Raw genomic sequence first — 57671 nt, 5'->3', positions numbered from 1 at the left:
CGAAAGGCAATAAACGGCCCTTCATCCTCGATCCGCTGCTCGGCAACTAGTATTCAAAGCGTGTCATGCACCATTTCGACTATCGCAACGGCGTGCTGCATGCCGAGGCGGTCAATCTCATTGACCTGGCGGAAGCCGTCGGCACGCCGTTCTATTGCTATTCGACGGCGACGCTGGAACGGCACTACCGCGTCTTCACCGAAGCCTTCGCCGGCGAGAAGGCGCTGGTCTGCTACGCCATGAAGGCGAACTCCAACCAGTCGGTGCTGCGCACGCTGGCGAAGCTCGGTGCCGGCGCCGACGTGGTGTCCGGCGGCGAGTTGAAGCGGGCGCTGGCGGCCGGCATTCCGCCGTCGAAGATCGTGTTCTCTGGCGTCGGCAAGACCGAGGCTGAGCTGCGCGCCGCGCTCGCCACCGACATCCTCTGCATCAACATCGAGTCCGAGCCGGAGCTCGAGATGCTGTCGCGGCTGGCGGTCGAGATGAAGACGACGGCGCGGATCTCGGTGCGGGTCAATCCGGACGTCGATGCCGGCACGCATGCCAAGATTTCGACCGGCAAGTCGGAGAACAAGTTCGGCATTCCGATCGCACGCGCCCGCGAGGTCTATGCCCGCGCCGCGAAGCTGCCCGGCATCAAGATCACCGGCACCGACGTCCATATCGGCAGCCAGATCACCGATCTCGGCCCGCTGGAGGCTGCCTTCCGCCTGCTCGCCGATTTCGTGCAGACACTGCGCGCCGACGGCCACGACATCTCCCATGTCGATTTCGGCGGCGGCCTCGGCATTCCCTATTACATGGACCGCGCCGCGCCGCCGGCGCCGGATGCCTATGCCGCGATGGTCAAGCGCGTCACGCATAATCTCGGCTGCACGCTGATGTTCGAGCCGGGCCGCATGATCGTCGGCAATGCCGGCATCCTCGTCACCCGCGTGATCCATGTGAAGCCGGGCGATGCCAAGAACTTCGTCATCATCGACGCCGCGATGAACGACCTGATCCGGCCGACGCTGTATGAAGCGCATCACGATATCCTGCCGGTGCGCCAGCCCGCGCCTGATACCCCGACCATGGTCGCCGATGTGGTCGGGCCGGTCTGCGAGACCGGCGACTATCTCGCGCTCGACCGCGCGCTGCCGCAGCCGAAGGCCGGCGATCTCCTCGCGATCATGACCGCCGGCGCCTATGGCGCGGTGCAGGCCGGCACCTACAACACCCGGCCCTTGGTGCCGGAAGTGCTGGTCAAGGACGACCAGTATGCGATCGTTCGCCCGCGCATCGACGTCGACGCGCTGATTGCGATGGACAAGCCCGCGCCGTGGTTGTGAGGCACACTGGCACCTCATTCTCGGTGTCGTCCCTGCCTAGTGCGCAATTGCGCACGGGAGCAGGGACCCATAACCACCGCTCTTGATTGTTGTATTGAGCTGGGCCCCAGCTCAGCTAAACCACAAACGCCTGTGGTTATGGGTCCCGGGTCGCGCTTCGCTTGCCCGGGACGACAGCGTTTAATTCGGCGAGAGCGTTATTTCGCGGCGTGGCTACCGCCCTTGCCGCCACCCACGATCACGCCCGCGGCCTTCTCGATCGGCTTGATCGCGGCGGTGAAATCCGACTCCGGTCCTTCCTCGCGGATGATCACCTCCCAGAGCCGGCCGACCGCTTCGGCGACCTCCATCGAAAGCCCGAGCGAGCGCATCTCCTCGACCGCGAGCCGCACGTCCTTCACCATCAACCCGGTGGCGAAGCCGAAATCGAAGCTGCGCGGCAAGACCGAACGCGGAAACTTGTCGCGGCTCGCGGTGTTCAGCCCCGAGCCCGCATTGATGACATCGATCATCACGGCCGGATCGAGCCCGGACTTGACGCCCATCACCACCGCTTCCGAGGTCGCGACCATCGCGGTCGCCGATAGGAAGTTGTTGGCGAGCTTCATGGTCTGGCCGGAGCCCGGCTTGGTGCCGATGAAGAACACCTTGCCGATCACGTCGAGCGCGGATTTCACCAGCTCGAAATCGGCGCGCGGGCCCGACACCATCACCGCCAGCGTGCCTTTCTCGGCGCCGGAGACGCCGCCGGACACCGGGCTGTCGATCTGCACGATGTTCTTTTTCGCCAGCAGGTCGTGGATCTTCACTGCCATCTGTGAGCCGACGGTGGAGAGATCGATGAAGCGCTTGACGCGCGTGCCCTCGATCACGCCGCCGGTGCCGGTCGCGACCTCGAGCGAGGCCTGCAGCGAGGGCAGGCTCGCCATCACGGTCTCGACCCGGTCGGCGACGTCCTTGGGCGAGGTTGCAGCCTCAGCGCCGAGCGCGACCAGCTTGTCGAGCGCGTCCTTGCTTGTGTCGAACACGGTGAGCTTTTGGCCGGCCTCGATCAGCCGGCGCGCCATCGGGAAGCCCATCTTCCCGAGGCCGATGAATCCGATTTCCATGAGTCGTTTCCTTGTTCTTCGTTGTTGCGAGGAGAGCGAAGCAAGACGTCCCCCAGCCTCGGTGTCGTCCTGGCGAAAGCCAGGACCCATAACCACTGCTCTTGATGATTGCGCGGAGCTGGGGCTCCAGCATCTCTAACCACGAAGACCTGTGGTTATGGGTCCCGGCTTTCGCAGGGACGACGATGCGGAGGCAGCAGCGCCTTACGCCTTGTTGTCGAGTTCGGCGAACACCTCGCGCGCGATGCGGAAGCTGTCGACGCCGGCGGGGATGCCGGCATAGATCGAGACCTGCATGAAGATCTCGCGGATCTCGTCGCGGGACACGCCGTTGGTCAGCGCGCCCTTGATGTGCGCCTTCAGTTCGTGCGGCCGGTTCAGGATCGAGATCATGGCGAGGTTGAGCATGCTGCGGGTCTTGCGCGGCAGCTCCTCGCGGCCCCAGACCGCGCCCCAGCAATATTCGGTGACCAGTTCCTGGAACGGCTTGTTGAAGCTGTCCGAATTCTTCAGCGCATTGTTGACATAGGCCTCGCCGAGCACCGCCTTGCGGATTTCGAGCCCCTTGTCGTGCGTTTTTTGGTCCATATCGTTTCCTCATGCGTTAAGGCGTTGGTTCGGGCCGGGAAGTTACGGGGTCGAACCGCCGCAGTCACGCCTTCGTGTTATGCGTATTTCCCGGTGTGGGTTACGCCCCGGAACGGGTGCCTCAAAGCCGCCGCTGTGCTAAGCTGACCTGCCGGCTACCCCGGAGATTTTATTGAGCGGAGCCAACATCGACCCGTCCGACAACGCCTCACGCGCCGTCCGCGACAGCGATGCGATCGCGCGGCTGAAACTGACCGAGGCGCTGCAGCGGGCAAGATTTGCGATTGCGTGGGAACGGTCGTGGCCGCATCTGGCGCGGTTCCTGACGGTCGTGGGTCTGTTCCTGGTCGCGTCCTGGGCCGGGCTTTGGCTGGTGCTGCCGTTTGTCGCACGCGTCGCCGGCGCCGGCCTGTTCGCGATTGCCGCCCTCGCGATGCTGTTGCCACTGCTGCGCTTCCGCTGGCCGAGCCGGGAAGAGGGCCTGAGCCGGCTCGACCGCGGCGCCGGCATCCGGCATCGCCCGGCGACCACGCTCTCCGATACGCTCACCAACAAGGATCCGTTCGCGCTGGCGCTGTGGCAGGCGCAGCGCGAGCGCACGCTGGCCTCGATCAAGCGCATCCGCGCCGGGCTGCCGCGGCCGCGCGTCTCGCTGCACGACCCCTGGGCGCTGCGCGCGCTGGTCATCGTGATGCTGGTCGCAACCTATGTCGCCGCCGGCGACGAGCGCGGCCTGCGGGTCGCCTCCGCGTTCGACTGGAACGGCATCATGGCGCCGCCCAATGTCCGGGTCGATGCCTGGGTAACGCCGCCGAACTACACCGGCAAGCCGCCGATCATCCTGTCGAACGCCAACAAGGATGCCGCCGCGGCCGACAATGGCCCGCTCGCGGTTCCGGCCGGCAGCACGCTTTTGGTGCGCTCCAGCGGAGGCACCATCGACGTCGTCGTCGGTGGCGGCCTCACCGAGGTCGCGCCCGACGGGCAGGCGCCCAAGGGCACCAACGAGCGGCACTTCAAGATCGTCGCCGACGGCACCGCGCATGTCCGCGCGCCGGCCGGCCAGCCGCAGTGGAAATTCACCGCGACGCCGGACCGCCCGCCGTCGATCGCGCTCGCCAAGGATCCGGAGCGGCAGGCGCGCGGTTCGCTGCAGATGTCCTACCGGCTCGAGGACGATTACGGCGTCAGCGAAGCACGCGCGCAGTTCGCGGCGCGGCCAGGCGATGCGCCCAAGGATGCTGCCAAGGATGCCGACGGCAAGGCGGCGCAGCCGCGTCCGCTGTTCGAGCCGCCGCAATTCGCGCTGGTGCTGCCCAATGCGCGCACCCGCAACGGCGTCGGCCAGACCGTCAAGGACCTCAGCGAAGATCCCTATGCCGGCGCCGACGTCACGCTGACGCTGACGGCCAAGGATGAGGCCGGCAATGAGGGCAAGAGCGAGCCGTTCAACATGCGGCTGCCCGAGCGCCTGTTCACCAAGCCGCTGGCGCGCGCGCTGATCGAGCAGCGCCGCATCCTGGCGCTCGACGCCAACCAGAACGGCCAGGTGTTCGCCGCGCTCGAGGCGCTGATGATCGCGCCGGAAATGTTCATGCCGGAGACCGGCTATTATCTCGGCCTCCACACCGTCAGCCGCCAGCTCGAGGCGGCACGCACCGACGACCAGCTGCGCGGGGTCGTGGCCAGCCTGTGGGCGCTCGCCGTCACCATCGAGGACGGCAACATCTCCGACGTCGACAAGGCGCTGCGCGCGGCGCAGGACGCGCTGAAGCAGGCGCTGGACCGCGGCGCAACCGACGAGGAGATCAAGAAGCTCACCGACAATCTGCGCGCGGCGCTGGACAATTTCCTGCGCCAGCTCGCCGAGCAGTTCCGCAACAATCCGCAGCAGCTCGCCCGGCCGCTCGATCCGAACGCCAAGGTGTTGAGCCAGCAGGATCTCAAGAACATGCTCGACCGCATGGAGCGGCTGTCGCGCTCCGGCGACAAGGATGCGGCGCGGCAGCTGCTCGAGCAGATGCAGCAGATGCTCGAAAACCTGCAGATGGCGCAGCCCAATCAGGGCGACGACGACATGCAGCAGTCGCTCAACGAGCTCGGCGACATGATCCGCAAGCAGCAGCAGTTGCGCGACAAGACCTTCAAGCAGGGCCAGGATTCCCGCCGCGACCGCATGCGCGGCAAGCAGGGCGAGCAGTCGATGGGCGACCTGCAGCAGGATCAGCAGGCGCTGCGCGACCGGCTGAAGAAGCTGCAGGAAGAGCTCGCCAAGCGCGGCATGGGTCCGGATCAGCGCGGCCAGAAGGGCCAGGGTCAGAAGGGCGACCAGGCCCAGCAGGGAGACCAAGGCGATCAGGGCGATGACGGCGACGGGCTCGACCAGGCCGACTCCGCGATGGGCGATGCCTCCGGCCGGCTCGGCGAGGGCAATGCCGACGGCGCGGTGGACTCGCAGGGACGCGCGCTCGATGCGCTGCGCAAGGGCGCGCAGAGCCTTGCGGACGCGATGCAGCAGGGCGATGGCGACCAGCCGGGCGATGGCCCCGGCAATCGCGCCGGCCGTCAGCAGAGCGGCGGCAACCAGACCGATCCGCTCGGCCGTCCGTTGCACGGCCGCGAATTCGGCGACGATTACACGGTGAAGATCCCCGGCGAGATCGACGTCCAGCGCGTCCGCCGCATCCTCGAAGAACTGCGCCGCCGCCTCGCCGATCCGTCACGGCCGCAGCTCGAGCTCGACTACATCGAGCGGCTGCTGAAGGATTATTGAGCCGCCGCACATTCCACTGTCATCGCCCGGCTCGACCGGGCGATCCAGTATTCCAGAGACGTCAGCGATCGAATCGAGAAGCCGCGGCTTACTGGATGCCCCGCCGGAGCCTGTCATCGGGCGCGCGCGTTCGCGCGACCCGGTGGCGGGGCATGACGAGGTTGTGTGTGGGGGTTGCTTTGCGCGCAATGACGGCGTGCGAATATCCGTCTCCGCACACACCTCGTCATGCGCGGGGCTTGACCCGCGCATCCATCAAGCTTCGCAAGACTCATTTTGAAGATGGATTGCCGGGGTAAGCCCGGCAATGACGGCTAGCTCGCCTTCCGCGCCGCCAGCGCGTCCGCCACCGCGGTGCGGATATCGGCCACCGAGAACGGCTTCGTCACCACATCATGCACGATCGCCTCGAGGCCTGAGGCGCGCTCGCGCTGATGGGCGAAGCCGGTCATCAGCAGGATCTTCAGCTCCGGGAAGTCGCGCGCCGCGGTCAGCGCCAGCGCGATGCCGTCCATGACCGGCATCTGGATGTCGGTGAGCAGGAGGTCGAACGCGCCTTCATCGCGCGTCAGCATCTCCAGCGCCTCGGCGCCGTCCTGCGCGGTCACGGTCTCGTGGCCGTCCATGGCGATGGCGCGCGCCACCAGCGAGCGCATCGAGTCTTCGTCGTCGGCGATCAGAACACGCGTCATGGCGATGGGTCGGTTTCCGAGAGTGTTTGCCGGCGGCTCAGGCCCGGCCGCCGGTGAGATCGTGCTTGTTGAAAAAGCGTACGTCGATATTGCGGCCTTCGGGCGGCGGCGAGGCGAGGCGCGACTTGAAGAAGGCGCGCTCGCCGGGATTGAGCACCGGCTGCTCCAGTACCGCATTCCAGGCATAGATTTCCGCGCCCTGCGCGTCGCGGACCGAGAAGCGCAGCCGCGGCAATTCGACCGGCTTCCTGGTCTGGCCGACGATCATGCCCTCGATCACCAGCACCGGCTTGCCGTCCACGGTCTCGTTGGTGATCTTGAGGTCCTTGAAGGCGAGCCCGCGCAGATTCACGTCGAGCCCGACCATCTTGTAGAACAGGGCGGTCTGCGGCAGCAGCCGCACCACGTCGTTGCGCCAGACGAACAGCGCGATGATCAGCGCGGCCATGGCGCCGCAGGTGGTCGGCAGGGCGCCGATCACGGGCATGAAGGGAATTCGGGGCAGGGAGGGCAGCCGGAACAGGCGGGGAAGCCGCGGCAGGCGGAAGCGGCGCTTGGTTCCGGTCACCTCCTGGCCGTCGGCATGGGCAGCGGCATCCGCCGCGGCGACCGCCGGCCACGCGGTGGCGTCGCTCTCGCTGGGCAAATCGGCTGAAATCGAGGGGCTTTCGACCACCGGGGTCTCGTCAGCCTCCTCCCGGCCCATCGTGTCCCATTCGGCGGCGAGATCGGAGCCGGCGGACTGATGGGCCAAGGCGGGCGCCGTCACCCCGACGGCGTCCTCCGGCCGGGCCAGCCAAACCTCCCGGCAGCGGGAACAACGGACGCTGCGCCCGGCCTCCCCCAGGGTGGCCGGATTGATGGCGTAGGATGTTGTACAATGCGGGCAAACGATATGCATGGAGCCGAATCTCCACCGTGTGGTATGCCCGGATGCTACTTAGCGACCGTTAACGAATCGGAAACCATAACTGACGCACAACCTTTCTGTGCGGTTCGCGGCCGGTCGGCCGGCAGTATGGGGTACTCGGCCATCGGCCCTCTCGAACGGAGCTAGCGCATTGGTTCGGTTCGAAAATGTCGGTTTGCGCTACGGGCTCGGCCCGGAGATTTTGCGCGACCTCTCGTTCATGATCCCGGCGCATTCGTTCCAGTTCCTCACCGGCCCGTCCGGCGCCGGCAAGACCTCGCTGCTGCGGCTGTTGTTCCTGTCGCTGCGGCCGACCCGCGGGCTGGTCAATCTGTTCGGCAAGGACGTCTCGCTGCTGAGCAAGGACCAGGTCGCCGACCTGCGCAAACGGATCGGTATCGTGCTGCAGGATTTTCGCCTGCTCGACCACATGACGACCTACGAGAATGTCGCGCTGCCGTTCCGGGTGATGGGCCGCGACGAATCGAGCTACCGCCGCGAGGTGATCGACCTCCTGAAATGGGTCGGCCTCGGCGAGCGCATGGATGCGCTGCCGCCGATTCTATCGGGCGGCGAGAAGCAGCGCGCGGCGATCGCGCGCGCGGTGATCTCGCGGCCGCAATTGCTGCTGGCGGACGAGCCGACCGGCAGTGTCGATCCGACGCTCGGGCGCCGCCTGTTGCGGCTGTTCATCGAGCTCAACAAATCGGGCACCGCTGTTATCATCGCGACCCACGACATCACGCTGATGGATCAATACGAGGCGCGGCGGCTGGTGCTGCATCAGGGACGGCTGCACATCTATGAGTAGGAGCGGCGACGAGAAAGTGTCGTTGGTCGATCTCGGGCGCGAACGCCCGCAGGTCCCGGCCACGGCGCGCAACATGTCGCCGATCGTGCCGCGCGCCTCGATCTCGGGCCGCGCGCTGGTCGCGGTGGTCGCGATCATGACCTTCCTCGCCTCGCTGACGACGGGCACCGTGCTCTTGGTCAGTGCATCCGCGGCCGAATGGCAGTCCGAAGTGTCGAGCGAGATCACCATCCAGGTGCGCCCCTCGCCGGGCCGCGACCTCGATCGCGACGCGCAGGCGGCTGCGGATGCGATGCGGGCGCAGTCCGGCATTCTCGAGGTCCGGCCGTTCAGCAAGGAGGAATCCGCCAAGCTGCTGGAGCCGTGGCTCGGCAGCGGGCTCTCGATCGAGGAACTGCCGGTGCCGCGCGTCATCGTGGCGCGGGTGCAGCCCGGCACCACGCTCGATCTCGCCGCGCTGCGCGCGCGGGTGACGCAGGTGGCGCCGACCGCAAGCGTCGACGACCACCGCGCCTGGATCGAGCGCATGCGCTCGATGACCGGCGCCACCGTGTTTGCCGGCGTCGGCATCCTGATCCTCGTGATCATCGCCACCATCATCTCGGTGTCGTTTGCGACCCGCGGCGCGATGGCGTCCAACCGTCCGATCGTCGAGGTGCTGCATTTCGTCGGCGCCGGCGACAGCTACATCGCCAACCGCTTCCTGCGGCATTTCCTTCGGCTCGGCCTTGAAGGCGGGTTGATCGGCGGCGGTGCGGCGATGCTGGCGTTCGGCTTCTCCGAGTCGATCGCCAACTGGTTCTCCGGCACGCCGGTGGGCGACCAGTTCGCGGCGCTGCTCGGCACGTTCTCGCTGCGCCCGTCGGGCTATCTGGTGCTGGCGATGCAGGCGGTGCTGATCGCGGCGATCACCGCCTGGGCGTCGCGGCGCACTTTGTTCGCCACGCTCGACGACATCGACTGACGGCGCACGACAGCGCAACCATGAGGTCAGTCGCGTGATCGCGTTTCGCCGCCAGAGTGTGATCCCGCGCGTATTCGCGCAGCCGTCGTCACGGCAAAACCGGGTTTCCACTTTTCCAGTTCATGCATTAAAATCGCCCGGGGGGAAGGGTAACCGCATCACATGAGTTTGCAGTCCGACGATACGTCGCCGAATGGCCATGCCGCGCGCCCGCGCGGCTGGCTGCGCGCCGTCATCGTCGCGCCGCTGGCGTTCGGCTTCGTTGCCGCGGCGCTGGGCTTTGTCGGCTTCCTCTCGCAATTGCGCGGCGTCGAGAGCGACCCGCCGCACAATGCCGACGGCATCGTGGTGCTGACCGGCGGCTCGTCGCGGGTGTCGGACGCGATGGAATTGCTCGCCGCAGGCTACGGCAAGCGGCTGTTGATCTCGGGCGTGCACCCGACCAACGACGCCGGTGACATCTCCCGCTCGGTGCCCGACAGTCGGGGGCTGATGAGCTGCTGCGTCGATCTCGACCGCTCGGCGGTCAACACCCGCAGCAATGCGGCGGAGACGCGGCGCTGGGCGCGCGAGCGCGGCTTCAAATCGCTGATCGTGGTGACCTCGAACTACCACATGCCGCGCGCGATCGTGGAACTGTCACATGCGATGCCCGACGTCACGCTGATCCCGTTCGCCGTGGTGGGCGACAAATGGCGCGATGAGCCGTGGTGGACCAGTGGCGGAACCTTCCGTCTCTTGCTATCGGAATACGCCAAATATGTCGCCGCGGAGGTCCGGGTGCGGCTCGCCGATATCGGCCTCGACCTGACCTCCGATCTCGCCGAGCCGGCAGCCGCACCGCGCCGCCCGGCGACGGCGCAGGCGAACTAATGTATCAGGCACCGTCATTCCGGGGCGCGAAGCGAACCCGGAATCTCGAGATTCCGGGTCTGGTGCTTGCGCACTATCCCGGAATGACGGTGTAGAGGATAGTGTTGAGAATGACGTCGATCTTCCTGCGCTCGCTGATCTTCAACGTGCTGTTCTATCTGGTGCTGGTCGTGCTCTGCATCGTCGCGCTGCCGGCGCTGCTGCTGCCGCGCGGCGCGATGATGGCACTCGAAGCCGCCTGGGCCAGCATCAGCCTGTTCCTGATGCGCGTGGTCTGCAACATCATGATCGAGTTTCGCGGCGTCGAGAAGATTCCGAAGGGACCGCTGGTGATCGCCTCGAAGCACCAGTCGTTCTGGGAGACGTTTGCGCTGGTGCGCTTCTTCGACCATCCGCTGTTCATCCTCAAGCGCGAGCTGATGATGATCCCGGTGTTCGGCTGGTACCTCAAGAAGGTCGGCATGATCTCGGTGGAGCGTGGCGGTGGCCCGCGCTCGCTGATCAAGACGCTGAAGCGCGCGGCGACCGAGGTGAAGCTTGGCCGTCAGCTCGTGATCTTTCCCGAGGGCACGCGCACCGCGCCCGGTGCTGTGCCGAACTACAAGGCCGGCGTCGCGCAGATCTATGGCGAGAGCGGCGTGCCGTGCCTGCCGGTCGCGCTCAATTCCGGGCTGTTCTGGCCGCGCCGCACCTTCATGCGCTATCCCGGCACGCTGGTGGTCGAATTCCTCGATCCGTTGCCGCCGGGTTTGCCGCGCGACGAGTTCATGACCCGCCTGCGCGACCAGATCGAGACCGCCACCAGCCGCATCGTCGAGGCCGGCCGTGCCGAGCAGGCGCAATTGTTCGGCGGCGTGCCGAGCGAGGCGAAGGGTTAGGGCGGAAGCCTTTCCACAAATCGCCGTGCCCGAAGCGGTCGTCCCACGGCTGGATGGCCGCTCAATCTCCATCCCTATTGTTTCGGAAGATTGCCGGCCAACCGCCCTCTGTAACCATCGGTGGATCGCATCAACATTTTCCGAAACGTGAACGCGACAGTCGGAGATCTGTCACAGCAGTGTTGCGATCCGCCGCTTATGAGCAATCCATTTTGATCTTCAAAAAATGGGGGCTCTCGGATGTTCAAGACAATCTCCACACCACAAACAATCGGCCGCGCAATTGTCCGGTGCCTGATCGCGGGGACGGCTCTCTCACCGGTGCTGTTCGCAGTCCATCCGGCCTTTTCCCAGACTGCAGGCAATTCGCACGAATTGCTCGTCAGCGGCGCGCTCTACGCGGGCAAGCCGTCGACCGTCGCCGTGGGCCAGACCCTGCCGACCGGCGGGAAGGCGGTGGCTGACGGCACCTATCCGACGGTCTTCAACAATGTGGCTGTTGATTCGAACTTCGGCGTGACTGCGCCGGTCGTGATCAAGAGGTATCATCTGGAAAGCGATCGCCTTCGCGAAATCGGCGCGCTGACCGTGCCGGCGGACGTGGCGGTGACGAGCTTCAGCTCCAAGTCCGAATTGTCGCTCCATTTGTCGCCCGACGGCAAGGCCGTGACATTCATGGGCTACGACGCCGCAGTGAACGAGCTGGACGTTTCCAACTCCAATTCACCCAACCATGTCGATCCCACCAATCCGGACACCAGCGTGCATGCACGCGTGGTGGCGGAACTCGGTTTCGACGGGTCATTGCACCGGACCAAGGTCAACGTTTATAGCGGCGACAATGGCCGCGGCGCGATCCGCGCCAACAAAGTCAATGGCACCCGGGCCGACCAGTATTTCACGGTCGGCAATGCCGGCAACGGCAGCGGCACCCAGCCGGTGCTGATCGTCAATGACACCGGCGTTCAACTCGCGACGCCGGGTAGCGATGGTTCTGACACCGTGGTTGGCGTGCAGCAGGGAACGCCCGGCAGCAAGAACGGCTTTCAGTTCGGCTTCTCCGTCGGCCAGCTGGGCTTTGCCGCGGACAAGTCCGGCAAGGACGACAATTTCCGCGGTCTCGCGATCTCTGACAACACGCTCTACGTAACCAAGGGCAGCGGAAGCAACGGCATCAACACGGTCTATCAGGTCGGCGCGCCGGGAGTTCTCCCGACCCGGGAGACGGCTTCTTCGACAGCGTTCAGCATTCTTCCGGGTTTCCCGAGCAATCCTTCGGTGAACTCCGGCGCGAACGGCTTCTATCCCTTCGGCATCTGGTTTGCCAATGCGACGACGCTTTATGTCGCCCAGGAGGGTGACGGCAATCTGGCCGACGCGGCAACCTCACCGACGGCGGGCCTTCAGAAATGGGTCTATGCGAACGGCAGCTGGAGCCTTGCTTATACGCTGCAGAAGGGGCTGAACCTCGGCACGGCCTATCATGTGAAGGGATATCCGACTGACCCGGCAACGGGCGGCCTGCGCAACATCACCGGCCGCGTGAACCGCAACGGCACGGCGACGATCTTCGCCGTGACGTCGACGGCGAGCAATTCGGTCGAGCCCGGCGCCGATCCGAATCTGGTGGTCGCCATCACGGACAAGGTGGCGGCGACGGCGCTTCCGGCGAATGAGGCCTTCGATGTCGTCGTGCCGCCGGCCTTCGGCATGGTCTATCGCGGCGTGTCGTTCGCTCCCGTCAATTGCGACGGCGATCATGGCCGGATGAAGGACCGTGGCCGCGGCAATGACGACGGCAAAAACCCGCAGGACGATGTCTGCGGTCCAACCAGGATCGCGGCGGGTCACTGATCGTCCGTAGTGACCGGAGCTCTGCTGGCTCCGTGTGCAAGGGGGGTGACGCGGCCGGCGTCATCCGGGTCGGCGGTTACGAAGGAGCACAAGCGGCGGCTCAACCGCCGGCTTGTCGCTCGGCTAGCTCGGTAATCGGGCGGGATTGGCAACCATCCGGGTTCTGCTAGGCTGCCATCGTTCTTGTCATCAACAGCAACGCTGGTGAACGACGATGAAACTGGTTGCTGCGACGGCCGTCATCCTGATCTGGTCTTGCCTCCCGGCGACAGCGCAGCAACGCGCCGCCGCGCTCTACGCGCAACGCTGCGCGCAGTGCCACGACAGCGGCAACGCGGATAGTCGCGTGCCGAGCCGCGCCGCGCTGCAGGCAAAATCGTTCGACGAGGTTCTGGGTGCGATCACCACGGGCGCGATGGCATCCTTCGCGCAGGGGCTGACCGGTGACGAGCGCGCGGCGGTCGCCTCGCTCGTCACCGGCAAGGCCGCGTCGCATGCGTCGACTGAGAATGCGGGCCAATGCGCGCCGAGCGAGGCCGGCTTTCCACAACCGATCGATGGGCCAGGGTGGAACGGTTGGGGCGCGGATCTCAACAACAGCCGGTTTCAGCCGGCGGCAACGGCCGGCCTCACGCCAGATGAAGTCCCCCGATTACGTCTGAAATGGGCGTTCGGATTCCCGAACACGTCCACAGCCTTCGCTCAGCCGACGGTCGTCGGCGGCGTGCTGTTTGTCGGCGGCGGCGACCGCAAGGTGCACGCCCTCGACGCCAAAAGCGGATGCACCCGCTGGGTGTTTCCGACCGAGGCGGCGGTCCGGACCGCGATCAGTTTTGCCCCGCTGGACAACGGCCAGCCCGCCATCTTCTTTGGCGATCTGTTCGCCAACGTCTACGCCGTGAATGCCGTGACCGGCGCGCTGATTTGGAAGAGCAGGGCCGACGATCATCTGGCCGCCCGGATCACCGGCGCGCCAGTCTTCCATTCCGGCGTCGTCTATGTCGGGGTTTCATCGATCGAGGAGGCCACGGGGTCGCGGCCGACCTACCAATGCTGCACGTTTCGCGGCAGCGTTGTTGCGCTCAACGCCGAGACCGGCGCGCAGATCTGGAAGAGCTACACCATCCCTGAAGCGCCGCATCCGACCAAGGCGAACGCCATCGGCACCCAGCTGTTCGGTCCGGCCGGAGCGTCGGTCTGGTCCGCGCCGACGATCGACGTGCAGCGCCAGGCGCTCTATGTCGCGACGTCGAACAGCTATGCCGACCCGGCAACCGACACGAGCGATGCCGTCCTCGCATTCGATCTGGCGACCGGCCGGATGCTTTGGCATCAGCAGGCCACGCCCAGGGACAGCTTCGTCGTTGCGTGTTTCGGCGCCGACCAGTCGAATTGTCCCGATAGTCGCGGCCCCGACCACGACTTCGGCCAATCGCCCATCCTGGTGAGCCTGCGCAGCGGGCAACGCGCGCTGGTGATCGGCCAGAAATCCGGCGTGGTCCATGCGCTGGATCCCGACCATGAGGGCAAGATCCTGTGGCAGACGCGGATCGGCCAGGGCGGCCCGTTGGGCGGGACCGAATGGGGCTCGGCTGCGGACCAGGACCGGATCTATGTCGCCAATTCGGACGTGCGGTTTCTAAGGGACGGCACGAGGCGTCTGAATTCAAGCGAAGGTGGCGGCCTGTTCGGGCTGGATCTTGTGACCGGGAAGATCACGATGCAGGTCGCGCCGGTGGCCTGTGGCGACCGCCCCCAGTGCAGCCCGGCGCTGTCGGCCGCGATCACTGTCATTCCCGGCGTCGTGTTCTCGGGCGGCGTGAGCGGCTTCTTGCGCGCCTATGCAACCGATGACGCACGGCTGCTTTGGGAGATCGACACCGCCCGCGACTACACCACGGTGAATGGCGTTGCGGCCCGTGGCGGTGCCATGGACGGGCCCGGCCCGATCGTTGTGGATCACATGCTGTACGTCAATTCCGGCTACGCGCAGTGGAGCGGATTGCCCGGCAACGTTCTGCTGGCCTTCGAGGTCGGCAATCCCTGATGGGCGCATCCGAAGTTGGGCGCCGGCGCCCAACTCCGTTCTGCGCATCTGCGCGCCAAATTGCGGTTGCCGGTGTGCCGCCGGTCAGTTCGGTGCGGACCCGGACACAACGCCCGGAACAGGAAAAGCCCGGCACATCTCCGTGCATTCCGACCTGAGGCGCGCGACGACCGTATCGTCTCCGTTCGCCCGCAGAGCCGCCGCGATGAACCCGCCGATACGCTGCATTTCGGCTTCCCCCATGCCGCGCGTGGTCGCCGCCGGCGTCCCGAGGCGAACGCCGCTCGGCCTGAGCGGCGGGCGCGGATCGTCCGGAATGATTTGCTTGTTGGTGGTGATGGCGATGGCATCGAGCACGTCCTCGGCGGCCCGCCCGTCCAGCCCGACGGATGCCGCCGTATCAACGACCATCATGTGATTGTCCGTCCCGTCGGTGACCAGCTTCATCCCGCGCTCCATCAGCGCGCCGGCGAGCACCTTCGCGTTGCGCAAGACCCGCCGCGCATAAGCCTGGAAATCCGCCGTCGCCGCTCGCTTGAGCGTCACGGCAATCCCGGCCACGACGTTCATGTGAGGTCCGCCCTGCAAACCGGGAAACACCGAAGCATCGATCCGGCCGGCATGTTCCTTGCGGCACAGGATGATCCCGCCGCGGGGGCCGCGCAGCGACTTGTGGGATGTCGTCGTCATGACGTCGAAGCCGGCATCGAGCGGATTGCGCATGACGTCAGCGGCAACCAGTCCGCCATAATGGCTGACGTCGGCCATCGTGAGCGCGCCGACTTCGTCGGCAATGCTCTTGAATGCCGCATAGTCGAGGTCGCGCGGATAGGAGCTGTAGCCGCACAACACCATCTTCGGGCGCGCGTCACGCGCCATCGCGCGCAATGCGTCGAAATCGATCGCGCCGCCGTTTGACGGCGCCGTCTTGTAGCGAATGAAGTTGAACAGGCGCCCCATGTGGGACACCGGCGCGCCGTGGGTGAGATGACCGCCATGGGACAGGTCCATGGCGAGAATGGTGTCGCCGGGATTCAACAGGCCGAGATAGACGGCCTGATTCATCGGTGATCCGGAAAGCGGCTGAACGTTGGCGTGCTCGGCACGAAACAGCGAGCAGGCCCGCTGCCGCGCGAGGTTCTCGATGTTGTCCGTATACTGCTGGCCGCCGTAGTATCGGCGTCCCGGATACCCTTCCGAATATTTATTGGTGAAGACGGAGCCGAGCAGTTCGAGCACCTCCGGGTAGGTGTAGTTCTCGGACGGAATCAGTTCGACGCCGTCCTGTTGACGGTGCTCTTCGCCCGCAAGGGCGGCGGCGATCTCTTGATCGTTGATGGACAGTTCGTTGCGAAACGACGGCATGCTCGGGCTCCTCAACACGCTGTTTTTCCAGCAGATGGGTTGCCCAGGCGATCGGCGTTGAAACCCTTCGCGCTTCACCGTGGTCAATTCCACGTTGGCTCGCCAGTCGCGCGAAAGGACGAATGAGCACGGAGACTCTTCGTGAGGCAGAACTTAGCCGACCGGCGGACCTTTCGCAACGACCAGTTCAATGACCGCGGACAAGGGCGATGCCACTTTCGTGGCCGACGCCGGAAAACATCATGCCGCTGAACGGCATCATGTAGCTGAAGGCGCGCGAGGTGTTCACCCGCACGGTGCCGGCGAGCAGCTGCTTGTCAGAAGAGCCGACCTGGGGCTGATGCGAGCTTCATCGCGAACCAATGGGCTACGTTCTACGCCGGCGGCTTTGCGCTTAAACTGCCGCTACGGAGGTGTATGATAGATCAGTCGTAAGTGCATTCAACAGCGAACCAAGAAATTGCCGATCAAGCGTCGAAAACTGATGACCGTTAGTCCAATCAAAATGGACAAAGGCGAAGACAGCGTCTTCGCCCATCCCTCGTTCTACGCTGAATTCGCACCGCGCGACGATCAGGCCGCCTTTGTGGACTCGATCTATATCCTGAAAGACCGGGGGCGGCTGACGGAAAGCCGGATATCATTCGCTTCCCCGCTCAAGGAGCTTGCCTTCGTATTCCGGGAAGGCGATTCGGCCGGCAAAGTGGTCTTCAACGAGCCGAGCCTCGATTGCAGAAGAAAAGGAAGGGCGTTCTTCGGTTGGATCGTCGGCGTCAAGTTGAAACCGAATTGGCCGGGAACGCCGAGCGTCCACAATCCGACGATCGTCGCGTGTCGCGATGCGCTGGCGCGAATCGTCCGGGACAGTCCATCGTGCTTTGACATCCTCGACAGCGTGGATCTGATGTTACTCGCGCTCGCGCGGAAGGCCAGGCCCCCCTCGATTCTGGGGTGCGACCCGCTGGATGCGCCGCATGGTCGGGTGAGCGACCTGGCGGGCCATGTCGGTAAATCGGTCCGGACGGTGCAGAGGCGAGTGCGAACGTCGACCGGTTGTCCGCCCAAGCGTTTTCTTGCCGTGCAGCGCTTCCGTCGCTCGGTCTACGAAATCGCGGCCGGAGGCGATGGTCTGTCGGGGATTGCATCTGATCTCGGATTTTCGATCAGGCCCACCTCACCAGAGAGTTTCGGCGACACGCCGGTGTCACGCCCGGGGCGTTCCGGCAGGCGTGGGGCAGGCCCCGTGCGCAGGCTGTCCGATTTCTTCAAGACGCCGAACGATCCTCGCGTCTAGTGATGGCGGTGTGGCCACTCGGGACCACGACCGAGTCCGGTTGAGCAGGTTCGCCTTTCACGCTGGCAGGTCGCGGGCCGTCGCCTCGATCCATCGTCAGACGCGGGCAGCTCAGAATGATCATCGACGCCTGGATGCAGCATCCGAATCCCGCCTGGATCGGGGATCCGATGTTCGAGTCGTTGCGTCGGTGGAGACCCGGCAAATGGTCGGAAACGGCGCCCCCTATCGGAGACACGCTTGCCGAGATGGATCGTGCAGGCGTTTCTATGGGCATGCTCTGTGGCTGGCACGGTCCGGGCGGGCCGATGATCAGTAACGACGAGGTCGCCCAACACTGCCAGGCTCACCCTGACCGCTTCGTCGGAATCGCTTCGGTCGATCTCTTCCGCCCGATGGACGCGGTACGAGAGTTGAGGCTGCGCGTGAAGAGAGACGGCTTCAAGGGACTGCGCGTTCTGCCTTGGGTGTGGGGGCTGCCGCCGGACGATCGCCGGTACTATCCTCTGTTCGCGGAGTGCTGCGAACTCGACATCCCGTTCTGCACGCAGGTCGGACACGCGGGGCCTCTGCGCGAATCCGAACCGGGGCGTCCCATTCCCTATCTCGATCGTGTCGCGCTCGAATTTCCTGAGCTTCGTATTCTCGGCGGCCATATCGGCGTACCGTGGCTCGGCGAGATGTTATCGCTCGTCATGAAGTACCCGAACGTCTTCATCGACACATCGGCCTACAAGGTCAGCCGCTACCCGTCCGATCTCGTCGGGTATATGCGCGGCAACAAAAGGCATCGGGTTCTCTTCGGGTCCAACCATCCCTTCTGGCCCGCAGGTGAGTGCCTCGCCGGTCTCGACGACCTCCAACTCGGCGTCGACGCCCGTTCGGCATTCTTAACCGACAACGCGCGGCGTCTGTTCAAGCTTGCCTGATCTTTCGCAACCATAGGATGACCGATGCCCTGGATCATTGAACGCAAGCACCCGCACGTTGCCGTAGTGACAATGAACACCAACAAGGTCAATGCGCAGAATCCGGCTTTCTTCGCCGACCTACACGCGGCGTTCGATCGCCTGGAATCCGAGTTCGCCGATTGCGCCGTCGTGTTGACCGGATCGGGCGCGGTGTTCACGGCGGGCCTCGACCTCGACCATCATTTCCCGTTGTTCGCGCGCCAATCGATCAAGGAGATCGATGCTTGGTTCGAAGAATATCGCGCGACGAACCTCCGTCTCTTCACGTATCCGAGGCCGACGGTGGCTGCGATCAACGGCCATGCCTATGCAGGTGGATTCATCACCGCGATCGATTGCGATCACCGGATCGCCAGCGAAGGTCCGCTGCAGTTCGCGCTGAACGAGGTACCCATCGGCATCCCGATGCCGGCTATTTACTGTGAGATCATCAAGCATGCGATCGGTCCGCGATCGGCTTGCGAATTGACGCTGTTTGGTCAGGTCTACGATCTCGCCGCGGCGACGCGACTGGGCGTCGTCCAGCAGACGGTCGCGCCGGACAAGCTGCTCTACGCGGCCGTCGCTTGGGCGGCGTTGGTACCGCCGGATTGCTACACGGCCTACGCGTTTTCGAAGCGCGCGCTCCAGGCGACCACGATGACGGCGATCGATGCCGCCGCGCGGCTCGACCGGGACCTGCTGTCGCGCGGCATGTCGGATCTCGGAAGCATCCGCGCCCACACCCGACGCTACAAGGAACTGAAGGGTAGGGACGTCACCTGGCCGCTGCCTGCCTAGGCCGCCAACCAGATGCTTGCATTGCCGAGCACGGGCGGCAGGGTGATGCCGCATGATGACATTCAGGCGCAATTTTGCCGGTTCCGTTGAAACGTGTATCTTTGACCCTGAGCGTTGCCGTTCGTGCGAACGAGGGGGAGCCATGGATATCAACGGAAAAGTCGCATTGGTCACCGGCGGGTCGGGTGGAATTGGAGAGGCGATTACCAAGGCTCTCGCCACCGCCGGTGCGGACGTTGCCGTTTCCTACGTAGCGGAAGCGACGCGCGCGGGTGAATTGGTCGAGGCGCTGCGGATGGCTGGCCGGCGCAGCCAGGCGGTGCAGCTTGATCAGCGGGATCCCCAATCGATCGATGCATGCGTCAAAGCCGTGGCCGGCCATTTTGGCCGGATCGATATTCTGATCAACAACGCCGCGTGGAACGTCGGCATCCCGTTCAAGGAGCTCGACGCGCTAACGCCGGAGATCTGGGATAGGATTCTTGAAACGAATCTTCGCGGACCATTTCTGCTCGCGCGGGGTTTTGCCTCTGAACTTCGGCGGCACAAGGCTGGTCGCATTGTCAATATCGCGTCAATTGCCGGGGTTGCACCAGGTGGCAGCAGTATCGCTTACGCGGTCAGCAAAGCGGCATTGATCCATCTTACGCATTGCCTGGCAGTTACATTGTCGCCCGAAGTGACCGTCAACTGTGTCGCCCCCGGCTTGGTCGAAGGAACGCGCATGGCCGAGCGCGTGCCCGAAGCAATGCGGCAGATGGCGCGCGCCCAGTCAGTGCTTGGACAAACCGGAAGCGTCGATGACATTGCTCAGCTCGTGGTGGCCTATTGCCGAATGGACAGCGTGACGGGACAAACGATTGTCGTGGACGGCGGAAATCCGATGGCTATGCATTAACTTTCCTGGGGTGTTCGGACTGCAACTCGGTTCACCCCCGATGGAGGAGGTGAACCGAAGCGAGACCAAAACACGCCCTCAACGCATCACGAATGGATTGGCCGGCACGTCCGTCGCGGTCGAGATCCAGACGCTCTTGGTTTCCTGATATTCGCGCACCGCGTCGATGCCGCTCTCGCGGCCGACGCCGGAGAACTTCATGCCGCCGAACGGCATCATGTAGCTGATGGCGCGGTAGGTGTTCACCCAGACGGTGCCGGCGCGCAGCTGCTTCGGCACGCGGATGGCGCGCGCGAGATCCTTGGTCCAGATGCCGGCGGCAAGGCCGTAGATCGTGTCGTTGGCGATCCGGATGGCGTCTTCCTCGGTGTCGAACGAGATGATCGACAGCACCGGCCCGAACACCTCCTCGCGCGCGATCCGCATGGTGTTGTCGACATCGGTGAAAATCGTCGGCTCGACGAACTGGCCGCCCTGGATGCCCTCGCCTGTGGCCGGCCTGCCGCCGAGCAGGCAGCGCGCGCCCTCGGCCTTGGCGATATCGATATAGTCGAGCACCTTCTTGTATTGCGCCGGCGTCGTGATCGGGCCGACATTGGTGTCGGATTTCATGGGATCACCGATCTTGGCCGATTTCGCCAGCTCCAGCACGCGCGCGACGAACTTCTCCTTGATCGAGCTCTGCACCAGGAGGCGGGAGCCTGCGATGCAGGTCTGGCCGGTCGCGGCGAAGATGCCGGAGATCGCGCCGGCCGCAGCCGCCGTGAGGTCGGCATCCTCGAACACGATGTTGGGCGACTTGCCGCCGAGTTCGAGCGAGACGCGCTTCAGGCTCTTGGCGGCCGTCTCATAGACTCTTGCGCCGGTCGTATCCGATCCGGTGAAGGTGATTTTTGCGACGCCGGGATGCGAGATCAGCGCGGCGCCGGCCTCGGGCCCGAAGCCGGTCACCACACTGAAGATGCCGTCGGGAATTCCGGCCTCTTTCGTCAGCGCCGCGAACTCCAGCGTGCTGGCCGAGGTGAATTCCGACGGCTTGACCACCACGGCGCAGCCGGCGGCGAGCGCGGCGGCGCATTTCCAGGCGACGAACAGCAGCGGCGAGTTCCATGCGGTGAGTGCCGCGACGACGCCGACCGGTTCATGCGTCGTGTAGGCGAAGGTATCCGCCTTGTCGATCGGCACCAAGCCGCCCTCGAGCTTGTCGACGAGGCCGCCGAAGTACCACCACCATTCCGGATGGTAGCGCAGCTGGCCCAGCATCTCGGCCATCAGCTTGCCGTTGTCGCGCACCTCGATCTCGGCGAGACGTTCCGCGTTCGCAGCGACGAGGTCGCCGAGCTTGCGCATCGCCTTGCCGCGTGCCGACGCCGTCATCTTCGCCCACGGGCCGTTCCACATCGCCTCATTGGCGGCCTTCACCGCCTTGTCGGCGTCGGCGGCCGAGCCGCGCGGGATCTTCGCCCAAGCCTCGCCGCGATAGGGGTCGATGGTGTCGAACCACTCGCCATTGGCGGGGTCGACATACTGGCCATTGATATAGAGCTGATAGGTCTTCATGAGATCCTCCCGCAGGGCGACGGTTCTGGTTGGCGCAACGGTATCACGCATTTCGCGACGCCGTCACAACGCTGCCGCGTGCAAGGGCTGCGCATAGGTTGCAGCCGGGCAGGGGCGTCAACCGCGCGGCGCGGCGAGCTCGGCTGCGATGATCGCGCCGAGCGCCATGTCGCTCTGCTGCCCAAAGCCGTGATGCACGATATTGCCGTCGCGGCCGATCAGGATGCTGGTCGGCGTTCCCTGCATGCCGTAGCGCTGCATGGTGACGGGGATCGGCGTGCCGTCGCCGGCCTTGTCGACGCCGATTGGAAAGGTCAGCCGGTATTCGTGGATGAAGGCCTCCAGCGCGACCTCCGTCATCGCCGCGTGATGCTCGAACACGGTGTGCAGCCCGATCACCTGCAAATCCGAATGCTTGAACAGCTCGAACGCGCGTTGGGTCTGTGGCGTGCCGTGGGCGACGCAGCCGGGGCACAGCATCTGGAAGGCGTGCAGCAGAACCGGGCGGCCGCGCAGCGCCGCCAGGGTCAGGGGGGCGCCGGTGTTGAACTAGCGTGACGCGGCGATTTCCGGTGCTGGAGTCACAGCTTGGTTCCTTGCGCCTGCCACCTCGCGGCAGGTTGGCAAGATCGGCGCGGGTCTGTCAACGATGGCAGGTCAGGACGGGCTCGCCGCAGCCCGGCGTGCGCGGCGCGCGGCACGCCGCCGCTGGTTCCAGAGCCTGGTGCGGTCGAGATAGAGATAGACCACCGGCGTGGTGTAGAGCGTCAGGATCTGGCTCAGGATCAGGCCGCCGAAGATCGCGATGCCGAGCGGCTGGCGCAGCTCGCTGCCTTCGCCGAGGCCGATCATCAACGGCACCGCGCCGAACAAGGCGGCGAGCGTCGTCATCATGATCGGGCGGAACCGCATCAGGCAGGCCTCGTAGATCGCGTCGCGCGACGACAGCCCGCGCTGGCGCTCGGCGTCGAGCGCGAAGTCGATCATCATGATCGCGTTCTTCTTCACGATGCCGACCAGCAAAATCACCCCGATCATGCCGATGATGTCGAAATCGGTGTGCGACAGCATCAGCGCCGCCACCGCGCCGACGCCGGCCGAGGGCAAAGTGGAGAGGATGGTCAGCGGGTGGATGTAGCTCTCGTAGAGCATGCCGAGCGAGATGTAGATCGTCGCCAGCGCCGCGAGAATGAGAAACAGCTCGTTCGCCAGCGCCTGCTGGAAGATCTTCGCGGAGCCGGCGAACCCGCCATTGATGCCCGCCGGCATGCCGAGCGCGTGCATCGCGTTCATCGCGTTCTCGATCGTGGTGGTCGCGGTGCTCAGCGAGGTGCCCGGCGCCAGGTTGAAGGAGATGGTGCTGGCGACAAGGAGATCCTGGTGGTTGACGGCGAGCGGCGTCACGCCGTGCTCGAAGCGGGCGACGCTCGACAGCGGGATCATCGTCTCCGCGCTGGTCGAGACCGCGGTTCCGGTCGAGGCGACGCCCTTGCCGGTGGCGCCGATCGAGTTGGTCGCCTGGTTGCGCACCACATTGGCGGCGACAGAGCTGACCGAGCTCTTCTGCGACGACGAGGCGACCGTTCCGGCCACCGCGTTGGTTGACTGCGTGCCGCTCGCCGATCCGCCCGAGGTCGAGATATAGACCTCCTTCAGGGTCTGCGGATCCTGCGAGAAGCGCGGCGCGACCTCCATGATCACGTGATACTGGTTGCGCGCGACGAAGATGGTCGAGACCTGGCGCTGGCCGAAGGCGTCATACAGCGTGTTGTCGAGCTGGGCGACCGTGATCCCGAGCCGCGAGGCGGCGTCGCGATCGATGATCAGATTGGCCTGCAGCGCCTTGTTCTGCTGGTCGGTGTTGACGTCGGCCAGCGTCGGCTCCTTCTGCAGCGCGGCGACGAGCTTCGGCGTCCACTCGTTCAGCTCCTCGAAGGTCGAGCCCTTCAGCGTGTATTGATACGCCGCGTTGCCCGAACGGCCGCCGGCGCCGAGATCGCCGATCGATTGCAGGAACAAGGTGGCGCCCGCCACCGTCGCGAGCGGCTCGCGCAGCCGCTCGATCACCTTGTCGGCGCGCAGCTTGCGCTGGTCCATCGGCTTCAGCGAGGCGAACACCGTGCCGGTATTGGTGCCGCCGCCGGGGCCCACGCCGCCGCCGCCGGTGAAGCCGACCGCGGTATCGACCGCCGGATCGGTTTTGACGATGTCGATGAACTGCGTCAGCTTCTGCTGCATCAGCTGGAACGAGGTGCTCTGGTCGGCCTGGATCGAGCCGATCAGCAGTCCGGTGTCCTGCTGCGGCACAAACCCCTTGGGCACGACCGTGTAGAGATGGACGTTCAGATAAAGCGTGCAGCCCAGGATCAGCATCACCAAGAGGGGGTGGCGCAAAGCGAGGCCGAGCGTCGCGCGGTAGCCGCTCAGCATCAGCTCGAGGAAGCGCTCGTTGATCCGGTAGATCTGGCCGTGCGGCTGGCCTTGCTCCTTGCGCAGCAGTACGGCGCACATCATCGGCGTCGTCGTCAGCGAGACCACCAGCGAGATCACGATCGCGATCGTGATCGTCATGGCGAATTCGCGGAACAGGCGGCCGACCAGGCCGCCCATCAACAGGATCGGCACGAACACCGCGATCAGCGACACGCTCATCGACAGCACGGTGAAGCCGACCTCGCGGGTGCCGACCAGCGTCGCTTCCAGCCGCGACAGTCCGGCATCCATGTGGCGGGTGATGTTCTCCAGCACCACGATGGCGTCATCGACCACGAAGCCGGTCGCCACCGTCAGCGCCATCAGCGAGAAGATGTCGAGCGTGTAGCCGAGCATGTACATCACGGCGAAGGTCGCAATCAGCGACACCCCGACCGCCACCACCGGCACCAGCGTGGCGCGCGCGTTGCGCAGGAACGCGAACACGACCAGGATCACCAGCGCGACGGCGATCAGGAGCGTGATCTCGACGTCGTGCAGCGAGGCGCGAATCGTCTTCGAGCGGTCCATCGCCAGCGTGATGTCGATCGCGTTCGAGACCGAGGCCTTGAGCTGCGGCATCAGCCCCTTCACACTGTCGACCATCTTGATGATATTGGCGCCCGGCTGCCGGTACACGATCATCACGACCGCCGGCTTGCCGTTGGAAAGGCCAAGCGTGCGGACGTTCTCCACGGAATCGATCACGTCGCCGACGTCGGTCAGGCGCACCGCCGCGCCGTTGCGATAGGCGACGACCAGCGGCCTGTAGTCCGCCGCCTTCCTGGCCTGGTCGTTCGCGTAGACCTGGTAGCGCTGGTCGCCGACGTCGATGCCGCCCTTCGGACTGTGGGCATTGGCGCTACTGAGCGCGGCGCGGACGTCCTCGAGCCCGATGCCGTATTTGAAGAGCGCCGGCGGGATCAACTCGACCCGCACCGCCGGCAGCGAGCCGCCGCCGACCGAGACTTCGCCGACGCCCTCGACCTGCGACAGCTTTTGCGCGAGCACGGTGGAGGCGGCGTCGTACAGCTCGGCCGGGGTCAGCGTATCCGAGGTCAATGTGTAGATCAGGATCGGCGCCGAGGCCGGGTTGAACTTGCGGTAGGTCGGGTTGGCGCGCAGGTTGGTCGGTAAATCGGCGCGCGCCGCGTTGATCGCGGCCTGCACGTCGCGCGCCGCGCCGTTGATGTCGCGCTCGATGTCGAATTGCAGCGTGATGCGTGCCGAGCCGAGCGAAGACGTCGATGTCATCTCGGTGACGCTGGCGATCTGGCCGAGGTGCCGCTCGAGCGGGCTCGCCACGGTGGCAGCGACATCGGCCGGGCTCGCGCCGGGCAAGGTCGCCTGCACCATGATGGTCGGGATGTCGACATCCGGCAGCGGCGACACCGGCAGCTTGAAGAACGCAATGATACCCGCCACGACCAGCCCAAGCGACAGCAGCGTGGTGCCGACCGGCCGGCGGACAAAGGGTGCGGAGAGGTTCATTGCATCAGCGAGCGATGTTTGCGGCTCAGCTTCTATCTGTCCGCGCCGCGATGCAAAAGCCTAAATGTCACAGGGCGCTGCCACACCCCTGCCGTGATTTGCCGGATGCACCGCGCCGCGCGCCGGAAAAGTGCGATCTTGCAACAAGCCGTTTACAAAGCCCGATCGTGCCGCTGACGGGGAGGTATCGCAGCAGCGGCTGCGCGGATGATTTGCGTAGGATGGGTGGAGCGAAGCGATACCCATCACCTCACTGCGCGGATGCAATTGATGGGTATCGCTACGCTCCACCCATCCTACGAGATCGGCCTGATTCATCAATGCTGCCGTCCCACCGCGCCTCAGCGTGGATCAACCCCGCCCGTCGCACGCGCGTCGCGATGCAGCGTCGCGCCCGCATCATGCAGCATCACCGCCAGCTGATGCAGCGGCTGATCGCGAAAGCCCTGCTGCTCGATCGCGGCGACGGTGGAGAGCACGTAGTCGCGGTTGTTGCCGGAGCGACCGTGGCCCTGCTGCACCAGGCGCAGCTGTTCGGCCAGCGACAGCCGCCCGGCATATTGCACATGGCCGCGATCGACCACATAGGCCAGCGCACTGACGCGATCGCGCGCCGCGTTCTCCAGCCACACCGAGCGCATCACCTCGCGATAGACATTGGTGGTCTGCTCGCGCGCCCGCAAATAGGCGATGGTGTCGTGGCGCAGGCGGGCGGCGACGCGGAACGCGATGCCGCGGCAGGCGCCGCCGCGGTCGAGCCCGAGCACAAGGCCGGGCTTCTCCGGCGTGCCGCGGTGGTCAAAGGAATAGACGCAAAGCGCGCGATGCTCGCCGATCAGCCGCGCCGGCACCTGCTCGAGGTACTCGAAGCCCGGCTTCCACATCAGCGAGCCGTAGCCGAACACCCAGAGGTCGCCGTCGGCGGTTTCGGAGTTGAGGGGATTTGCAGCCATTGCACCGATGGGCTAGCAGAACACGCTGCCCAAGCGAAGCAAATTCCGTGATGTTTCCAAGGCTTGCTAAGGGCTTGTTCAGGGCTTGCCGCCGCTTAGATTTTGACAAATTCGCCCGCCAAAGGACGCCGCATGTCCGATTTGACCTTCGCCCCCCGCCGCCGCTCGCGCTTCGGCCTCTATGCCGTCCCCGTCGCGGTCCTGATCGCCGCGGTCGCGTGGAGCGGCTTCTGGTTCTTCGCCGCCTCAGAGGTCGGCGTGCAGGCCGATGCCTGGCGCGCGCAGGAGGCGAAGGCCGGCCGGGTCTATGACTGCGGCAACCGTTCGGTGGCGGGTTACCCGTTCCGCTTCGAGGTCCGCTGCACCGATCCGAGCGTGATGCTGGTGTCGCAGACCGCCTCGCCGCAGATGGCGTTCGTGGCGCGGCTGGCCGAGATCCTGGTGGTGGCGCAGGTCTACGACCCCAAGCGCGTGATCGCCGAGTTCAAGGGACCGGCGACGATCGCCGAGCGCAACGCGCAGCCGACGCTGCAGGTGAACTGGAAGCTGGGGCGCAGCAGCGTGGTCGGCTTGCCGGCGGTGCCGCAGCGCGCCTCGCTGGTGTTTGACGATCTCGCCATCGATCGCATCGGCGGTGTCGCGCCGATCCCGGTGGCGCATGTCAACCACATCGAGCTGCACGGCCGACAGGTCGACGGCTCGGCGCCCGACAATCCCGCGATCGAGACCGTGCTGCAGATATCAGGCGGCACCTTGCAGGAGGTGCATCCGCTGCTCGCCCAGCCGTTCAATGCCGACATCCATGCGCGGCTCAACGGGTTGAAGGATTTCTCGCCAAAGCCCTGGCCGGATCGCTTCCGCGAGATCCAGGCGGCCGGCGGCAGCGTCGAGATCCAGCAGTCGCGGATCGAGCAGGGCGATGTGGTCTCGGTCGCGGCCGGCACGCTGCGCCTGAACGCGCAAGGGTTGATCGAGGGCGAGCTGCAGATGACGGTCGCCGGCCTCGAGCGCGTCATCCCCGCGCTCGGCATCGACAAGATGCTGGAGGAGGGCGTGCCGCAGGCAACGCTGGATCGCGTCGCGCCGGGCGTGAAGAGCCAGGACCTCAGCAATCTGTTCGGCGCGCTGGACCGCGCGATTCCCGGCCTCGGCAAGGTGATCAAGCAGAACGCCAATGCCGGCATCTCCGCGGGCATCAATTCGCTCGGCACCGAGGCTTCGCTCGAAGGCAAGAAGGCGCGCAGCTTCCCGCTGCGCTTCGCCGACGGCGCGGTGTTTGTGGGGCCGCTGAAGGTCGGACAGATTCCGCCGCTGTTCTGAGCGGCCGCATCAAGCGTGATCGCTTTTGGTTGAAGCGGCCAGTCCGCAGACTCGCTTTGCCTCTCTCGCTTGCGGGGGAGGCCGACGCGCGTAGCGCGGCGGGTGGGGGCTCTTTCCACGATGGGATTCGTGGCGATACCCCACCCCCACCCTCCCGCTTGCGGGAGAGGGAGCGCAGCGTCTTCGCGGTCGCTAATCTCATCACTCTCTAATCCCTCGCGGGCGGTATCATCCGTCGCGGCAAAACATTCCCGCGGTCGCGATGAGAAAAACGTGACCGGAATAATGCGGGGCGTCGCGAATATCACTCCCCGAATACCGCTCTCTCTGGCCTGAGGAAACAACCTCGCGTGGGAGATAAGCGATGCGAATTCTCGGGGGAATTCTGCTCGGCAGCATGCTGCTGTCGACTGGTTCTGCGTTTGCGGAAGACGACGCGTCCGAACTGAAGGCGTTGAAAGCGCGCCTCAAGCAGCTCGAACAGAAAATGGAAGCGCAGGCGCGCAAGGAAGACGCGCTGGCCGCAAGAGAGAACACAAGACAGAATATGCAAATGGCGGCGAAGGCGCCGGTGCCGTTCGATCCCTGCGCATCGGGCAAGCTCTGCTACAAGGGCGTCACCTTCACCTTCGGCGGCTGGGTCGATCTCACCGGCATCTACCGCAGCCGCAACCTCGCTTCCGACTCGGGCTCGGTCTACAACTTCATTCCGTTCCCGCAGAGCAAGAACTACAACACCGGCGAGTCGCGCTTCACCGCGCGCCAGACCCGCTTCTCGGTGCTCGCCGAAGCCAATGCGACCGAGACCACTCATATCGCCGGCTTCGGCGAGCTCGATTTCGAGGGTGCGGCGCAGACCGCAAATTCGGTCGCGACCAACTCGTTCAACCCGCGGCTGCGGCAGGCCAGCATCGAGATCGACCGCACCGATCTCGGCCTGCATGTGCTCGCCGGCCAGAGCTGGTCGCTCAATACGCCGAGCAAGGCCGGCATCGATCCGCGTGGCGCCGATACGCCGGGCGTGATCGATTTCGAGCTGGTGCCGGGCTTCCTCGGCGCCCGGCAGCCGGGCGTCCGGGTCTGGCAGGACATCGGCCCCGAATTCAAGCTCGCGGTGTCGGCCGAGAATCGGCAGTCGTCCTTCTTCGGCGGCAACACGCCGCTGGTCGGCACGCCCGCGGTCGGGCCGCAGGGCGTGCTCAATCCGAATCTATTGGTCAATCTCACCGGTCCGGGCGGTAGCTTCTTCAACAGCCTGAACAATGTCAGCCTCAACCACGTTCCTGACATCACCGTGAAGGGCGCGTGGGACCCGCGGCTCGGGCCCTACAAGCTGCATGTCGAGGCATGGGCGTTATATCGCGACTTCTACGATCGCTTCGATTTCGCCAATCATGACGTCAACACGGTGAGCTTCGGTGGCCACCTCTCGGCCGAGATCGTGCCGAAGACGCTGGAAGTGCAGGCCTCGGCGTCCTACGGCGCGCTCGGCCGCTTCACCGCAACGCCATTCCCCGACGCGACGGTGCGCCAGGACGGCTCGATCCAGCCGCTGCCGATCACGGCGTTCCTGGTCGGCTCGGTCTGGCACACGACGCCGTCGCTCGATCTCTACGCCTATGCCGGGCTCGAGAAGACCAAGGCGACGTTCTCCGATGTCGGCACCGTGCCGTTCGGCTACGGCAATCCGCTCTACAACAATCTCGGCTGCAACACCGAGAACTCGCCGGCCGCAACCTGCAACGCGAACACGTCGGAGGTCCGGCAATACACCGCGGGCTTCTACGACACGATCTTCAAGGGCGACTACGGGACCATCAAGGCCGGCGCGCAATATTCCTACACCCAGCGCTTCGCCTTCCAGGGCGTCGGCGGCGCGCCGAAGACCGATGACCACATCGTGATGACGCAAATCCGCTACTACCCGTTCTAGGGCATGACGAGGATACTACGGGTCGAGCAGTGGACTCCGCTTCACCTCGCCCCGCGTGTGGGGAGAGGCGCAGGCCGCCTTCGGCGGCCGTTCTCAAGAACGCCGAAGCGGAGCTTCGGCTACGTTGCATCGGAGATGCAATCCGGGTGAGGGGGAGTCTCCGCAAACGCAGCTATCACCGTATGTGCGGAGACGGCCCCTCACCCCAACCCTCTAAGAGCGAGCTACGCTCGTCTCGACCCCTTAAGAACGGGGAGAGGGAGCGCAGCGAACCGGTCAGAACCGAAGCGCGAGCAAAGGAACACTGCAGATGAGGATCGTGACCAGAAAGGAGCGAGCCGTGCTCGCGCGCGAGTTGATGATGGTCAGCCGCGCCGCGCATGTGATGCAACGAACCGGGCTGGCGATGGCCGGCGCCATGGCCGGCACCTTCGTCGCCGCCCAGCTCTCGAAGGGCCACATCGCGATGTTCAGCACGCTGGCCTTCATCGCGACGACGATCGTGATCGGTGCCGTCGGCTTCTATCTCGGCATCGATATTCCAAAGCTGACGGTGCGCGCGACGGGGCGCATCGACGTCGTCGAGCTTCTGAGCGCGGGCGGCATCTTCTTCGCCGCGCTGGCCGCGCTGGTGTCGGTCTATGGCATCGTCTTCGACGAGATTCCGCCGCGGGCCTGGGAGTTCGTGATCGGCTCGTGGTGGTTTGGCGGCGTCGTCATGCTGGCCACCGCCGGCCTCGTCGGCCGGCAGCGGCTGGCGCAGAAGGTTGCGGCGATGTCGGTGCGGTCGAATCGAGCAGCTTCGTAGGTTTAGCTGCAGGCATAACCCACCGCGCCGGGCGTCGACGTCAAGGGCCGCATTGAGGGCGATGGCCACTGAACGTCGGTCAAATCCCGCCGCTGTTCTGGGCGGAGTCATTAGTCCCTCGCGCGGGATATCGTACGATCGGCGCGGCAGCGCGAGAGGCCGCCGCGCCGATCACAGCGTTGCAGCCACGTTCCGATCGAATAGGAACGGGGCTGCGGCTTGTTGTTTTGAGGCGTTTACGCGAACGGCATCCACCTCGCTCGAAATGCTTAGTGGGTGGCTGGATCGAGATGCTGGCGCAGGGCCTCGTTGATCTGGCCGATCGCGGCTTCGGTAGAAGGCACTTTGCGGATCGCGTTCAGCGACACGAAGTCATGGATCGTGCCGTTGTAGCGAACCGCGGCGACCGCTACGCCGGCATCCTTCAGCTTCCTTGCGTAAGCCTCTCCCTCATCGCGCAGCGGGTCGTTTTCCGCCGTGATGACGAGCGCCGGCGGCAGGTCTCTGAGCCGATCGATGCTGGCGCGTAACGGCGACACATAGGGATTGTCGCGCGTCTTGATGTCGGGAGCGTAGAGATCCCATCCATACTTCATGAACGCGCGTGCCAGGAAACGGCCGGTCCCATACTCGCGATAGGAACCGGTATCCACGCTGGCGTCGGTCGCCGGAATCAGGAGCACTTGCAAGCTGATCTTGGGCCCGCTGCGGTCCTTGCTCATCAGGGCAAGCACGGCGGCCATGTTGCCTCCGACCGAATTGCCGGCGACCGCGATCCGGCTGCCATCAGCACCGAACTCTGCCGCATGCTGCGCGATCCATTGCAGGGCTGCGTAGCTCTCCTCAAGCTGAGTCGGAAACTTGGCCTCCGGCAGCGGCGTGTACTCGACGAATACCCCGATCTGCCCCGTGCCGACGACGAGATCGCGCAGCAGGCGCTGATGGTTCTCGAAATTGCCGACAATCCAGACACCGCCATGAATGAACAGCACGACGCCGGGCCGGGCGCTCGTTTGGACCGGCTTCATGATGTACAGCTTTACGGTCCGGCCATCCTGGTTGATCGTTTGTTCAGACGTCGTGACGCCGGACATATCGACGGCCGTCTGGCGCTGCAGGTCGGAGACAATCTGCTGCGGCTTTGGCTGGGGCAGTTCCCAGAACGGACTGGGGTCCTTGTTGAGCTTGGCGAGGAAGGAACGGATCTGAGGATCGATCCGAGGGTCAGTGGCGGCGTCCGGGGCCGCGTCGGCGGCTTGGGTCATGAGCATTGCTCCGAGGCTTAGGATGGCAAGTGACGAGAAGCGTTTCACGGTCGTTCTCTCAGGAGAGGGGTTGCACGCAGCACCTGGGTATCCCGGAAGGAGGAGCGATCGCTTCTGTCGAATGACCAGTCCGGTGACCGGTCGGTTAGCTCGCGGAAGGGCTGGTCCTGGCAAGAATGTGGCGCAGGCCGGATCGTGAGGTGATGCCGGTCTTCGAGAATATCCGGTGCAGATGGTAGCCGACCGTTCTGTGGGACAAATACAGCCTGGCCCCGATTTCCTTGTTGGAGAGGCCCTCACTGGCGAGTTGCGCGATGTGAAGCTCCTGTGGAGTCAGCGTCTCCCATACCTGCTCGGTCCGCCGGCGGCTGGCTTCCCCTGAAGCACGTAGTTCCTCCCGTGCGCGGTCACTCCAGGGCGAAGCACCGAGTGCGTCGAAGATGTCGCGGGCTTCGCGCAGCGGGGCCCTCGCGTCGGCGGGACGCCGCTGCCGGCGCAGCCAGCCGCCATAGGCGAGAAGAATCCGTCCTCGCAGGAATGGCCATCTCTTCGCAGCCGGCCCGAGACCGCGCAAGAAGGACTGTTCAGCATCCTCAGGTGCCGCAAGTAGCGCGTTGCTGTAGTGGAGCATGGTTTCGACCCAGGGGACCGGCGTCGGGGCCGATCCATGCTCCATCTCGTCGACCACTGCACGGGCCGTTTCGGCGTTGCCAGAGAGCACAGAGGATTCGACGAAATCCGCAAGTCCGAAGAACTGGAGACCGGAATTGAAAGCTGGATCGGCAGGTGCGAACAGACGTCGCAGATGTTGATAGGCCTCCCAGTGCCGGCCTGCGCCGATCGCGGAAATGCCACGCGCGAGCTGCAGCATTGCGAGCAGGAAGCTGGCGCCTATCGATAGGGCAAGGCGCTCCGCCTGCGCCGCATGCGCTTCGGATTGCTCCAGATTGCCTTGCATTCCGGCGAGATGCGCCTTCAGGATCGTGGCCGCCGCGATCCACAAGGTGCCGTCTGTCTCTTCGGCGAGCCGGACCGATTCTTCGGCCTCCCTCGTCGCACTCGTCCAGTCGCCGACTTCCATTTCGGCCCAACCTTGCGCGAACAGCACCCGCGCAAGATCGCCGAGCCGGCCCTGTGCGCGTAGCGCTGCACTGGACCCGGCGAGCAGGCCTGTGCCGAGATCGAATGCGCCGATGACATTCGCCGCGCTTCCCAGGATTCCCGCAACGACTGGATCGCCATCCCTTGTCCTGGACAACTCGTGGAGTTTGACATGCACGTCACCTCCGTGCCGAAGCGGTTCGACATAGGCGGAGATCGCGAGCAGAAGAGGATCCCTCGCCGGCAGCTTCAGCCGGCCTGCCGCAACAAAAACCCTGGTGCGGAGTTCGTCGCTTGCACTGCTCCACCAGCAGCGTTGCGCGGCACGCCAAAGAAGATTGGCTGTCAGACCCGTTGCGCCTGCGGCGTGGGCCCGGGCGGCGAATCCAAGCAGGGCCGGGATCTTTGCGGGATCATCGATCGCCGGAGGTTGGCCGATTTCGCGACACCAGCCGATCCTGGCCGATGTGAGCGGGTCGCTTTCATCGACGTCGGCCTGGCGGAGCAAACGTTCCATGAGATCTGGTTGTCCCAGATCGGCGGCAAGTTCGGCAGCCCGCAGCAGACGGTCGCTCCTGGCTTTCGCCGTACTGCTCAGTCGGGCCGCATTTTCAAGGACCGCGATCGCCATGGCAACTGCGCCCCGCCGCAATGCCCGGGTCGCCATAAGATCGTGTTCGTCCGCCAGTTCGTCGTCCGGTCCGATCGTCGCCGCCGCGCGATGCCATAGCTGGCGATCCAACTGATCCTGAATGGTCCTCGCCAACGCTGCGTGAATTTTTTGACGCGTCGCCAGCTCAGCCGCCTGATGCATCGCGGAGCGAACCAGCGGATGGCGGAAACGTACGTCCGTGGCGTCGACCTCGATCAGTCCGGCGGCGACAGCCGGCGCCAGGGCGTCGACCCCGACCCGCACGCCCAATACCGCCTCTCCGGCATGCAGAACTTCGTACAGCGAAGTTCCGTCATTTTCCGCCGCCACGAACAGCAGGGTTCGGGTCCAATCTGGAAGGTCCGACACGCGGCTCGAGAAGGCGCGTTCCAGACGCTCCGTGAGTGGAAGCCACGGTGCATCGCGCGCTTCCGTTGCCCGCTCGCCGCGGGGCAGTTCGACAAGGGCCAGCGGGTTGCCGGCAGCCTGTTCGAGGAAGCGGCCGCGCAGATCGGCCGACAGGCCCGGTGCGTTGGCGTCCAGCAGGCGCTCGGCATCGACTCGATCAAGTCCGGCAAGATGCAGCCGCAGTGTGGAGGCATCTCCAAACGGACGATTGAAACCATCGCGCATGGCCAGCAGCAGAACGATGGGGTCCGAACTCAGCCTGCGCGAGATGAACGCCAACACCTCGTAGGTTGCCTGATCCAGCCACTGGGCATCGTCGGCAACAAGTAGGATGGGCCCGCGTGTTGCGCGTTCGGTGAGAAGGGACAGCGCCGCCAGCCCCACCAGAAAGAGATCGGACGGACCAGCGTCGTCGTGCATGCCGAAGGCGGCCAGCAGCGCCGACCGTTGCCGAGGAATCAGGCGCGCGGCCTGCTTCATCAGAGGCCGCAATGCCTGCTCGAGCGCTGCGAACGGCAAATGAACTTCGGCCAGGACGCCAGCCATGCTGAGGACCGAAAAGCCGCGCTCACCGGCTCGCTGCCTGGCGATTTCGAGCAGGGTCGATTTCCCGATTCCGGGCTCGCCGCTGACAATGAGCGTCGATCCACCTTGATCGATGCGGTCGATCAACCGATCGATAAGAGCAACGTCCTGCTCGCGGCCTTGTAAGCGTGGGGTTGGAGATCGGGTGGTGGGGGCGAGCGATCCCGTCTGCGGTTGTGTCTTCTTCGTCCGCTTGGCCATCCCGCAACCGTTCCAGACGCCGCACCGGGCCGCATCGATCTAGTCTGTATCGGACCCATCCTATCACGGGTGGAGAGCGGTGCAGGAGCCTTATCGTGCACGATCGCCGACTGGTCGTCTGCCTGTCGGCTGTCGCGTCCGGCCCGACGCGCCCGCTGCGCCAATCTGTCCCGTCGCTGTCGCCGGACGATGCGATAACCTCGCTGAAAATTCAGGGAGAGAATCGCGTTGGTGAAATTCAGTCGCCGTCACGTCATCGCTGCCGGCGCGGCGGCTGCCGCGATGCCCTTGCTGTCGCGCCGGGCGTCGGCGCAGGCGGCGTAGCCGTCGCGGCAGATCCGGATGATCTGCAGCTATCCCGCAGGCGGGCAGACCGACCTCTTGGCGCGCGCTTTCGGCGAATACATCTCGCGGCAGGTCGGGCAGACCGTCGTGATCGAGAACAAGGCCGGTGCCTCGGGATCGATCGGCGCGGCGGAAGTCGCGCGCGCCGCGCCCGACGGCCACACCATCCTCTGCTCGATCTCGGCCACCTATGTGATGAACCGGGCGATGATGAAGAACCCCGGCTATGACATGGACAAGGACCTGACGCTGGTCAGCGTGATCCCGGGCGCCGGGCTGCTGCTGGTCGCGAACCCGAAGCTCGGCGTCAAGACGCTGGCGGACTTCGTCGCCCATGCACGCAGCAGCGGCAAGGTGAATTTCGGCACCTACAGCGCGGGCTCGGCGCCGCACATGACGATCAACGAGCTCAACAAGCAATACGGCCTCACCATCGAGCCGATCCATTATCGCGGCGAGGCGCCGATGTGGACCGGGCTCGCGGAAGGCACGCTCGATGTCGCGATGGGCAGCTACACCGCCGCGCTCCGCGCTGCAAAGCGGCCGCGGCACAGTGTTCGCGGTGCACTCCAAGAAGGTCGCCGCGATCCCGGATATCAAGACGCTGCCCGAACAGGGCGCGACGTCGAAATTCTTCACCTTGAGCGGCTTCTCGGGCTGGGCGGTGCCGAAGGCGACGCCGCAGCCGATCGTCGACCGGCTGTCCGAGCTCTGCGTCGCCGCCAACGACGATGCCAAGGTGAAGGAGGTTCTCAACACCTTCGTGCTGGAGCCCGCGATCGGCTTCAAGGACAGCAACGCGCTGTATCAGCGCGAATTGCCGGGCTGGATGGAGGCCGCCCAGTCGCTCGGCCTGCCGCCGGCGTAGGACGTGGACTCGTAAATTGGTCGCGTCCGCTTCCTCTCCAACAACGGACATTCAAAGAGACACGGTCAACGCCCGGATCGCTTCCGACCAATCAACCCAACGCTTGCCGGCTTATGTTGATTGGCGGAATCATCCTAGGGCTGGCCATCCGGCCAATTATATTCCGCTGCGATACTTTGCATGAGCTCGCTGGCCAGTTCTCCACCGCGAGCCCCGTTCGTCATGATAACGGCGCCATCACCATTTTCGAACACGATCATAGAACTGACGAATCCATCATTGACGCCCCTATGCTGAAATTGTCGATGCGGCGAGACTCCGCGAACAATCAGACCCAGTCCATAATCGCCAAGACCCGGTGTGAGCATTTGAAGGGTCGGGGCCTGAGACAACACGGATGTGTCGCGGCCGGTCCATGCGTCCAGCACACCCAGCGCAAAGTGCGCGACGTCGGTAGGGGTCGTCCACAATCCCGCGGCAGCCAATTCCGGATAGGTATGGGGACCTCCCGGTACCGGCGCTCCGCTCGCTCGATAGGGTGTTGCGGCATTTTGAGCGACATTTTTGGGCAGCGGCTGGAGGAAACTGCTGTGGGTCATTCCGAACGGCTTGAGGACAACTTCTTCAAGCAGTTCTGGAAACGCCTTGTCAGTTACGTCGATGAGCAATTGCTGCACTATAGTATAGCCGCCGCTAGAATACGCGAACCTGGCGCCGGGCTCGTGATCGACAATGACAGGCGCGGTGTTTGCAGGAGCGCATAGTGCAAACCAATCATGCGCTGACAGCTCGAACCGGGCTAGGGCACGACACCACAGCGGCGCGCCGTTGAGAACCTCGGCGAGTGACGGAACGGGTGCATCTGCAGGATATCCCGGAAAATAGGGAACGGTTATACCAGCCGAATGATTCAGCAGGCTTCGAAGTGTAACCCTTGATTGATCGGTGAACGAGTTAACAGGAATTCTCCAGGTCTTAAGGGCTAAATTGACGTCGCCATCGAGATCGAGTTTCCCGGCCTGAACCAATGCGAGCGCCGCTACAGCGGTAACCGGTTTGCTGATTGAGGCCGCTTGGAACAACGTTTCAGGCGTTACAGGCGGACCACCGATGGTGGCGGCCCCGAACCCGCGGGCCTGGATTGCGCCGCCATGAATCACGGCGATGCTGACGCCAGGAACGTGCAGTTCGTTCATCCGATCAGCAAGCCTCATCGGACGACCGCTGGCGTCGGCGATAGCAGGCCTTAGGGCATTCACGATGCGCTGGATACGATGCTCAAAATCGCTGCTGCTGCCTGAGGCCGCATTGTCCTGAGCACGTGAAATCGGGAGGGCAACGAGGCTTCCTATGAACGCGAGCAAGGCTCGACGGCTGATATTGAGGACCGTCGACTTGGCGTTTCGCGAGCAGACGACAAATTGAGACATGAAATAGTTTTACCATAAGGGGCCACTTTCGGCAGGGGTCAACACGAGCTTCGGCGGTGACTGGCGCCAAGTCCGCCTCGTGGCAAAAGCCGACGATTGCGGGAGAGCGAGACGACTTTCCGCCTCGCCCTCGGGCGCCGATGTTTATGAGGACAGGTCCCGGATCGTGCCATGACGGCGCGATCTGGCTGCGACAAAACAACCCGACGGGCAACTCAGCAAAACCTGTCAATGCTCGCGCGCTGAAAATATTTCGCGTTATCAGAAAAACAACTCGGTGTATGGTTCGCCCGTCTCACCCGATCGAGGGGCGCTGCGCATCGTCACGGGTGTTGCGGTGAGATGCGGTGGACGGCGAGCGCGCAGTCGACGAATGCGTGTGAAGCGGACGGTGAAGTCGTGTGGTTCTGACGCCCTAGTTGTGGAGCCTCAAGAGGTTATTCCCGGTTAATCCGAGCCGGCTGATAGGTGGCTTTGAGCCGATACTGCCATGAGGACGATGCCAATTGTAGCGGTGAAGCCATCGTGGCAGCTCGGCAGCTCGTTCTGTAGAGGTGTTGTAGGCCTGCGCGTAGGCCCATTCTCGTAGGCTGGTTTGAATGAAGCGTTCGGCCTTGCCATTGGTTTTTGGGCGTATAGGGCTTGGTGCGGATATGCTTGAGGCCGAGGCGCTTGCACGCCCTTCGGAAGGCGAAGGATTTGTAGCACGCGCCATTGTCGGTCATGACGCGCTCTACCTTCACGCCCAGGCTGACGTAATAGGCCACGGCGGCCTTGAGAAAAGCGACGGCACAGCCCTTTCGCTCGTTCTTCTTGACCTGGCTGAAGGCGATCCGCGACGCATCGTCGATGCAGACATGTACGTATTCCCAACCTGGTCCGTGACCGCGAGAACGCAGATTGCTCGATCCATGTCGATCGCCGGTGATCCGGTGGCCGATCCGATTGAACTTGCCGAGCTTTTTGATGTCGATGTGGATCAGTTCGCCGGCACGTTCGCGCTCATAGCGCCGGATCGGCTCGGCCGGCTCCAGTGCAGCCAGCCTGTTCAGACCGAGCCGGCGCAGGATGCGGCTGACGGTTGCTGCTGAGACCCCGACTTCGAGCGCGATCTGCTTGCCGGTGTGGCGCTGCCGGCGGAACGTCTCGACAGCGGCGCATGTGGCTGCAGGGGTTTGGCTTGGCGATGAAAGAGGCCGTGAGGAACGATCCTGCAAACCATCGACGCCTTCTACGCGGAAGCGCCTGACCCATTTGGCGACCGTCTTTGCCGTGACATTGAATTGGAGTGCAGCTGCGGCCTTCGTCAGGCCGCCCTCGATCACACTCCGCACCATCGCCTCTCGACCTTTTGGCGTCAGAGGCGCATTCTTGTGGATGTTCATCTGGTCTCTCCGGGGAACACTGAAGCTTCGCAACCTCAGCTTCCTCGGTTCAGACCAGATGGACAACCTCCTGAAAGCTCACACCTAGTGGTAGGTGTCTTTTCACAAAACGCTATCGCGTCTTGTGAAGGCGGTGACAAAAAAGCCAAGTCTCGCCGGGGAGAGCACGAAGTAAGCCGTAACCCATCGCGCAGGGAAAGCCGGGATGTTCCCGGTTACACCTGTGGTCCTACCTCCCGCGTTTTTTACTACGCGGGACCCATGGGTGCGATCGGCACCCGGCTTTCCCTGCGCCCTCTGTTTGAGGAGAGGGCGGAACGAAGAGCAAAGCTCGGGCAGGTAATGTCGCGGGACTGCGAAGCTGCGTCCTCATTCTCATCTGTCATCGCCCGGCTCGCCGCCTTCGCTAAAGCTTCGGCGTGCCAGGGATTCGTGGCCTCGTCGAAGCCTTGGCGTAGACGGGACCGGGCGATCCAGTACGCCGCGGCCTATCGTTTCAATCGCTGGCGTCTCTGGAATACTGGATCACCCGCATGCGCGGGTGATGACACCGAACAGGCTGTTTGACAGATTGAGTCGAGAACCATCCTCATGGTCGTCCTGGCGAAAGCCAGGACCCATTACCCCAAATCTGAATTGTTGCGCGACGCTGGGGCCACGATCCCTTTTATCACCGAATGCGGTGGTATGGGTCCTGGCTTTCGCCAGGACGACGAAGTGGAGAAAGCGGTTCGCGTGATTCTACTTCTTCAAATTCGCATGCGGCCGACCGAAATCCGGCGCCGCGGAATCCTGGCCGGTCTCGACGATGCCGCGGCGGATGGCGCGGGTGCGGGTGAAGTGGTCGAACAGCGCTTCGCCGTCGCCGCGCCGGATCGCGCGGGTCAGCTTCGACAGGTCCTCGGTGAAGGTGCCGAGCATTTCCAGCACGGCGTCCTTGTTGGCGAGGAACACGTCGCGCCACATCGTCGGGTCCGACGCCGCGATGCGGGTGAAGTCGCGGAAACCGCCGGCGGAGAATTTGATCACCTCGGATTCCGTCACCTGCGCCAGCTCGTCGGCGGTGCCGACGATGGTGTAGGCGATCAGATGCGGCAGATGGCTGGTGATCGCGAGCACCAGGTCATGATGATCCGGCGTCATGATCTCGACCTTGGCACCGAGCGCGGCCCAGAACGCGCGCAGCCGGTTGGTCGCGGCGGGATCGGTGCCTTCGGGCGGCGTCAGGATGCACCAGCGGTTGATGAAGAGCTCGGCGAAGCCGGAATCCGGTCCCGAATGCTCGGTGCCGGCCACTGGATGCGCGGGCACGAAGTGCACGCCGTCAGGCAGATGCGGCGCCATGTCCTTGACGACGGCGCCCTTCACCGAGCCGACGTCGGAGATGATGGCGCTGGGCTTGAGATGGCCAGCGATCTCGGCCGCGACCGGACCGCAGGCGCCGACCGGGATGCAGAGGATGACGAGGTCGGCATCCTTGACCGCCTCGATATTGGTCTCGACGACGCGATCGACGATGCCGAGCTCGGCGACGCGCGCGCGCGTCTTCTCCGAACGTGCGGTGGTCACGATCTCGCCAACCAGCCCTTGCGCGCGGGCGCCGCGCGCGATCGAGCCGCCGATCAGGCCGAAGCCGATCAGCGCAATGCGGTTGAAGAGCGGAGCTGTGGTCACGATGTCACTTTCCGGCCAGGAAGTCGCGCAGCCCCTTGACCACGAGGCGGTTGGCTTCCTCGGTGCCAATGGTCATGCGCAGCGCATGCGGCAGCTTGTAATTGTTGAGCGCGCGCAGCACGAGGCCGCGCCGCGTGAGAAAGGCGTCGGCTTCCGCCGCGGTCCTGCCCTTGTCGGTCGGGAAATGGATCAGCACGAAATTGGCGACGCTCGGCGTCACCTTCAATCCGAGCTTGCCGATCTCCTCGGTCAGCCAGTTGCGCCACTGCTCGGTGTGGGTCCGCGACATCTGCACATGCGCCGAGTCCTCGATCGCCGCCACCGCCGCCAGCATCGCCGGCGTCGTGACGTTGAACGGACCGCGGATGCGGTTGCAGGCATCGACGATATGCGCCGGGCCGAACATCCAGCCGATCCGCAGCGCGGCAAGGCCGTGGATCTTCGAGAAGGTGTGCGTCACCACCGTATTGTCCGTCGTCGCGACCAGCTCGATGCCGAGCTCGTAATCGTTGCGCGAGACGTAGTCGGCATAGGCGGCGTCGATCACCAGCAGCACATGCGACGGCAGCGCGGCGCGCAGGCGCTTGACCTCGTCGAACGGGATATAGGTGCCGGTCGGATTGTTCGGGTTGGCAAGCCAGACCAGTTTTGTGCGCGGCGTCACCACCTTGAGAATGGCGTCGACATCGGCCGTGAAGTTGGTCTCGGCCGCGATCACGTTCCTGGCGCCGTTCGCCATGGTGGCGATCGGGTAGACCAGGAAGCCATGGGTGGTCGAGATCGCCTCGTCGCCGGGTGCGAGATAGGTGTGCGCCAGCAGATTGAGGATCTCGTCGGAGCCGGCGCCGCAGATGATGCGGTCAGGATCGAGGCCATAGGCGCGGCCGATCGCCTCGCGCAGCACGCGCGAGGTGCCCTCTGGATAGTCCTCGAGATGGTCGGCCGCCTTCTTGTAGGCCGCGATCGCCTTCGGCGACGGCCCGAACGGCGTCTCGTTGGCGGACAGCTTGAACACCTTGCGGCCCGGTTCCGGCACCGGGCTCCTGCCGGGCGTGTAGGGCGCAATATCGAGAATGCCGGGGTTCGGCACGGGGCGGGACATTATCAACTCCGAACAGAGCGTTTTCCAGCGAAGTGGATACCGGTTCGCGTAAAGAAAACGCGTCAAAACAAGAATCTAGACGGGCGGCTAGCTTTTGGCCGACCCGTTAGAGGGCACCGTATAGCGCGTTGCGTGGCTGCCGACGAGGGCCGAAGAGCGGACCGAGGCGCCGGCCTCGATCAGCGCGAACTTGATCTTCTCGAAGCCCTTGTTCTTAAGGTCTTGCCCCGCGACCGAGACCAGCAAGGCCGCGCCGTCGAAGGCGGTGTCGGGGACCGCGACGATCTCGGCGAGCGGGGCCAGGGCGCGTGCGACATCGGCGTTCCAGCCGGAGACGCGCACGCTCCACATCTCGACCTCGGTCACCATGGCGTCGTCGGCGACCCGCGAGATCACGAACACCGGCAGCGCGGCGGGATGGTCGGCGCGTTCCAGGAACGGCAGCCGCGCGATGATCTTCGGCGCGCCATCGGCTTCCAGCGCATTCCACCACGGCGTGCGGCTGGCGATCGCGGAGACCAGCGCGAGGTCGCCCTTCGATTTCGCGACCGCCTCGACCGCGGCCTGCGCGCTGAAATGCGAGACGTAGGGCACCACGAAGCCGAAGTGAAACCGTGCCGAGTCGCGCATCGCGGACTCACCGACCGAAACATCGGCATGCACCGCGAACGGCGCCTGCACATAAGTGAACGTCGAGATGATGACGCGCCAGATGCTCTCGATGGTGTCGAGCGGCAGGATGCCGCGATGGCGCTGCACCAGCTCCCGCATCATGCTGGCCTCGCGCGCCGGGCGGAACGCCGAGCCGACCTCCTGGGTCTTCTTGACCTGGATCAGGCGGTCGATGATGTCGCCGCGCGCCATCAACAGGCGGTGAACCTGCTCGTCGATCGCATCGATCTCCTTGCGCAGCTCCTGCAGCGAGGGCGGCGACGGGGGTGGCTTGGACATGCTCTAAAACCTTGTTGTCCGCCCGGCCCGATGCCGCGTCAGACAGGGTCCCTGATTAGAAAAGACAGCCACCGAAAGCAAAGAGAAACGTCGCAGGCGTGCCTTGCGCATTCGGTTAACCAATCGGCCGGCGATCTGGCTGCCTTGACGGCGGGGCACCCGGGGACTACGTTCCTTGCGTCCCGTGGTCATTTGAGCCGGCCGGCTTGCAGCCACGTTAAACAACTCGCTAAACAGGCCGGGGACCTTATCAGCTCCCGGCCGAACCTTTGTTCAGGCCGGGTTTTTTATTGGCTTGAGGTCCGTCGAGCCCTCCCGCGCGGAGGCAGGGTCGCCTAGATGAGCAATGTGCGTCCGATACCGAGCCCACAAACCCAGAGCGATGATCGCGCCCATGAGGCCGATCATCCGTCGTCATTGCTGGCGAAGTTCGGGATGGACCAGCCGCTGAAGCTCGATTGCGGCGTCGATCTCGCGCCATTCCAGATCGCCTACCAGACCTATGGCGAGCTCAATGCCGACCGCTCGAATGCGATCCTGGTTTGTCACGCGCTGACCGGCGATCAGCACGTCAACAACACCCATCCCGTCACCGGCAAGCCCGGCTGGTGGGACACCATGGTCGGCGCCGGCAAGCCGATCGATCCCGAAAAATACTTCATCATCTGCTGCAACGTTATCGGCGGCTGCATGGGCTCGACCGGGCCGGCGTCGCTGAATCCTGCGACCGGCAAGGTGTGGGGGCTCGATTTCCCGATCATCACGATCCCCGACATGGTGCGCGCGCAGGCGATGCTGATCGATCGGCTCGGCATCACCACGCTGTTCTGCGTGGTCGGCGGCTCGATGGGCGGCATGCAGGTGCTGCAATGGACCGCCGCCTATCCCGACCGCGTGTTCTCGACGCTCGCGATCGCCTGCTCGACGCGCCACTCGGCGCAGAACATCGCGTTCCACGAGCTCGGACGCCAGGCCGTGATGGCCGATCCGGACTGGCGCGGCGGCCGCTATGTCGACGAGGACACCCATCCGCATCGTGGATTGGCTGTTGCGCGGATGGCTGCGCACATCACCTATCTGTCGGACGCCGCGCTGCACCGCAAGTTCGGGCGGCGGATGCAGGACCGCGAGCTGCCGACCTTCTCGTTCGATGCGGATTTCCAGGTCGAGAGCTATCTGCGCTACCAGGGCTCGTCCTTTGTCGAGCGCTTCGATGCCAACTCCTATCTCTATCTGACCCGCGCGATGGACTATTTCGACATCGCCGGCGACCATGACGGCGTGCTGGCGAAAGCGTTCGCCGGCATCAAGACCCGGTTCTGCGTGGTGTCGTTCACCAGCGACTGGCTGTTTCCGACCTCGGAATCGCGCGCGCTGGTGCACGCGCTGAATGCGTCGAGCGCACGGGTGTCGTTCGCCGAGATCGAAACCGATCGCGGCCATGACGCCTTCCTGCTCGACGTGCCCGAATTCCTGGAAATCTCCCGCGCCTTCCTGCAGGCCGCAGGCAAGGCGCGCGGACTGAACGGCGGCGGCCAATCATGAGCATGCAGCAGACATTGCCGTTGCCGGGCGTCGCGCCGGAGCGAACCGGCAGCTATCGCACCGATCATCTGCTGGTCGCCGACATGGTGCGGCCGGGCTCGCGCGTGCTCGATGTCGGCTGCGGCGATGGCGAATTGCTGCAGCTCCTGGAGAGCCGCGGCATCGACGGCCGCGGCATCGAGCTGTCGCGCGAGGGTGTCAATGGCTGCGTCGCCAAGGGGCTCGCGGTGGTGCAGGGCGACGCCGACACCGACCTCGTCAACTATCCCGATGACGCCTTCGACTACGTGATCCTGTCGCAGACGCTGCAGGCGACGCGGCAGCCGAAGGTGGTGCTGGAGAATCTGTTGCGCATCGGCCAGCGCGCCATCGTCTCGTTCCCGAATTTCGGCTTCTGGAAGATGCGGCTGCAGCTCCTGATCGGCGGCCACATGCCGCGCACCGAGAATTTGCCGGCAAGCTGGTACGACACATCCAACATCCATTTCTGCACCATCAAGGATTTCGTGCAGCTCTGCGACGAGATCAACGTCAAGATGGAGCGCGCGGTCGCGCTCGATCTCTACGGCCGCCCGGTGCCGCTCAATCTGCCGTGGTGGGTGTGGAACATGTTCGGCGAGCAGGGCGTGTTCCTGCTCAGCCGCGGCGGGCAAGGGAAATGATCGGTGCGTGGCGCGTCACACCGGCGCCGCCACCAGCGATCTCGGATCGCGCACCGGCCAGCGGCCGGCCTCGACCAGCGCGATGAACCGCTCCACCATCTCGTTGAACAGCGCCGGTTCCTCGAGGTTGAGCACGTGACCCGACTTCGGGAAGAACGACAGGCCGGCGGCCGGCAGATGCTGCTTCAGGAACATGCTGGGCGCGATGCAATTGTCGTCCTCGTCGCCGCACAGGATCAGCGCCGGCGTGGCTGCGCCCTTGATGGCCTCGGTCATGGTGTAGATCGAAGGCCTGCCACCCTGGAAGCTGCGCATCGTGTTGGCCGAGCCCTTGGCATCATGGCGGGCGAGCGCGGCATAGAAATCGGCGTGGCCGCGCGGATCCTTGACCAGGAACGGAATCCGGCTCGGCGCCTCGCGCGTCACCTTGGCGACCTCAACCGAGCCGATGGTCTCATATTGCTCGGCATTGGCGCGGCACTGCGCGCGGAAGGCTTCGAGATTCTCGAGGCTCGAGCCGGAGCCGACCGCGGCGAGCGTCATCGACAGCGCGCGCTCGGGCGCGTTGAGCGCGACCTGCAGCGACGAATAGGAGCCCATCGAGAGACCTATGAAATGGGCCTTCGCGATGTCGAGGTGGTCCAGCACCGCAAGCGCGTCGGTGTAGAAATGTTTGTAGGTGTAGACCTCGGCATTCGGCGGCACGTCCGACGGCGTGTAGCCGCGCGCGGAATAGGCGATGCAGCGGTGCCCGCGCGAGAAGTAGCGCATCTGCGGTTCCCAATTGGTGTGGTCCGCGGCGAACTCGTGCAGGAAGATGATCGAGGTTCCGTGGCCGGCCTCTTCGAAATGCAGGCGGACGTTATCTTTCGTGACGGCGTGGGGCATTGAAATTCTCCTCTCGTTGGCCGACCTCAGATTTGCAATTAATTTTCGCGGCCGCAATGCGGCAGCTCCGATTATTTTTGGTCATGGAGTTTGCGCGGAATGACCCGGAAATCGTTTCCGCGGCGCCGCATGAAATCTTCCTCTCGCCACATCCCGAATTTCAAAACCACCGCCGCGTTCCCAAGGGAACGCGATGGGGAATTGGGGGGTGTTACAGAGGATCTCGAGAAGTATGGTTCAGTTGCTTGCGTATCGTCGGTCGCTTCGTGTTTTGGCGCTGGCTCTGTGTTCGCTCACGCTCGCCGTGATCGCCGCCGCTCCGGCGTCCGCCCGTCCGCATCATTCGCGTCACGCGCATTCGGCCCATGCCGGCCATCACGCGCGACACCACGCCCGTCATCGCTATCGCCACACCGCGCGGCTGTCGCGCGCCAAGCGCCGCGCACTGACGCAGGCCGGCGGCTTCGCCGAGGCCAATGCGTCCGTGTTGCCGGGCGGCGCTGAAGCCGTGCCCAACACCGGTGGTGTGAGTGCTGAGAGCGGCTTCGGCTCGTCCGGCATCGTCGCCGAGGCGCGCCGCTATCTCGGCGGCAATCCGACCGATCGCCGCAGCCTGTGGTGCGCGCGCTTCATGAACATGGTGCTGCAGCACACTGGCCATCGCGGCACCGGCTCCGACATGGCGAGTTCATTCGCCAAATACGGTGAGCGCGTTTCGGGGCCGCAAGTCGGCGCCATCGCCGTGATGAGTCGCCGTGGCGGCGGTCACGTCGGCATCATCACCGGCGTCGATGCTAAGGGCAATCCGATCATGATCTCGGGCAACAGCGGCCATCGTGTCCGCGAGGCGCCGGTCTCGCGCGGCCGGATCTACGCTTATGTGATGCCGACCAACTGATCCGTCGAAAGCCGGGTACGGCGCATGCGCGCCTTGGCCGGCTTACGATGCTACAGGCTGTTCGGCGGCAATCGTGTCGCCGACGGCCGCATCACCGTCAGCGATGATCTCGGCGTAGATGCCGCATTCATTGTTGCCGAAGCGCTGCATCAGCGTGTTCGGGACCGAGAGGTCGCGCACGCCGGTCTCGGGATCGACATTGACTGCGGCGCAGCGGGTGATGCGCTTCACCACCTTGGCCCGCGCGCTGCCGATCGCAATCGTCTGGTCCAGCAGGCTGGCTTCATGCCAGGCCGGCCAGCCCTCGACATAGAGGTTGGCGCGGAAGCGCAGCGGATGGACCGGCGCCTGCGCCATGTCCTCGATCGCCCGCAGGCTCGCCAGATTGATGATCGAGACCACCTTGCGCGGGACATCGGAAAAACTGTGCCCGGGGCTCACCAGCACCTTGGGCGGTCCCTTGATCTGGCCGGCATGACGATCGGCGAAATAGCGCTCGATCGCCGCGCGCCCTGCTTCGGTCTCGAGATCGCCCTGGGCCAGCATCGCGCCATCGCGGCGCAGCGTCAGTACATGGCTGTCATCGTCGAAATGGGTGCGCAGCGGCGCCAGCCATTCGTCCCGCTGCAGCATCAGGAAATGCGGCTTCGGCAACCATTTCGGCGCCGACGGATCGAAACCGCTCGGGCCGTTCTCGATCGCGTAGCGGCGATCCGAGCGCAGCGTCTCGCCGGTCTTGAGCTCAGTGCGGGGCAGGGGCTCGGGCGTGAGTCCCTTGACCGGGTAACGATAGATGCCGGTGATCCTGGCGGAGGAAGCGAGCGTATTGTCCATCCGCCCGCTCTAGCCTGTTTGGCGGGCGAGGAGAACCGCCGCCAGCAGTAAGGCAGCTAGTCAGGTCGCGCCGCGCCCGCCTCATCCAGCACGCGTTGCATGAACACCAGATCGAGCCAGCGGCCGAACTTGCGTCCGACCTCCGGCATCCGGGCAACCTCGACGAAGCCGGCCTGCGCATGCAGCCGCAGCGAGGCCCGGTTGCCGCCGTCGATCCCGGCGATCATGACGTGCTTGCCGAGCGCGCTGGCTGCGGCGACGAGCTCGTCGATGATGACGCGGCCAAGGCCGCGGCCGCGATGATCGGCGTGGATATAGACGCTGTGTTCGACGCTGTAGCGATAGCCGGGAAAGGCCCGGAAATCGCCGAACGTGCCGTAGCCGAGCACCGTCGTCCCCTCGACGGCCACCAGCACCGGATAACCCAACTCCTGCCGCGCCTTCATCCAGGCCAGCCGCTCGGCGTCAGAGTCCTGCTTTTCGGTCCAGATCGCGCTCGAATTGGCGACCGCCTCGTTGAAGATCGCGGTGATCGCAGAAATGTCCTGCTCGGTGGCGGGGCGGATGATCATTGACAGTTCCTCGACGGGCCTCTTGAACAACTCCGGTTGTCTACTATATAAGACGGTATGTCAATTATAGAGGACAAGGCCGATGATGCTCTCGGGCGGCGGGTTCGCGCCGAACGGGAGGGCCGCGGCTGGTCGCTGGCGGAACTCGCCGGGCGGGCAGGCGTGTCCAAGGCCATGCTGAGCAAGATCGAGCGGGCGGAGGCGAGCCCCACGGCGGCGACGCTGTCGCGGATTGCCACGGCCTATGGCCTGACCATGGCCGCGCTGTTCGAGGTTGCGTCAGACGGTTCCCGTCTGCAGCGGGCCAAGGATCAGCCGGTGTGGCGCGATCCGAAGGCGGCCTATCTGCGGCGGCAGGTGTTCCTGCATCCGGCCAATCCGCTGGAACTGGTGGAGATCGAGCTGCCGGCCCGGCAGGAAGCCGGCTTCCCCGCCAGCGCCTATCACCTGGTGCGCCAGGTGGTCTGGGTGATCGGCGGCCGCCTCACCCTGATGGAAGGGGCGGTCCGCCACGAGCTCGCTGCGGGTGACCGTGTCGAGCTCGGCCCGCCGTCGGACATCGTCTTCCGTAACGAAACTGCTCAGCCCTGCCGCTACCTTGTCGCCATCGTGCGGCGCTGAGCTCCATCGGGTGAAATCGCAAGCTGTGGCTCTTCCGTTTTGGAACCAAGTGCCCACATCTGCGGCAAGCCTGAAAAATGATGGCGACGACCAGAGGCTGGTTGAGGAACGTCAACGCGGCCCGCGGAAACCCAATGAAGATGCTGTTGTCATGCCTGAATGGGTGACGATGGCAGGCCGAGGGAAAACGAATGAACATTGAGAAGTACACCGAGCGCGCGCGCGGATTCATCCAGTCTGCCCAGTCGCTCGCAATGCGCGACGGTCACCAGCAGTTCTCGCCGTTGCATCTGTTGAAGGTGCTGCTGGACGACAATGAGGGGCTGGCCGGAGGTCTGATCGACCGTGCCGGCGGCAATTCCAGAGCGATCCTGAAGACGACCGAAGAGGCGCTGAACAAGCTGCCGAAGGTTTCGGGCAACGGTGCCGGGCAGGTCTACCTGTCTCCGGAGCTGGCGCGTGCCTTCGACGCCGCGGAAAAGGCCGCCGAAAAGGCCGGCGACAGTTTTGTCACCGTCGAGCGGCTGCTGCTCGGGCTCACGCTCGAGAAAGGCAGCGAGGCGGCCTCTATCCTGAGCAAGGGCGGCGTCACGGCGCAGAACCTGAACGCGGCGATCGAAGCGCTGCGCAAGGGCCGCACTGCTGACAGTGCGACCGCCGAGAACGCCTATGACGCGCTGAAGAAATATGCCCGCGACCTGACCCAGGCGGCGCGCGACGGCAAGCTCGACCCGGTGATCGGCCGTGACGAGGAGATCCGCCGTACCATCCAGGTGCTGTCGCGGCGGACCAAGAACAATCCCGTCCTGATCGGTGAGCCCGGCGTCGGCAAGACCGCGATCGTCGAGGGCCTGGCGCTGCGCATCCTCAACGGCGACGTGCCGGAGAGCCTCAAGGACAAGAAGCTGCTGTCGCTCGACATGGGCGCCCTGATCGCCGGCGCGAAATATCGCGGCGAGTTCGAGGAGCGGCTGAAATCCGTCCTGCAGGAGGTCTCGACCGCCGAGGGCGGCATCATCCTGTTCATCGACGAGATGCACACGCTGATCGGCGCCGGCAAGGCCGACGGCGCGATGGACGCGTCCAACCTGCTGAAGCCTGCGCTCGCGCGCGGCGAGCTGCACTGTATCGGTGCGACCACGCTCGACGAGTACCGCAAGCATGTCGAGAAGGATGCCGCGCTGGCCCGCCGGTTCCAGCCGATCTATGTCAGCGAGCCGACGGTCGAGGACACCATCTCGATCCTGCGCGGCCTGAAGGACAAATACGAGCAGCATCATGGCGTGCGCATCACCGACACCGCGTTGGTGGCCGCGACCACGCTGTCGAACCGCTACATCACCGACCGTTTCCTCCCCGACAAGGCCATAGATCTGATGGACGAGGCGGCGGCGCGGCTGAAGATGCAGGTCGATTCCAAGCCCGAAGAGCTCGATTCGCTGGATCGCGACATCATCCGGCTCAAGATCGAGCAGGAGGCGTTGAAGAAGGAGAACGATGCCGGCTCGAAAAGCCGCCTGCAGACGCTGGAGAAGGAACTCGCCGGGCTCGAGGAGAGGTCGGTGGCGCTGACGGCACGCTGGAGCGCGGAGAAGAACAAGCTCTCCAATGCCCAGAAGCTGAAGAGCGAACTCGACGCACTCCGCGTCGAGCTTGCCAATGCGCAGCGTCGTGGCGAATTCCAGAAGGCGGGCGAGCTGGCCTATGGCCGGATTCCCGCGCTGGAGAAGAAGCTCGCCGACATCGAGGCAGCCGAAAGCAGCCACCCGAACGGCGGCGAGATGATGGAGGAGGCGGTTACCGCCAACCACATCGCGCAGGTCGTCTCGCGCTGGACCGGCGTTCCGGTCGACAAGATGCTCGAGGGCGAAAAGGACAAGCTCCTGAAGATGGAGGACAGTCTCGCCAAGCGCGTCGTCGGCCAGGCCGAAGCGGTGCGCGCGGTGGCAACCGCGGTGCGCCGTGCCCGAGCGGGCCTGCAGGACCCGAACCGGCCGACCGGCTCGTTCATGTTCTTGGGCCCCACCGGCGTCGGCAAGACCGAGCTGACCAAGGCGCTCGCCGCTGACCTGTTCAACGACGAGACCGCGATGGTCCGCCTCGACATGTCCGAGTTCATGGAGAAGCACTCGGTCTCGCGGCTGATCGGCGCGCCTCCCGGCTATGTCGGCTACGACGAGGGTGGTGCGTTGACCGAAGCCGTACGGCGGCGGCCCTACCAGGTCGTGCTGTTCGACGAGATCGAGAAGGCGCATCCCGACGTCTTCAACGTGTTGTTGCAGGTGCTCGATGACGGCCGGCTGACCGATGGTCAGGGCCGCACCGTCGACTTCCGCAACACGCTGATCATCATGACCTCGAACCTCGGTTCGGAGTTTTTGGTGAATCAGCCCGAAGGCGAGGACACCGCGGCAGTTCGCGATCAGGTGATGGGCGTGGTGCGGGCGCATTTCAGGCCGGAATTCCTGAACCGCATCGACGAGATCATCCTGTTCCACCGCCTGCAGAAGAGCGAGATGGGCCGCATCGTCGAGATCCAGTTCGCGCGGCTGCGCAAGCTGCTCGAGGATCGCAAGATCGAGCTCACGCTCGATCCGAAGGCGCGGGATTGGCTCGCCGAGAAGGGCTGGGATCCGGCTTACGGTGCCCGTCCGTTGAAGCGGGTGATCCAGCGCAGCGTGCAGGACCCGCTGGCCGAAATGATCCTCGCCGGCGAGGTCAAGGACGGCGATCACGTCAAGATTTCGGAGAAGGGCAACGTGCTGACCTTCAACGGCCAGGTGCCCAAAACCGCCGAGATCGTGCAGTTCGAGGCCCCGGTCTCGAAGCGCAAGCTGAACTAGAGCCTTTCCCGTTCCGATGGGATCGGAACGGGGCTCTAGATTCTTGTTTTGAGCGTTTTCTTCACGCGAACCGGTAGCCACTTCGCTCGAAAACGCTCTAACGGCTCAACAACAAAAAAGCCTCCCCGCAGATCGCGGGGAGGATTTGGTTGCAAATCACTCCTGCGGGACGATCGGCGGCGACTGGCCGCCGGGCTCGTCGTCCTCGGCGGGCTCGATCTCGGACAGGATGTCGACCAGCTCGCGGGCGCGGCCCGTGGCCAATGGCCTGCCGGCATTGATCAGCGGCTCGTCGTTGGCAAGCCAGGCCTGCGCCTCGGCAAGCTCGGTGATGGTAGCTCCCGATGCAATGATCCTGGCAATCGTGACGTCGTCGGCGTGGCCGACGGCCTTCAGCACGTCGTCGCGGGTGAGCGGGGTCATGGCGCAAATCCTTGTGCATATCTTCGTTGAGCACAACCGAACCCCTGCCCGCCGGCGATCCGCACCAGCGGGTAGGGACGCATCAGTTCAAGGCCTCAGCTGTGCGTTGTGAGCCGAGGCGGATGCTGGGACATTACCCAGAGCTCGATCGCAGCAAGGACTGCGACGGCGATGCCGATCACCACGTGCACAGTCGTCGCGGTGGTCATTCCCTTGAAACCAAGGACCCAGGGCGAGACCAGCGCCCAAAACCCGACGATGAGGTTCAGCCACTCCTCCCAGACCGCGAATGCCGCGAGCGCGGCGATCGCAAGGATCGCCATCGCGAGGCCGACGATGTGGGCGTTGGTGGAAACCGTTCCGGCGTCGAACTTGAACAGCCACGGCGACAGGAAGAGAATCGCGCCGAGGATCAGGTTTGCGACGTCACACAGTTTTGCGTTCGTCCAGTTCTCCATGACACCCTCCATTGGAGGTTTCACTGACGAATCAACTGGATGATCGCCGTTCGGGTTCCCATCTTGCGGCGCGAAATTTAATGAAACTGGCGGCGTGACGGCCTGGAAACGGCATCGTATCTGCGCTGCGCCTACAGCGTTTCGTAGGATCTGCGCGGCCGGACGGGCCGGCGGCCTCTTGCATCATCAGCGGTTGGTGGAGCGCGTCTGCGACGTCGAACTGGTGGCGTCCGAGACGATGCGGGCGCTGCCGCGGCTCGACATCTGGGCTTCGATCCGGTCGCGCTCCTTCTCGAAGCCCGCGAGCATCGGACCTTCGAGCGAGCGGCCGCGCGGCAGTTTCACGCGCATCGGATCGACGAATCGGCCGTTGACCAGGATTTCGTAGTGGACGTGCGGGCCGGTCGACTGGCCGGTCGAGCCGACGAAGCCGATCACCTGGCCCTGCCGCACCTTCTTGCCGATCTCCATGCCCTTGGCGAAGGCCGACATGTGGCCATAGGCCGTCTCGTAGCCGTTGGAATGCTTGATGCGGATATATTTGCCGTAACCGCCCTCGTACCCGACCTTTTCGAGCACGCCGTTGCCGGAGGCAAAAATCGGCGTGCCGTAGGCGGTGGCCCAGTCGACGCCGGTGTGCATCTTCACATAGCCGAGGATCGGATGGCGGCGGCCGCCGAAGCCCGAACGCATGATCGCGGTGTTGACCGGCTTGCGCACCAAAAACTTCTTCGCGCTCTTGCCGGTCTCGTCATAGTAGTCGACGACGCCGTCGTCGGAGCTCTGGAAGCGGTAGTACTTTTTGGTTTCGCCGCCCACGGTCAGCGCGGCATAGAGCACTTCGGTCTTTTCGGTGCTGGTGACGCCCTCGTCCTCGCCGGCATAGTACACATCGAAGCTGTCGCCGGGCTGCACCTTGCGCTGGAAATCGACGTCGTAGGAGTAGATCTTGACCATGTCGTCGATCACGGTCGGCGGCACCTTGTTGCGCAGCGCGGTCTCGTAAATGCTCTGATAGAGCCGCACGCCGCTGCCATCATCCTCGTCATCGTCGCTGGAATTGTCAGCGGTGTCGGTCGTGGTGTTCATGCTCTGCACGTCGACGGCGACGTATCGGCCGATATCGGACAGTGCGGCGATGGCCTCGACGACGGATTCGTTGGCGACGATCACGCGATAGGGCTGCAGCCTGACATTCGGTCCGGGAGTCGCCGGGGCCATCAGGATTCGCACCTTCTGGCCTTCCTTCAGGCCGCCGTCGCGGCCGCGCGGGCCGAGCGTCGCGGCAATCGCCTTCGCCTCGTCGGGCGTTGCGCCCTGGTCGCGCAGGATCGAGGTGATGCTGTCGCCCTTCTTGACGAGGTGAACCCGTTCGCCGGTCGGATTGCCGCCGGTGACCTGCTCCTTGGTCTTCGGCAGCAGGGTGACGTTCTCCGGCACCACGCGGGTCTCGAAGCCCGCATAGGGATCGGGGGCGTTGCCCTCGGTGGCGTAGGCCAGCCTCATGTCGGGCCCGGCGCCGGTCGCGTCGGCCGCGGCATTGGCGAGTGAGGCGTAGCGCACTGAGTTGCCGGAGCCGCGCCAATTGGCGGCGTCGCGGACCCGCATCAGGATGTCATCGAGCGCGACGACGGCAGCGAGCTTCGCTTTCGGCAGCACGGATGCCAGATCCTTGGTGACGAAAGAGACCTCGGCGTCGGGCTCGGCCGCCGCATTCGGATCCTCGGTCGCCGCCGGCGTGTCGGAGCCGACATCGGTCAGAAGACGTTGCGCGTTGAACGCAGGTATTTTTGCCGACAGATCGCTCGTGGTCATCGAGAGATTGCCGGAAATGCGGATGAAGGGCCGCACCCGCATCACGTCGCGATTGCCGACGCGGGTTACGGTCGATACGCGCACCAGGCTGCGGGAGGCGGAAGATTCGCTGGGTGGCGGCAGGCGGTCGCCCTTGTGCACGCTGACGACGCGATCATTGCCGGTGAACGCACCGCGCAGCGCGCCTTCGACGCGCTCCGGCACCTTGGCAAAAGTCATTTCGCCGTCGAGCGACGCAAAAACGGCGCCGCCGATCAGGGCCGCGCCACATAGACCAGTCAGAATGGTGCCGCTGAACCATTGAACGGAGACACGGCGGCGATCGATCACCGCAGCCTCGGTGCCGTCGACTGAAAGCGGCGGCTCGTGACCGAGATCGATCATCCCGGTCTCGCGCCCAATGCCGCTTCCGCGTGACGCCCGTTGGCTCAACCCTGTATCCCCCCAAATTCCAGCAACTGCGATCGACCTCTGCTCGTCCCTGTTCCCACCTCGATTCCTCGACGAGGAATTCCGGCAGTGTGGCGAGCCACACGCATCGAAGCCGAGAAGCCGATGGCCATTAGCTAGCCGCGATCTCGAACGTCAATGGTGTGCAGATCTCTCGATGTTGCTCGGCCGTGTAGGGAAAGAGGCGACGGGTTCTTGGAGAAAATCGCCTAGTCCCCCGAAAAAACCACCCGAGCCCCCACAGGTTTCGAGCGGTTCATTGCATACCTTATAGCCAGAACGTCGCAGGATTGTGGCTCAAGTGCGGCGCAAGGTCCCCAAATATCAGGGACTTTTCCGCCCCTGAAAAAAGTTTGTCGTCATGCGACGATTTCTTGACGATGAGTGTTGACAGGTCCGAAGGGGCGGGCCTATAAGACACCCACTGAGCGCGGCGCTGCATTGGCCCACCGGCCAAGGCAAGCATTCGCGCCCTTTATGCTCCTCACTTCGATGAGTGACACAACAGCCGACATAAATCGGTTGGGGTTTACGATCGATTGCTGAAGGGTAGAACCACCCTCTAGGGTGTGGGGTCATCGGATCCCGGGCTGTTTGACAAGTAAAGATGAAGAAAGAGAAACGTGGACGGCGGAGTCCTTGCGTCCCTCGGAATACTTGAAGGCTTCGGCTTTTGACGTTCTGAGGGTGGACGAAAGACTTCGGCGGTACACGTTTTAAAGGTTACACCATCGTTGTCAGCGATGTGAATCGCGGACAGCTCGTCGACTTCGGTCGGCGAAGAATGGTGGGACCTCGTCAAACGTTGTGATCAGCCGGTTCAAGGTTTCAAGTCCAACTTGAGAGTTTGATCCTGGCTCAGAGCGAACGCTGGCGGCAGGCTTAACACATGCAAGTCGAGCGGGCATAGCAATATGTCAGCGGCAGACGGGTGAGTAACGCGTGGGAACGTACCTTTTGGTTCGGAACAACACAGGGAAACTTGTGCTAATACCGGATAAGCCCTTACGGGGAAAGATTTATCGCCGAAAGATCGGCCCGCGTCTGATTAGCTAGTTGGTGAGGTAATGGCTCACCAAGGCGACGATCAGTAGCTGGTCTGAGAGGATGATCAGCCACATTGGGACTGAGACACGGCCCAAACTCCTACGGGAGGCAGCAGTGGGGAATATTGGACAATGGGCGCAAGCCTGATCCAGCCATGCCGCGTGAGTGATGAAGGCCCTAGGGTTGTAAAGCTCTTTTGTGCGGGAAGATAATGACGGTACCGCAAGAATAAGCCCCGGCTAACTTCGTGCCAGCAGCCGCGGTAATACGAAGGGGGCTAGCGTTGCTCGGAATCACTGGGCGTAAAGGGTGCGTAGGCGGGTCTTTAAGTCAGGGGTGAAATCCTGGAGCTCAACTCCAGAACTGCCTTTGATACTGAAGATCTTGAGTTCGGGAGAGGTGAGTGGAACTGCGAGTGTAGAGGTGAAATTCGTAGATATTCGCAAGAACACCAGTGGCGAAGGCGGCTCACTGGCCCGATACTGACGCTGAGGCACGAAAGCGTGGGGAGCAAACAGGATTAGATACCCTGGTAGTCCACGCCGTAAACGATGAATGCCAGCCGTTAGTGGGTTTACTCACTAGTGGCGCAGCTAACGCTTTAAGCATTCCGCCTGGGGAGTACGGTCGCAAGATTAAAACTCAAAGGAATTGACGGGGGCCCGCACAAGCGGTGGAGCATGTGGTTTAATTCGACGCAACGCGCAGAACCTTACCAGCCCTTGACATCCCGGTCGCGGACTCCAGAGATGGAGTTCTTCAGTTCGGCTGGACCGGAGACAGGTGCTGCATGGCTGTCGTCAGCTCGTGTCGTGAGATGTTGGGTTAAGTCCCGCAACGAGCGCAACCCCCGTCCTTAGTTGCTACCATTTAGTTGAGCACTCTAAGGAGACTGCCGGTGATAAGCCGCGAGGAAGGTGGGGATGACGTCAAGTCCTCATGGCCCTTACGGGCTGGGCTACACACGTGCTACAATGGCGGTGACAATGGGATGCTAAGGGGCGACCCTTCGCAAATCTCAAAAAGCCGTCTCAGTTCGGATTGGGCTCTGCAACTCGAGCCCATGAAGTTGGAATCGCTAGTAATCGTGGATCAGCACGCCACGGTGAATACGTTCCCGGGCCTTGTACACACCGCCCGTCACACCATGGGAGTTGGTTTTACCTGAAGACGGTGCGCTAACCCGCAAGGGAGGCAGCCGGCCACGGTAGGGTCAGCGACTGGGGTGAAGTCGTAACAAGGTAGCCGTAGGGGAACCTGCGGCTGGATCACCTCCTTTCTAAGGATGATCCTTCAGATCGCTTACGCGTTCTATCGGATCGTTTTAGAAACATTCAGGGGCCAACAGTTTCAGGATTGTTGAGCTCCATTGGCGGGATTTCGCCGTCTTCGTTTCTCTTTCTTCGCGGACGAACACGCGCCAGGGCTGAGCGCTTGAGCGATGCACCGGCGCAAGTCGGTTGCGCGCCGGCATGCCTCTCGTGTTAGGGGCTTGTAGCTCAGTTGGTTAGAGCGCGCGCTTGATAAGCGTGAGGTCGGAAGTTCAAGTCTTCCCAGGCCCACCATTTTGATCGAGTGCGGAGCATTCGTCTTCTGGTACGGGGCCATAGCTCAGCTGGGAGAGCGCGTGCTTTGCAAGCATGAGGTCGTCGGTTCGATCCCGTCTGGCTCCACCAGATGGAATTGAAGCTCGAGAATGCACCTTGTTCAAGAAGCTCTGTTCAAATCGTCCGCGAAACATCACTTCGCACTCATTGGTCCGGATGGACGGTGACGTGCGTGTTTTCTGACATCGTAAAGAGGAGATCGATCCGAGTTTGGATCTGCGGAGTAATTCGCGGGTACCATTCATAATCTCCAGATCGTTTTCGGCGCTCGCGCATCGCAGTTCATCGCAAGATGAGTGGGATGAGCGAGTTGTAAAACGATCTTTTTAGCGAAGCTTGACCGCCTCGCTATCGGGCCGATCTTAC

Annotated in this window: 42 protein-coding genes, 2 tRNA genes, 1 rRNA gene, 2 pseudogenes and 2 riboswitches (1 of these 49 cut by a window edge); of the genes and pseudogenes, 25 read left to right on the top strand and 22 right to left on the bottom strand. The window is 64.2% G+C overall.

The features are described from left to right. Nucleotides 1–50, top strand: the 3' end of a protein-coding gene (locus K359_RS0112985) for a lipoprotein (RefSeq protein ID WP_029079736.1). It extends 226 nt beyond the left edge of the window; 50 of the gene's 276 nt are visible here — the last part of the coding sequence; the start codon falls outside the window, past its left edge; it ends in the stop codon at nucleotides 48–50. A gap of 15 nt (nucleotides 51–65) precedes the next feature. Further along, the gene (gene lysA, locus K359_RS0112980) at nucleotides 66–1331 is read left to right on the top strand and encodes a diaminopimelate decarboxylase (protein WP_029079735.1); all 1266 of its coding nucleotides are present in this window, start codon (nucleotides 66–68) and stop codon (nucleotides 1329–1331) included. Between the two features lie 197 nt (nucleotides 1332–1528). Here the strand turns inward: lysA and K359_RS0112975 are convergent, their stop codons facing one another. Next, nucleotides 1529–2440 carry an NAD(P)-dependent oxidoreductase gene (locus tag K359_RS0112975; protein ID WP_029079734.1) on the bottom strand — a complete coding sequence of 304 codons (912 nt, stop codon included), beginning with the start codon at nucleotides 2438–2440 and terminating at the stop codon, nucleotides 1529–1531. 204 nt (nucleotides 2441–2644) lie between these two features. Beyond that, entirely contained in the window at nucleotides 2645–3028 is a 384-nt protein-coding gene (locus K359_RS0112970) for a carboxymuconolactone decarboxylase family protein (protein ID WP_018268955.1), read from the bottom strand. Nucleotides 3029–3200: 172 nt separating this feature from the next. On the opposite strand from K359_RS0112970, the gene K359_RS0112965 reads away from it, so the two are divergent. Next, nucleotides 3201–5801: a TIGR02302 family protein gene (locus K359_RS0112965; RefSeq protein ID WP_029079733.1), complete on the top strand. Its 2601-nt coding sequence runs from the start codon at nucleotides 3201–3203 to the stop codon at nucleotides 5799–5801. Between the two features lie 314 nt (nucleotides 5802–6115). On the opposite strand, the gene K359_RS0112960 is transcribed toward K359_RS0112965, so the two are convergent. Together K359_RS0112960 and K359_RS0112955 are read right to left on the bottom strand one after the other, a co-directional pair. Further along, nucleotides 6116–6493 carry a response regulator gene (locus K359_RS0112960; RefSeq protein ID WP_029079732.1) on the bottom strand — a complete coding sequence of 126 codons (378 nt, stop codon included), beginning with the start codon at nucleotides 6491–6493 and terminating at the stop codon, nucleotides 6116–6118. Between the two features lie 37 nt (nucleotides 6494–6530). Further along, nucleotides 6531–7394, bottom strand: a complete 864-nt coding sequence (locus K359_RS0112955; RefSeq protein WP_029079731.1) for an MJ0042-type zinc finger domain-containing protein — start codon at nucleotides 7392–7394, stop codon at nucleotides 6531–6533. A 160-nt stretch (nucleotides 7395–7554) separates the two neighbouring features. Here K359_RS0112955 and ftsE point away from each other — a divergent pair, with 160 nt between their 5' ends. The 6 genes from ftsE to K359_RS0112925 all read left to right on the top strand — a co-directional run bounded on the left by ftsE (nucleotide 7555) and on the right by K359_RS0112925 (nucleotide 14830). Beyond that, entirely contained in the window at nucleotides 7555–8214 is a 660-nt protein-coding gene (ftsE, locus tag K359_RS0112950) for a cell division ATP-binding protein FtsE (protein ID WP_029079730.1), read from the top strand. Further along, entirely contained in the window at nucleotides 8207–9178 is a 972-nt protein-coding gene (locus K359_RS0112945) for an ABC transporter permease (RefSeq protein ID WP_029079729.1), read from the top strand. The genes ftsE and K359_RS0112945 overlap by 8 nt, the downstream gene beginning before the upstream one ends. A 162-nt stretch (nucleotides 9179–9340) precedes the next feature. After that, a complete protein-coding gene (locus K359_RS0112940; RefSeq protein ID WP_029079728.1) occupies nucleotides 9341–10051 on the top strand; it encodes a YdcF family protein in 711 nt (236 codons plus the stop codon). A 110-nt stretch (nucleotides 10052–10161) separates the two neighbouring features. Further along, nucleotides 10162–10929 carry a 1-acyl-sn-glycerol-3-phosphate acyltransferase gene (locus tag K359_RS0112935; RefSeq protein WP_029079727.1) on the top strand — a complete coding sequence of 256 codons (768 nt, stop codon included), beginning with the start codon at nucleotides 10162–10164 and terminating at the stop codon, nucleotides 10927–10929. Between the two features lie 240 nt (nucleotides 10930–11169). Beyond that, a complete protein-coding gene (locus tag K359_RS51815; protein WP_156928474.1) occupies nucleotides 11170–12783 on the top strand; it encodes a hypothetical protein in 1614 nt (537 codons plus the stop codon). Nucleotides 12784–12997: 214 nt separating this feature from the next. Then, nucleotides 12998–14830 (top strand): PQQ-binding-like beta-propeller repeat protein, encoded by a 1833-nt coding sequence (locus tag K359_RS0112925; protein ID WP_029079726.1) that lies wholly within the window; start codon nucleotides 12998–13000, stop codon nucleotides 14828–14830. Nucleotides 14831–14914: 84 nt separating this feature from the next. Here the strand turns inward: K359_RS0112925 and glyA are convergent, their stop codons facing one another. Then, a complete protein-coding gene (glyA, locus tag K359_RS0112920; RefSeq protein ID WP_029079725.1) occupies nucleotides 14915–16195 on the bottom strand; it encodes a serine hydroxymethyltransferase in 1281 nt (426 codons plus the stop codon). 34 nt (nucleotides 16196–16229) lie between these two features. Next, nucleotides 16230–16315: riboswitch (ZMP/ZTP riboswitch) on the bottom strand. A gap of 340 nt (nucleotides 16316–16655) precedes the next feature. On the opposite strand from glyA, the gene K359_RS63255 reads away from it, so the two are divergent. The 4 genes from K359_RS63255 (at nucleotide 16656) to K359_RS0112895 (ending at nucleotide 20138) form a co-directional block, all read left to right on the top strand. Beyond that, nucleotides 16656–17489 (top strand): AraC family transcriptional regulator, encoded by an 834-nt coding sequence (locus K359_RS63255; protein ID WP_198031145.1) that lies wholly within the window; start codon nucleotides 16656–16658, stop codon nucleotides 17487–17489. 116 nt (nucleotides 17490–17605) lie between these two features. Continuing rightward, on the top strand, nucleotides 17606–18418 hold the full coding sequence (locus tag K359_RS0112905; RefSeq protein ID WP_035976517.1) for an amidohydrolase family protein: 813 nt from the start codon (nucleotides 17606–17608) through the stop codon (nucleotides 18416–18418). 24 nt (nucleotides 18419–18442) lie between these two features. Next, nucleotides 18443–19240: an enoyl-CoA hydratase/isomerase family protein gene (locus K359_RS0112900; RefSeq protein WP_029079722.1), complete on the top strand. Its 798-nt coding sequence runs from the start codon at nucleotides 18443–18445 to the stop codon at nucleotides 19238–19240. Between the two features lie 52 nt (nucleotides 19241–19292). Then, complete coding sequence (locus tag K359_RS0112895; RefSeq protein WP_084518375.1) at nucleotides 19293–20138, top strand: SDR family NAD(P)-dependent oxidoreductase; 846 nt, start codon at nucleotides 19293–19295, stop codon at nucleotides 20136–20138. A gap of 78 nt (nucleotides 20139–20216) precedes the next feature. On the opposite strand, the gene K359_RS0112890 is transcribed toward K359_RS0112895, so the two are convergent. The 4 genes from K359_RS0112890 to K359_RS0112875 all read right to left on the bottom strand — a co-directional run bounded on the left by K359_RS0112890 (nucleotide 20217) and on the right by K359_RS0112875 (nucleotide 26614). Beyond that, nucleotides 20217–21698 carry an aldehyde dehydrogenase gene (locus K359_RS0112890; protein ID WP_029079720.1) on the bottom strand — a complete coding sequence of 494 codons (1482 nt, stop codon included), beginning with the start codon at nucleotides 21696–21698 and terminating at the stop codon, nucleotides 20217–20219. A gap of 117 nt (nucleotides 21699–21815) precedes the next feature. Further along, nucleotides 21816–22229: a peroxiredoxin gene (locus K359_RS51810; RefSeq protein ID WP_156928472.1), complete on the bottom strand. Its 414-nt coding sequence runs from the start codon at nucleotides 22227–22229 to the stop codon at nucleotides 21816–21818. A gap of 126 nt (nucleotides 22230–22355) precedes the next feature. Next, on the bottom strand, nucleotides 22356–25661 hold the full coding sequence (locus K359_RS0112880; RefSeq protein ID WP_029079719.1) for an efflux RND transporter permease subunit: 3306 nt from the start codon (nucleotides 25659–25661) through the stop codon (nucleotides 22356–22358). Between the two features lie 341 nt (nucleotides 25662–26002). Continuing rightward, nucleotides 26003–26614 (bottom strand): gamma-glutamylcyclotransferase, encoded by a 612-nt coding sequence (locus K359_RS0112875; RefSeq protein WP_029079718.1) that lies wholly within the window; start codon nucleotides 26612–26614, stop codon nucleotides 26003–26005. 132 nt (nucleotides 26615–26746) lie between these two features. On the opposite strand from K359_RS0112875, the gene K359_RS0112870 reads away from it, so the two are divergent. The 3 genes from K359_RS0112870 to K359_RS0112860 all read left to right on the top strand — a co-directional run bounded on the left by K359_RS0112870 (nucleotide 26747) and on the right by K359_RS0112860 (nucleotide 30675). Further along, complete coding sequence (locus K359_RS0112870) at nucleotides 26747–27934, top strand: DUF2125 domain-containing protein (protein ID WP_029079717.1); 1188 nt, start codon at nucleotides 26747–26749, stop codon at nucleotides 27932–27934. A 364-nt stretch (nucleotides 27935–28298) separates the two neighbouring features. Then, the gene (locus K359_RS0112865) at nucleotides 28299–29867 is read left to right on the top strand and encodes a hypothetical protein (protein WP_245284589.1); all 1569 of its coding nucleotides are present in this window, start codon (nucleotides 28299–28301) and stop codon (nucleotides 29865–29867) included. Nucleotides 29868–30177: 310 nt separating this feature from the next. Further along, nucleotides 30178–30675, top strand: coding sequence for a hypothetical protein (locus K359_RS0112860; protein WP_029079715.1), 498 nt, complete (start codon nucleotides 30178–30180; stop codon nucleotides 30673–30675). Between the two features lie 269 nt (nucleotides 30676–30944). On the opposite strand, the gene K359_RS0112855 is transcribed toward K359_RS0112860, so the two are convergent. Both K359_RS0112855 and K359_RS0112850 read right to left on the bottom strand, forming a co-directional pair. Next, a complete protein-coding gene (locus K359_RS0112855) occupies nucleotides 30945–31940 on the bottom strand; it encodes an alpha/beta hydrolase (protein WP_245284588.1) in 996 nt (331 codons plus the stop codon). Nucleotides 31941–32085: 145 nt separating this feature from the next. Further along, the gene (locus K359_RS0112850) at nucleotides 32086–34887 is read right to left on the bottom strand and encodes an AAA family ATPase (RefSeq protein WP_029079713.1); all 2802 of its coding nucleotides are present in this window, start codon (nucleotides 34885–34887) and stop codon (nucleotides 32086–32088) included. A gap of 282 nt (nucleotides 34888–35169) precedes the next feature. Here K359_RS0112850 and K359_RS51805 point away from each other — a divergent pair. Next, nucleotides 35170–36100: pseudogene (locus tag K359_RS51805) on the top strand (Bug family tripartite tricarboxylate transporter substrate binding protein). A 134-nt stretch (nucleotides 36101–36234) separates the two neighbouring features. On the opposite strand, the gene K359_RS58765 reads toward K359_RS51805, so the two are convergent. The 5 genes and pseudogenes from K359_RS58765 to K359_RS0112815 all read right to left on the bottom strand — a co-directional run bounded on the left by K359_RS58765 (nucleotide 36235) and on the right by K359_RS0112815 (nucleotide 42642). Further along, nucleotides 36235–37530: a serine hydrolase gene (locus K359_RS58765; RefSeq protein WP_084518373.1), complete on the bottom strand. Its 1296-nt coding sequence runs from the start codon at nucleotides 37528–37530 to the stop codon at nucleotides 36235–36237. A 415-nt stretch (nucleotides 37531–37945) separates the two neighbouring features. Next, a pseudogene (locus K359_RS51800) lies at nucleotides 37946–38915 on the bottom strand (IS481 family transposase). A 741-nt stretch (nucleotides 38916–39656) separates the two neighbouring features. After that, nucleotides 39657–40589, bottom strand: a complete 933-nt coding sequence (locus tag K359_RS0112825; RefSeq protein WP_029079711.1) for a prephenate/arogenate dehydrogenase family protein — start codon at nucleotides 40587–40589, stop codon at nucleotides 39657–39659. A gap of 4 nt (nucleotides 40590–40593) precedes the next feature. Beyond that, entirely contained in the window at nucleotides 40594–41691 is a 1098-nt protein-coding gene (gene hisC / locus K359_RS0112820) for a histidinol-phosphate transaminase (protein ID WP_029079710.1), read from the bottom strand. 87 nt (nucleotides 41692–41778) lie between these two features. Then, complete coding sequence (locus K359_RS0112815) at nucleotides 41779–42642, bottom strand: chorismate mutase (protein WP_029079709.1); 864 nt, start codon at nucleotides 42640–42642, stop codon at nucleotides 41779–41781. A gap of 174 nt (nucleotides 42643–42816) precedes the next feature. Beyond that, a riboswitch (SAM riboswitch) is annotated at nucleotides 42817–42896 on the top strand. 85 nt (nucleotides 42897–42981) lie between these two features. On the opposite strand from K359_RS0112815, the gene K359_RS0112810 reads away from it, so the two are divergent. Beyond that, nucleotides 42982–44187: a homoserine O-acetyltransferase gene (locus tag K359_RS0112810; RefSeq protein WP_029079708.1), complete on the top strand. Its 1206-nt coding sequence runs from the start codon at nucleotides 42982–42984 to the stop codon at nucleotides 44185–44187. Continuing rightward, the gene (gene metW, locus K359_RS0112805; protein ID WP_029079707.1) at nucleotides 44184–44849 is read left to right on the top strand and encodes a methionine biosynthesis protein MetW; all 666 of its coding nucleotides are present in this window, start codon (nucleotides 44184–44186) and stop codon (nucleotides 44847–44849) included. The genes K359_RS0112810 and metW overlap by 4 nt, the downstream gene beginning before the upstream one ends. 15 nt (nucleotides 44850–44864) lie before the next feature. Here metW and K359_RS0112800 read toward each other — a convergent pair whose 3' ends face one another. Beyond that, nucleotides 44865–45737, bottom strand: a complete 873-nt coding sequence (locus K359_RS0112800; protein WP_029079706.1) for an alpha/beta fold hydrolase — start codon at nucleotides 45735–45737, stop codon at nucleotides 44865–44867. Between the two features lie 232 nt (nucleotides 45738–45969). On the opposite strand from K359_RS0112800, the gene K359_RS0112795 reads away from it, so the two are divergent. Then, nucleotides 45970–46635: a TIGR02594 family protein gene (locus tag K359_RS0112795; protein WP_029079705.1), complete on the top strand. Its 666-nt coding sequence runs from the start codon at nucleotides 45970–45972 to the stop codon at nucleotides 46633–46635. Between the two features lie 42 nt (nucleotides 46636–46677). On the opposite strand, the gene K359_RS0112790 is transcribed toward K359_RS0112795, so the two are convergent. Beyond that, nucleotides 46678–47469, bottom strand: coding sequence for an MOSC domain-containing protein (locus tag K359_RS0112790; RefSeq protein WP_029079704.1), 792 nt, complete (start codon nucleotides 47467–47469; stop codon nucleotides 46678–46680). Between the two features lie 56 nt (nucleotides 47470–47525). Next, nucleotides 47526–48041 carry a GNAT family N-acetyltransferase gene (locus K359_RS0112785; RefSeq protein WP_029079703.1) on the bottom strand — a complete coding sequence of 172 codons (516 nt, stop codon included), beginning with the start codon at nucleotides 48039–48041 and terminating at the stop codon, nucleotides 47526–47528. A gap of 57 nt (nucleotides 48042–48098) precedes the next feature. Between K359_RS0112785 and K359_RS0112780 the strand changes: the two genes are divergently transcribed. Beyond that, nucleotides 48099–48662 carry an XRE family transcriptional regulator gene (locus tag K359_RS0112780; RefSeq protein WP_029079702.1) on the top strand — a complete coding sequence of 188 codons (564 nt, stop codon included), beginning with the start codon at nucleotides 48099–48101 and terminating at the stop codon, nucleotides 48660–48662. Between the two features lie 191 nt (nucleotides 48663–48853). Continuing rightward, a complete protein-coding gene (clpB, locus tag K359_RS0112775; protein ID WP_029079701.1) occupies nucleotides 48854–51505 on the top strand; it encodes an ATP-dependent chaperone ClpB in 2652 nt (883 codons plus the stop codon). A 156-nt stretch (nucleotides 51506–51661) separates the two neighbouring features. Here clpB and K359_RS0112770 read toward each other — a convergent pair whose 3' ends face one another. The 3 genes from K359_RS0112770 to K359_RS51795 all read right to left on the bottom strand — a co-directional run bounded on the left by K359_RS0112770 (nucleotide 51662) and on the right by K359_RS51795 (nucleotide 54633). Beyond that, a complete protein-coding gene (locus K359_RS0112770) occupies nucleotides 51662–51928 on the bottom strand; it encodes a hypothetical protein (protein ID WP_029079700.1) in 267 nt (88 codons plus the stop codon). A gap of 95 nt (nucleotides 51929–52023) precedes the next feature. After that, a complete protein-coding gene (locus K359_RS0112765) occupies nucleotides 52024–52386 on the bottom strand; it encodes an SPW repeat protein (RefSeq protein WP_029079699.1) in 363 nt (120 codons plus the stop codon). Nucleotides 52387–52572: 186 nt separating this feature from the next. Continuing rightward, the gene (locus K359_RS51795) at nucleotides 52573–54633 is read right to left on the bottom strand and encodes a M23 family metallopeptidase (RefSeq protein WP_051346107.1); all 2061 of its coding nucleotides are present in this window, start codon (nucleotides 54631–54633) and stop codon (nucleotides 52573–52575) included. A gap of 853 nt (nucleotides 54634–55486) precedes the next feature. Here K359_RS51795 and K359_RS0112750 point away from each other — a divergent pair. The 3 genes from K359_RS0112750 (at nucleotide 55487) to K359_RS0112740 (ending at nucleotide 57374) form a co-directional block, all read left to right on the top strand. Beyond that, a 16S ribosomal RNA gene (locus K359_RS0112750) occupies nucleotides 55487–56977 on the top strand. A gap of 209 nt (nucleotides 56978–57186) precedes the next feature. Further along, nucleotides 57187–57263, top strand: a tRNA-Ile gene (locus tag K359_RS0112745). A 35-nt stretch (nucleotides 57264–57298) separates the two neighbouring features. After that, nucleotides 57299–57374, top strand: a tRNA-Ala gene (locus tag K359_RS0112740). Nucleotides 57375–57671: the final 297 nt, after the last annotated feature.

Origin of the sequence: Bradyrhizobium sp. th-b2, from assembly GCF_000426785.1 — a bacterium.
Lineage (GTDB): Bacteria > Pseudomonadota > Alphaproteobacteria > Rhizobiales > Xanthobacteraceae > Bradyrhizobium > Bradyrhizobium septentrionale.
Note: the sequence above shows the minus strand (reverse complement) of the source record. Positions and strands in the feature narration are given on the sequence as shown.

What these genes read in the sequence shown, in the direction of transcription:
- K359_RS0112935 (WP_029079727.1), top strand. Translation starts at nt 10,162, where the DNA reads ATGACGTCGATCTTCCTGCGCTCGCTGATCTTCAACGTGCTGTTCTAT.
- K359_RS0112850 (WP_029079713.1), bottom strand. Translation starts at nt 34,887, where the DNA reads ATGGCCAAGCGGACGAAGAAGACACAACCGCAGACGGGATCGCTCGCC.
- K359_RS0112780 (WP_029079702.1), top strand. Translation starts at nt 48,099, where the DNA reads ATGTCAATTATAGAGGACAAGGCCGATGATGCTCTCGGGCGGCGGGTT.
- K359_RS0112790 (WP_029079704.1), bottom strand. Translation starts at nt 47,469, where the DNA reads ATGGACAATACGCTCGCTTCCTCCGCCAGGATCACCGGCATCTATCGT.
- K359_RS0112795 (WP_029079705.1), top strand. Translation starts at nt 45,970, where the DNA reads ATGGTTCAGTTGCTTGCGTATCGTCGGTCGCTTCGTGTTTTGGCGCTG.
- lysA (WP_029079735.1), top strand. Translation starts at nt 66, where the DNA reads ATGCACCATTTCGACTATCGCAACGGCGTGCTGCATGCCGAGGCGGTC.
- K359_RS0112875 (WP_029079718.1), bottom strand. Translation starts at nt 26,614, where the DNA reads ATGGCTGCAAATCCCCTCAACTCCGAAACCGCCGACGGCGACCTCTGG.
- K359_RS0112895 (WP_084518375.1), top strand. Translation starts at nt 19,293, where the DNA reads ATGATGACATTCAGGCGCAATTTTGCCGGTTCCGTTGAAACGTGTATC.
- K359_RS0112955 (WP_029079731.1), bottom strand. Translation starts at nt 7,394, where the DNA reads ATGCATATCGTTTGCCCGCATTGTACAACATCCTACGCCATCAATCCG.
- K359_RS0112770 (WP_029079700.1), bottom strand. Translation starts at nt 51,928, where the DNA reads ATGACCCCGCTCACCCGCGACGACGTGCTGAAGGCCGTCGGCCACGCC.
- K359_RS0112870 (WP_029079717.1), top strand. Translation starts at nt 26,747, where the DNA reads ATGTCCGATTTGACCTTCGCCCCCCGCCGCCGCTCGCGCTTCGGCCTC.
- K359_RS0112855 (WP_245284588.1), bottom strand. Translation starts at nt 31,940, where the DNA reads ATGACCCAAGCCGCCGACGCGGCCCCGGACGCCGCCACTGACCCTCGG.
- K359_RS0112890 (WP_029079720.1), bottom strand. Translation starts at nt 21,698, where the DNA reads ATGAAGACCTATCAGCTCTATATCAATGGCCAGTATGTCGACCCCGCC.
- K359_RS0112810 (WP_029079708.1), top strand. Translation starts at nt 42,982, where the DNA reads ATGAGCAATGTGCGTCCGATACCGAGCCCACAAACCCAGAGCGATGAT.
- K359_RS58765 (WP_084518373.1), bottom strand. Translation starts at nt 37,530, where the DNA reads ATGTCTCAATTTGTCGTCTGCTCGCGAAACGCCAAGTCGACGGTCCTC.
- K359_RS0112970 (WP_018268955.1), bottom strand. Translation starts at nt 3,028, where the DNA reads ATGGACCAAAAAACGCACGACAAGGGGCTCGAAATCCGCAAGGCGGTG.
- K359_RS0112865 (WP_245284589.1), top strand. Translation starts at nt 28,299, where the DNA reads ATGCGAATTCTCGGGGGAATTCTGCTCGGCAGCATGCTGCTGTCGACT.
- K359_RS0112940 (WP_029079728.1), top strand. Translation starts at nt 9,341, where the DNA reads ATGAGTTTGCAGTCCGACGATACGTCGCCGAATGGCCATGCCGCGCGC.
- K359_RS0112765 (WP_029079699.1), bottom strand. Translation starts at nt 52,386, where the DNA reads ATGGAGAACTGGACGAACGCAAAACTGTGTGACGTCGCAAACCTGATC.
- K359_RS0112815 (WP_029079709.1), bottom strand. Translation starts at nt 42,642, where the DNA reads ATGTCCAAGCCACCCCCGTCGCCGCCCTCGCTGCAGGAGCTGCGCAAG.
- K359_RS0112945 (WP_029079729.1), top strand. Translation starts at nt 8,207, where the DNA reads ATGAGTAGGAGCGGCGACGAGAAAGTGTCGTTGGTCGATCTCGGGCGC.
- K359_RS0112925 (WP_029079726.1), top strand. Translation starts at nt 12,998, where the DNA reads ATGAAACTGGTTGCTGCGACGGCCGTCATCCTGATCTGGTCTTGCCTC.
- glyA (WP_029079725.1), bottom strand. Translation starts at nt 16,195, where the DNA reads ATGCCGTCGTTTCGCAACGAACTGTCCATCAACGATCAAGAGATCGCC.
- K359_RS0112860 (WP_029079715.1), top strand. Translation starts at nt 30,178, where the DNA reads ATGAGGATCGTGACCAGAAAGGAGCGAGCCGTGCTCGCGCGCGAGTTG.
- K359_RS0112900 (WP_029079722.1), top strand. Translation starts at nt 18,443, where the DNA reads ATGCCCTGGATCATTGAACGCAAGCACCCGCACGTTGCCGTAGTGACA.
- K359_RS0112800 (WP_029079706.1), bottom strand. Translation starts at nt 45,737, where the DNA reads ATGCCCCACGCCGTCACGAAAGATAACGTCCGCCTGCATTTCGAAGAG.
- K359_RS0112975 (WP_029079734.1), bottom strand. Translation starts at nt 2,440, where the DNA reads ATGGAAATCGGATTCATCGGCCTCGGGAAGATGGGCTTCCCGATGGCG.
- K359_RS0112905 (WP_035976517.1), top strand. Translation starts at nt 17,606, where the DNA reads ATGATCATCGACGCCTGGATGCAGCATCCGAATCCCGCCTGGATCGGG.
- K359_RS0112785 (WP_029079703.1), bottom strand. Translation starts at nt 48,041, where the DNA reads ATGATCATCCGCCCCGCCACCGAGCAGGACATTTCTGCGATCACCGCG.
- hisC (WP_029079710.1), bottom strand. Translation starts at nt 41,691, where the DNA reads ATGTCCCGCCCCGTGCCGAACCCCGGCATTCTCGATATTGCGCCCTAC.
- metW (WP_029079707.1), top strand. Translation starts at nt 44,184, where the DNA reads ATGAGCATGCAGCAGACATTGCCGTTGCCGGGCGTCGCGCCGGAGCGA.
- clpB (WP_029079701.1), top strand. Translation starts at nt 48,854, where the DNA reads ATGAACATTGAGAAGTACACCGAGCGCGCGCGCGGATTCATCCAGTCT.
- K359_RS51815 (WP_156928474.1), top strand. Translation starts at nt 11,170, where the DNA reads ATGTTCAAGACAATCTCCACACCACAAACAATCGGCCGCGCAATTGTC.
- K359_RS0112960 (WP_029079732.1), bottom strand. Translation starts at nt 6,493, where the DNA reads ATGACGCGTGTTCTGATCGCCGACGACGAAGACTCGATGCGCTCGCTG.
- K359_RS0112880 (WP_029079719.1), bottom strand. Translation starts at nt 25,661, where the DNA reads ATGAACCTCTCCGCACCCTTTGTCCGCCGGCCGGTCGGCACCACGCTG.